This is a genomic window from Microbacterium sp. LMI1-1-1.1 (genome assembly GCF_040815675.1).
Lineage (GTDB): Bacteria > Actinomycetota > Actinomycetes > Actinomycetales > Microbacteriaceae > Microbacterium.
In genome coordinates, this window is the sequence record NZ_JBFPNN010000001.1 from 339,858 (window position 1) to 394,621 (window position 54,764).

At 72.0% G+C, this 54,764-nt stretch carries 56 protein-coding genes and 1 tRNA gene (1 of these 57 only partly in view); 35 read left to right on the top strand and 22 right to left on the bottom strand.

Annotated elements, in window-relative coordinates:
• Nucleotides 1-140: 140 nt before the first annotated feature.
• A complete protein-coding gene (locus tag MRBLMI1_RS01550) occupies nt 141-998 on the bottom strand; it encodes a helix-turn-helix transcriptional regulator (RefSeq protein WP_367726386.1) in 858 nt (285 codons plus the stop codon).
• Nucleotides 999-1,120: 122 nt separating this feature from the next.
• Here MRBLMI1_RS01550 and MRBLMI1_RS01555 point away from each other — a divergent pair, with 122 nt between their 5' ends.
• The 10 genes from MRBLMI1_RS01555 to MRBLMI1_RS01600 all read left to right on the top strand — a co-directional run bounded on the left by MRBLMI1_RS01555 (nt 1,121) and on the right by MRBLMI1_RS01600 (nt 11,570).
• Nucleotides 1,121-2,569, top strand: coding sequence for an MFS transporter (locus MRBLMI1_RS01555; RefSeq protein WP_367726387.1), 1,449 nt, complete (start codon nt 1,121-1,123; stop codon nt 2,567-2,569).
• Between the two features lie 413 nt (nt 2,570-2,982).
• Nucleotides 2,983-3,885, top strand: a complete 903-nt coding sequence (locus tag MRBLMI1_RS01560) for an SGNH/GDSL hydrolase family protein (RefSeq protein ID WP_367726388.1) — start codon at nt 2,983-2,985, stop codon at nt 3,883-3,885.
• Nucleotides 3,886-4,027: 142 nt separating this feature from the next.
• The gene (locus MRBLMI1_RS01565; protein ID WP_367726389.1) at nt 4,028-4,714 is read left to right on the top strand and encodes an O-methyltransferase; all 687 of its coding nucleotides are present in this window, start codon (nt 4,028-4,030) and stop codon (nt 4,712-4,714) included.
• Nucleotides 4,715-5,236: 522 nt separating this feature from the next.
• Nucleotides 5,237-6,517, top strand: coding sequence for a phosphopyruvate hydratase (eno, locus tag MRBLMI1_RS01570; RefSeq protein WP_367726390.1), 1,281 nt, complete (start codon nt 5,237-5,239; stop codon nt 6,515-6,517).
• A gap of 176 nt (nt 6,518-6,693) precedes the next feature.
• Nucleotides 6,694-7,254: an FtsB family cell division protein gene (locus tag MRBLMI1_RS01575; RefSeq protein ID WP_367726391.1), complete on the top strand. Its 561-nt coding sequence runs from the start codon at nt 6,694-6,696 to the stop codon at nt 7,252-7,254.
• A 74-nt stretch (nt 7,255-7,328) separates the two neighbouring features.
• Nucleotides 7,329-7,847 carry a DUF501 domain-containing protein gene (locus tag MRBLMI1_RS01580; RefSeq protein WP_367726392.1) on the top strand — a complete coding sequence of 173 codons (519 nt, stop codon included), beginning with the start codon at nt 7,329-7,331 and terminating at the stop codon, nt 7,845-7,847.
• On the top strand, nt 7,844-9,268 hold the full coding sequence (locus MRBLMI1_RS01585) for a S8 family peptidase (protein ID WP_367726393.1): 1,425 nt from the start codon (nt 7,844-7,846) through the stop codon (nt 9,266-9,268). The genes MRBLMI1_RS01580 and MRBLMI1_RS01585 overlap by 4 nt, the downstream gene beginning before the upstream one ends.
• 8 nt (nt 9,269-9,276) lie before the next feature.
• Complete coding sequence (locus MRBLMI1_RS01590) at nt 9,277-10,674, top strand: NAD(P)/FAD-dependent oxidoreductase (RefSeq protein ID WP_367726394.1); 1,398 nt, start codon at nt 9,277-9,279, stop codon at nt 10,672-10,674.
• A gap of 124 nt (nt 10,675-10,798) precedes the next feature.
• Nucleotides 10,799-10,871: transfer RNA gene (locus MRBLMI1_RS01595), tRNA-Leu, on the top strand.
• A 129-nt stretch (nt 10,872-11,000) separates the two neighbouring features.
• Nucleotides 11,001-11,570, top strand: a complete 570-nt coding sequence (locus tag MRBLMI1_RS01600) for a LemA family protein (RefSeq protein WP_367726395.1) — start codon at nt 11,001-11,003, stop codon at nt 11,568-11,570.
• A gap of 150 nt (nt 11,571-11,720) precedes the next feature.
• On the opposite strand, the gene MRBLMI1_RS01605 is transcribed toward MRBLMI1_RS01600, so the two are convergent.
• Nucleotides 11,721-12,974 (bottom strand): winged helix-turn-helix domain-containing protein, encoded by a 1,254-nt coding sequence (locus MRBLMI1_RS01605; RefSeq protein ID WP_367726396.1) that lies wholly within the window; start codon nt 12,972-12,974, stop codon nt 11,721-11,723.
• Between the two features lie 329 nt (nt 12,975-13,303).
• On the opposite strand from MRBLMI1_RS01605, the gene MRBLMI1_RS01610 reads away from it, so the two are divergent.
• Nucleotides 13,304-14,494 (top strand): AI-2E family transporter, encoded by a 1,191-nt coding sequence (locus tag MRBLMI1_RS01610; protein WP_367726397.1) that lies wholly within the window; start codon nt 13,304-13,306, stop codon nt 14,492-14,494.
• The gene (gene ilvA, locus MRBLMI1_RS01615) at nt 14,491-15,720 is read left to right on the top strand and encodes a threonine ammonia-lyase (RefSeq protein ID WP_367726398.1); all 1,230 of its coding nucleotides are present in this window, start codon (nt 14,491-14,493) and stop codon (nt 15,718-15,720) included. Before MRBLMI1_RS01610 ends, ilvA begins: the two co-directional genes overlap by 4 nt.
• A 138-nt stretch (nt 15,721-15,858) precedes the next feature.
• Here ilvA and greA read toward each other — a convergent pair whose 3' ends face one another.
• Both greA and MRBLMI1_RS01625 read right to left on the bottom strand, forming a co-directional pair.
• On the bottom strand, nt 15,859-16,350 hold the full coding sequence (gene greA, locus MRBLMI1_RS01620; protein ID WP_367726399.1) for a transcription elongation factor GreA: 492 nt from the start codon (nt 16,348-16,350) through the stop codon (nt 15,859-15,861).
• A gap of 116 nt (nt 16,351-16,466) precedes the next feature.
• Nucleotides 16,467-16,862 carry a DUF4307 domain-containing protein gene (locus MRBLMI1_RS01625; protein WP_367726400.1) on the bottom strand — a complete coding sequence of 132 codons (396 nt, stop codon included), beginning with the start codon at nt 16,860-16,862 and terminating at the stop codon, nt 16,467-16,469.
• Nucleotides 16,863-16,925: 63 nt separating this feature from the next.
• On the opposite strand from MRBLMI1_RS01625, the gene MRBLMI1_RS01630 reads away from it, so the two are divergent.
• On the top strand, nt 16,926-17,201 hold the full coding sequence (locus MRBLMI1_RS01630; RefSeq protein WP_367726401.1) for a hypothetical protein: 276 nt from the start codon (nt 16,926-16,928) through the stop codon (nt 17,199-17,201).
• 70 nt (nt 17,202-17,271) lie between these two features.
• Here MRBLMI1_RS01630 and trhA read toward each other — a convergent pair whose 3' ends face one another.
• Nucleotides 17,272-17,964, bottom strand: coding sequence for a PAQR family membrane homeostasis protein TrhA (gene trhA / locus MRBLMI1_RS01635; RefSeq protein ID WP_367727535.1), 693 nt, complete (start codon nt 17,962-17,964; stop codon nt 17,272-17,274).
• Nucleotides 17,965-18,110: 146 nt separating this feature from the next.
• Here trhA and MRBLMI1_RS01640 point away from each other — a divergent pair, with 146 nt between their 5' ends.
• Complete coding sequence (locus MRBLMI1_RS01640) at nt 18,111-18,893, top strand: isoprenyl transferase (protein WP_367726402.1); 783 nt, start codon at nt 18,111-18,113, stop codon at nt 18,891-18,893.
• A gap of 329 nt (nt 18,894-19,222) precedes the next feature.
• Nucleotides 19,223-20,509: a PhoH family protein gene (locus MRBLMI1_RS01645; protein ID WP_367727536.1), complete on the top strand. Its 1,287-nt coding sequence runs from the start codon at nt 19,223-19,225 to the stop codon at nt 20,507-20,509.
• A 294-nt stretch (nt 20,510-20,803) separates the two neighbouring features.
• On the opposite strand, the gene MRBLMI1_RS01650 is transcribed toward MRBLMI1_RS01645, so the two are convergent.
• The 7 genes from MRBLMI1_RS01650 to xseA form a co-directional block, all read right to left on the bottom strand.
• Nucleotides 20,804-21,460, bottom strand: coding sequence for a response regulator transcription factor (locus MRBLMI1_RS01650; RefSeq protein ID WP_367726403.1), 657 nt, complete (start codon nt 21,458-21,460; stop codon nt 20,804-20,806).
• On the bottom strand, nt 21,457-22,881 hold the full coding sequence (locus MRBLMI1_RS01655) for a sensor histidine kinase (protein WP_367726404.1): 1,425 nt from the start codon (nt 22,879-22,881) through the stop codon (nt 21,457-21,459). Before MRBLMI1_RS01655 ends, MRBLMI1_RS01650 begins: the two co-directional genes overlap by 4 nt.
• An 89-nt stretch (nt 22,882-22,970) precedes the next feature.
• Nucleotides 22,971-24,365 (bottom strand): class II fumarate hydratase, encoded by a 1,395-nt coding sequence (locus tag MRBLMI1_RS01660; RefSeq protein WP_367726405.1) that lies wholly within the window; start codon nt 24,363-24,365, stop codon nt 22,971-22,973.
• 34 nt (nt 24,366-24,399) lie between these two features.
• On the bottom strand, nt 24,400-25,029 hold the full coding sequence (locus MRBLMI1_RS01665; RefSeq protein ID WP_367727537.1) for a carbonic anhydrase: 630 nt from the start codon (nt 25,027-25,029) through the stop codon (nt 24,400-24,402).
• A gap of 35 nt (nt 25,030-25,064) precedes the next feature.
• Nucleotides 25,065-25,697, bottom strand: a complete 633-nt coding sequence (locus tag MRBLMI1_RS01670) for a DUF4245 family protein (RefSeq protein ID WP_367726406.1) — start codon at nt 25,695-25,697, stop codon at nt 25,065-25,067.
• The gene (locus MRBLMI1_RS01675) at nt 25,697-25,933 is read right to left on the bottom strand and encodes an exodeoxyribonuclease VII small subunit (protein ID WP_387053619.1); all 237 of its coding nucleotides are present in this window, start codon (nt 25,931-25,933) and stop codon (nt 25,697-25,699) included. The genes MRBLMI1_RS01670 and MRBLMI1_RS01675 overlap by 1 nt, the downstream gene beginning before the upstream one ends.
• A gap of 1 nt (nt 25,934) precedes the next feature.
• Nucleotides 25,935-27,293: an exodeoxyribonuclease VII large subunit gene (gene xseA, locus MRBLMI1_RS01680; RefSeq protein ID WP_367726408.1), complete on the bottom strand. Its 1,359-nt coding sequence runs from the start codon at nt 27,291-27,293 to the stop codon at nt 25,935-25,937.
• Nucleotides 27,294-27,353: 60 nt separating this feature from the next.
• Here xseA and MRBLMI1_RS01685 point away from each other — a divergent pair, with 60 nt between their 5' ends.
• From MRBLMI1_RS01685 to MRBLMI1_RS01705, 5 genes are all read left to right on the top strand, one after another.
• The gene (locus MRBLMI1_RS01685) at nt 27,354-28,415 is read left to right on the top strand and encodes a 4-hydroxy-3-methylbut-2-enyl diphosphate reductase (RefSeq protein WP_367726409.1); all 1,062 of its coding nucleotides are present in this window, start codon (nt 27,354-27,356) and stop codon (nt 28,413-28,415) included.
• The gene (locus MRBLMI1_RS01690) at nt 28,412-28,969 is read left to right on the top strand and encodes a DUF6264 family protein (RefSeq protein WP_367726410.1); all 558 of its coding nucleotides are present in this window, start codon (nt 28,412-28,414) and stop codon (nt 28,967-28,969) included. Before MRBLMI1_RS01685 ends, MRBLMI1_RS01690 begins: the two co-directional genes overlap by 4 nt.
• Before the next feature lie 73 nt (nt 28,970-29,042).
• Nucleotides 29,043-29,549 (top strand): sigma-70 family RNA polymerase sigma factor, encoded by a 507-nt coding sequence (locus MRBLMI1_RS01695; RefSeq protein ID WP_367726411.1) that lies wholly within the window; start codon nt 29,043-29,045, stop codon nt 29,547-29,549.
• Nucleotides 29,546-30,232, top strand: a complete 687-nt coding sequence (locus tag MRBLMI1_RS01700; RefSeq protein ID WP_367726412.1) for an anti-sigma factor family protein — start codon at nt 29,546-29,548, stop codon at nt 30,230-30,232. Before MRBLMI1_RS01695 ends, MRBLMI1_RS01700 begins: the two co-directional genes overlap by 4 nt.
• 193 nt (nt 30,233-30,425) lie before the next feature.
• Nucleotides 30,426-30,971 carry an MOSC domain-containing protein gene (locus MRBLMI1_RS01705; protein ID WP_367726413.1) on the top strand — a complete coding sequence of 182 codons (546 nt, stop codon included), beginning with the start codon at nt 30,426-30,428 and terminating at the stop codon, nt 30,969-30,971.
• A gap of 54 nt (nt 30,972-31,025) precedes the next feature.
• Here the strand turns inward: MRBLMI1_RS01705 and fbaA are convergent, their stop codons facing one another.
• On the bottom strand, nt 31,026-32,054 hold the full coding sequence (fbaA, locus tag MRBLMI1_RS01710) for a class II fructose-bisphosphate aldolase (protein WP_367726414.1): 1,029 nt from the start codon (nt 32,052-32,054) through the stop codon (nt 31,026-31,028).
• A 188-nt stretch (nt 32,055-32,242) separates the two neighbouring features.
• On the opposite strand from fbaA, the gene glpX reads away from it, so the two are divergent.
• Both glpX and MRBLMI1_RS01720 read left to right on the top strand, forming a co-directional pair.
• The gene (glpX, locus tag MRBLMI1_RS01715) at nt 32,243-33,229 is read left to right on the top strand and encodes a class II fructose-bisphosphatase (protein WP_367726415.1); all 987 of its coding nucleotides are present in this window, start codon (nt 32,243-32,245) and stop codon (nt 33,227-33,229) included.
• A 223-nt stretch (nt 33,230-33,452) separates the two neighbouring features.
• Entirely contained in the window at nt 33,453-33,662 is a 210-nt protein-coding gene (locus MRBLMI1_RS01720; protein ID WP_367726416.1) for a UDP-N-acetylmuramyl pentapeptide phosphotransferase, read from the top strand.
• Between the two features lie 29 nt (nt 33,663-33,691).
• Here the strand turns inward: MRBLMI1_RS01720 and MRBLMI1_RS01725 are convergent, their stop codons facing one another.
• Together MRBLMI1_RS01725 and MRBLMI1_RS01730 are read right to left on the bottom strand one after the other, a co-directional pair.
• Nucleotides 33,692-35,047, bottom strand: a complete 1,356-nt coding sequence (locus MRBLMI1_RS01725) for a DNA recombination protein RmuC (RefSeq protein WP_367726417.1) — start codon at nt 35,045-35,047, stop codon at nt 33,692-33,694.
• A 99-nt stretch (nt 35,048-35,146) separates the two neighbouring features.
• Nucleotides 35,147-35,740, bottom strand: a complete 594-nt coding sequence (locus tag MRBLMI1_RS01730; protein WP_367726418.1) for a 3'-5' exonuclease — start codon at nt 35,738-35,740, stop codon at nt 35,147-35,149.
• Nucleotides 35,741-35,951: 211 nt separating this feature from the next.
• On the opposite strand from MRBLMI1_RS01730, the gene ychF reads away from it, so the two are divergent.
• The 5 genes from ychF (at nt 35,952) to MRBLMI1_RS01755 (ending at nt 40,265) form a co-directional block, all read left to right on the top strand.
• Complete coding sequence (ychF, locus tag MRBLMI1_RS01735; protein WP_367726419.1) at nt 35,952-37,025, top strand: redox-regulated ATPase YchF; 1,074 nt, start codon at nt 35,952-35,954, stop codon at nt 37,023-37,025.
• Between the two features lie 39 nt (nt 37,026-37,064).
• Nucleotides 37,065-37,382 carry a hypothetical protein gene (locus MRBLMI1_RS01740; protein WP_367726420.1) on the top strand — a complete coding sequence of 106 codons (318 nt, stop codon included), beginning with the start codon at nt 37,065-37,067 and terminating at the stop codon, nt 37,380-37,382.
• A gap of 35 nt (nt 37,383-37,417) precedes the next feature.
• Entirely contained in the window at nt 37,418-37,954 is a 537-nt protein-coding gene (locus MRBLMI1_RS01745) for a phosphoribosyltransferase family protein (RefSeq protein WP_367726421.1), read from the top strand.
• Between the two features lie 118 nt (nt 37,955-38,072).
• Complete coding sequence (locus MRBLMI1_RS01750; RefSeq protein WP_367726422.1) at nt 38,073-38,747, top strand: SDR family NAD(P)-dependent oxidoreductase; 675 nt, start codon at nt 38,073-38,075, stop codon at nt 38,745-38,747.
• Between the two features lie 66 nt (nt 38,748-38,813).
• The gene (locus MRBLMI1_RS01755; RefSeq protein ID WP_367726423.1) at nt 38,814-40,265 is read left to right on the top strand and encodes a glycoside hydrolase family 28 protein; all 1,452 of its coding nucleotides are present in this window, start codon (nt 38,814-38,816) and stop codon (nt 40,263-40,265) included.
• Nucleotides 40,266-40,406: 141 nt separating this feature from the next.
• Here MRBLMI1_RS01755 and MRBLMI1_RS01760 read toward each other — a convergent pair whose 3' ends face one another.
• Together MRBLMI1_RS01760 and MRBLMI1_RS01765 are read right to left on the bottom strand one after the other, a co-directional pair.
• Nucleotides 40,407-40,910: a class F sortase gene (locus tag MRBLMI1_RS01760; RefSeq protein WP_367726424.1), complete on the bottom strand. Its 504-nt coding sequence runs from the start codon at nt 40,908-40,910 to the stop codon at nt 40,407-40,409.
• Nucleotides 40,911-41,062: 152 nt separating this feature from the next.
• Entirely contained in the window at nt 41,063-41,776 is a 714-nt protein-coding gene (locus MRBLMI1_RS01765; protein ID WP_367726425.1) for a CHRD domain-containing protein, read from the bottom strand.
• A 209-nt stretch (nt 41,777-41,985) separates the two neighbouring features.
• Between MRBLMI1_RS01765 and MRBLMI1_RS01770 the strand changes: the two genes are divergently transcribed.
• Together MRBLMI1_RS01770 and MRBLMI1_RS01775 are read left to right on the top strand one after the other, a co-directional pair.
• The gene (locus MRBLMI1_RS01770) at nt 41,986-42,513 is read left to right on the top strand and encodes a sigma-70 family RNA polymerase sigma factor (RefSeq protein WP_367726426.1); all 528 of its coding nucleotides are present in this window, start codon (nt 41,986-41,988) and stop codon (nt 42,511-42,513) included.
• Nucleotides 42,497-43,198 carry a hypothetical protein gene (locus tag MRBLMI1_RS01775; RefSeq protein WP_367726427.1) on the top strand — a complete coding sequence of 234 codons (702 nt, stop codon included), beginning with the start codon at nt 42,497-42,499 and terminating at the stop codon, nt 43,196-43,198. The genes MRBLMI1_RS01770 and MRBLMI1_RS01775 overlap by 17 nt, the downstream gene beginning before the upstream one ends.
• Nucleotides 43,199-43,303: 105 nt before the next feature.
• Here MRBLMI1_RS01775 and MRBLMI1_RS01780 read toward each other — a convergent pair whose 3' ends face one another.
• Nucleotides 43,304-44,620 (bottom strand): D-alanyl-D-alanine carboxypeptidase family protein, encoded by a 1,317-nt coding sequence (locus MRBLMI1_RS01780; protein ID WP_367726428.1) that lies wholly within the window; start codon nt 44,618-44,620, stop codon nt 43,304-43,306.
• Nucleotides 44,621-44,845: 225 nt separating this feature from the next.
• Here MRBLMI1_RS01780 and MRBLMI1_RS01785 point away from each other — a divergent pair, with 225 nt between their 5' ends.
• Nucleotides 44,846-45,016 carry a CsbD family protein gene (locus MRBLMI1_RS01785; protein WP_367726429.1) on the top strand — a complete coding sequence of 57 codons (171 nt, stop codon included), beginning with the start codon at nt 44,846-44,848 and terminating at the stop codon, nt 45,014-45,016.
• Between the two features lie 160 nt (nt 45,017-45,176).
• Nucleotides 45,177-46,124 (top strand): aldose 1-epimerase family protein, encoded by a 948-nt coding sequence (locus MRBLMI1_RS01790; RefSeq protein WP_367726430.1) that lies wholly within the window; start codon nt 45,177-45,179, stop codon nt 46,122-46,124.
• A 181-nt stretch (nt 46,125-46,305) separates the two neighbouring features.
• Here the strand turns inward: MRBLMI1_RS01790 and MRBLMI1_RS01795 are convergent, their stop codons facing one another.
• Nucleotides 46,306-46,716 (bottom strand): glucose-6-phosphate dehydrogenase, encoded by a 411-nt coding sequence (locus MRBLMI1_RS01795; RefSeq protein ID WP_367726431.1) that lies wholly within the window; start codon nt 46,714-46,716, stop codon nt 46,306-46,308.
• A 329-nt stretch (nt 46,717-47,045) separates the two neighbouring features.
• On the opposite strand from MRBLMI1_RS01795, the gene MRBLMI1_RS01800 reads away from it, so the two are divergent.
• Together MRBLMI1_RS01800 and MRBLMI1_RS01805 are read left to right on the top strand one after the other, a co-directional pair.
• Nucleotides 47,046-48,470, top strand: coding sequence for an SPFH domain-containing protein (locus MRBLMI1_RS01800; RefSeq protein WP_367726432.1), 1,425 nt, complete (start codon nt 47,046-47,048; stop codon nt 48,468-48,470).
• 10 nt (nt 48,471-48,480) lie between these two features.
• Entirely contained in the window at nt 48,481-49,323 is an 843-nt protein-coding gene (locus MRBLMI1_RS01805) for a DNA-formamidopyrimidine glycosylase family protein (protein ID WP_367726433.1), read from the top strand.
• A gap of 133 nt (nt 49,324-49,456) precedes the next feature.
• Here the strand turns inward: MRBLMI1_RS01805 and MRBLMI1_RS01810 are convergent, their stop codons facing one another.
• The gene (locus MRBLMI1_RS01810) at nt 49,457-50,005 is read right to left on the bottom strand and encodes a type 1 glutamine amidotransferase domain-containing protein (protein ID WP_367726434.1); all 549 of its coding nucleotides are present in this window, start codon (nt 50,003-50,005) and stop codon (nt 49,457-49,459) included.
• A gap of 160 nt (nt 50,006-50,165) precedes the next feature.
• On the opposite strand from MRBLMI1_RS01810, the gene MRBLMI1_RS01815 reads away from it, so the two are divergent.
• Nucleotides 50,166-50,309 (top strand): hypothetical protein, encoded by a 144-nt coding sequence (locus MRBLMI1_RS01815; RefSeq protein ID WP_367726435.1) that lies wholly within the window; start codon nt 50,166-50,168, stop codon nt 50,307-50,309.
• Nucleotides 50,310-50,434: 125 nt separating this feature from the next.
• Here the strand turns inward: MRBLMI1_RS01815 and MRBLMI1_RS01820 are convergent, their stop codons facing one another.
• Entirely contained in the window at nt 50,435-51,907 is a 1,473-nt protein-coding gene (locus MRBLMI1_RS01820) for an MDR family MFS transporter (RefSeq protein WP_367726436.1), read from the bottom strand.
• 232 nt (nt 51,908-52,139) lie between these two features.
• Between MRBLMI1_RS01820 and MRBLMI1_RS01825 the strand changes: the two genes are divergently transcribed.
• Nucleotides 52,140-54,074 (top strand): ABC transporter ATP-binding protein, encoded by a 1,935-nt coding sequence (locus tag MRBLMI1_RS01825; protein WP_367727538.1) that lies wholly within the window; start codon nt 52,140-52,142, stop codon nt 54,072-54,074.
• A 32-nt stretch (nt 54,075-54,106) separates the two neighbouring features.
• On the opposite strand, the gene MRBLMI1_RS01830 is transcribed toward MRBLMI1_RS01825, so the two are convergent.
• Nucleotides 54,107-54,764: the 3' portion of a glycosyltransferase family 2 protein gene (locus MRBLMI1_RS01830; RefSeq protein WP_367726437.1), read on the bottom strand. 239 nt of this gene lie beyond the right edge of the window; 658 of the gene's 897 nt are visible here — the last part of the coding sequence; the start codon falls outside the window, past its right edge; its stop codon occupies nt 54,107-54,109.

Genomic DNA, 54,764 nt, shown 5'->3' on the forward strand with positions numbered 1-54,764 from the left:
CGCAGGACGGTTCCCGGGTTTGTGCTGGGGCACGGCCGGGGGTCCTCAGGACGGTTGCGGGGATTATGCCTGGGGCGCGGCCGGGGGTCCTCAGGACGGTTCCGGGCGGGACCGGACCGGGAAGGTCGACAGGGCGACGCTCAGGCGACGGCGGTGATCGGCGACTGCTCGGGCTGCAGCGCGGCAAGCCGTTCGAGGCGCGTGCCGGTCGCGGCGTCGAGGGGACTGAACCAGACGACGCGGCCCCCGAGGCCCTCGTCGATCCACAGGCTGGACATCTCGAGATGCAGCTCGCCAACGCGGTCGTTCACGAGGTGCTTGCGGGTGGCGCGCTCGCTGCCGACGTCGCCGAGCCGCCACAGCTCGGCGAAACGCGGCGAATCCGTCTCGAGGTCCGCGATGAGACGCTGCCAGGACGGCTCCTCGTGATGACGGCCGTACCCCGCGCGCAGGCGGGCGGCGATGCGGCGCTGGGCGCGGTCGAGGTCCTGGTGGGCGCGCTGCCACGCGTCGTCCGTGAAGAGCAGCACCGCGCAGTTCCGGCGCTCGACGGGGACGGCGTCGAGGTCGTCGAAGAGGTACCGGTAGGAGCGGTTGTACGCGCGGATGTCGAAACGCGCCGTCTGGACCGCCGCGGGGTAGGGGAGGAGCTTCTCGAGCAGGTCGAGGTGCGTCGCGGCGGTGCAGGGGCGGGTCTCGCGGTCCGGGACCGGCAGACCGGCGAGGGCCAGGAGGTGGTCGCGCTCGTCGTCGGTGAGGCGCAGCGCCCGCGCGATGGCGGTCACGACCTGTCCGGACGCGGCGATCGGGCGGCCCTGCTCGAGCCAGGTGTACCAGGTCAGTCCGACGCCGGCGAGCTGCGCCACCTCTTCGCGGCGGAGGCCGGCGACGCGCCGACGCGTGCCCTCGGGCAGGCCGACGTCGACGGGCTGCAGACGTGCCCGGCGGCTGCGGAGGAAGGCGGCGAACTCCCCGCGCGCCTCGTCGGAACGACCCATCTCGACCTCCCCGCCCGATCCTAGAACGGCCCCCGGCGGCCCGTGCGACGGTGGGGAGTGCTGTCAGTACCAGGATGAACGCACTCCTGGTACCAGGATGCGGCGGTCTCCATGCTGGCACCATGACCACCTCCTCGCACCCCGGTACCGGCACCGTGCCGGTCCCGCCCGCGACCGCGCTCGACGCGGTGCCGACCTGGCGCTACCTGGGGTTCCTCCTCGGCCCGGGGGTCGGCACGTTCGCCTTCAATGCCGTCACCGTCATCCTCCCGACGCTGCGGGACCGTTTCGGCGCCGACGACGTCACCCTCGAGCTCGTGATCGCCGCCTACGGCATCCCGTTCGCCGTCCTCCTGGTGCTGGGCGGGCGGCTCGGCGACCGCTTCGGTCGCCACCTTCTGTTCGTCGGCGGCATGCTGCTCTTCCTCGTCTCGGCGGTCGCGTGCGCTCTTGCGCCGACCGTGGAGACGCTCGTCGCGGCCCGTCTCGTACAGGGCGTGGGGGCCGCGCTCTGCACACCGCAGGTGCTCGGCACGATCCAGGCCACCTCGCGGGGCGCCGCGCGCACGCGGGCGATCGCCGCCTTCGGGGCGAGCGGCGGCATCGGCGCGGCGGTGGGGCAGGTTCTCGGCGGGGCGCTCGCCGCCGCATCGCTCGGACCCGTCGACGGATGGCGCGGAGTGTTCGTCGTCGTGGCCCTGACCGCGGTCGCGGCCATCGTCCTCGCGCCGCTCGCACCGCGCAGCCGCGCGCACGAGCACGTCGCCATCGACCTCGTCGGCACGGCCGCGCTGGCCCTCGGCATCCTGGCCGCCTCCGTCGCGCTGACGTTCGGTCCCGCGTGGGGCTGGTCGTGGCCAGTGCTGGTCGCGCTGGCGGTGGCGGTCGTCGCGCTCATCGGGATGTGGCGGCACCAGGATGCCGTCGAGCGCTCCGGACGCACCCCCCTTCTTCCGCCGAGCCTTCTCCGGCTGCGCCCGTTGCAGCTCGGCCTGCTCGCCGCTGCCCTGTTCTTCGCCGGATACTCGGCGCTGCTGTACGTCTTCCCGCGCGCCGTCGAGGCCGGGGGACTGACGTCGCTGCAGGCGGGGATGGCCCTGCTGCCGTTCGCCGTGGTGTTCGCGGTCGTGTCGCTGTCGGTCGCCCGCGTGCAGGCCCGGTGGGGGGATGCGACTCTCGTCCTGGGGGTGTCGCTGCAGATCGTCGCGCTCCTCGGGATGGCGGGCACGCTTCTCGTCGCGTGGGGTCCGGCGATCGGGCTCTGGCTGCAGCCGGCCCTCGTCGTGCTCGGGGTCGGTCAGGCGCTGATCTTCTCGCCGCTGACGCAGCTGGTCGTCCGCGAGGTGCCGGTCGAGGCGGCGGGCCTGTCCGGCGGGATGTTCAGCACCGCCCAGCAGCTCGCGCTGTCGTTCGGGGTCATCGTCATCGGCGGCGTCGTCTCGGTGACGGGCGTCGCCGCCCGCGACGAGCTGCTCGCCGGGCTCGCCCTGGACGTCGTCTTCGCCCTCGCCGTCCTCATCCTCGCCCTCGTCCTGCGTGCCCGCGGGGGACGGGTGCCGACGACGTCCTAGCCCCGCAACCCGTGCCGTCGTGGCGGAGTTCCTTCGCCGGGGGCTCGTGCCGTCGTGCGGAGTTCCTTCGCCGGGAGGCTCGTGCCGTCGTGCGGAGTTCGGGGGCGACACGCCGGGCCGGTGGCATCCTGGCCGGCGTGTCGGGTGAGGGCTCCGCAGGACGGTTCCGGGGGTGAGGCCGGCTGTCCTCGTGCCGTCGTGCGGAGTTCGGGGGCGACACGCCGAGCCGGTGGCATCCTGTATCGGCGTGTCGGGTGGGAACTCCGCAGGACGGTTCTGGGGAATAGGCCCGAGCGGGGCCGTAGGGCCGCAGGACGGCGCCCGGGCCGAGGCCACGCCGCCCCGGGGCACGGGATGCCGGACGGTCAGGCCGCGGCCACCGCCCGTTCACCGCGACGAGGTGTGATCGACGGGTGCTCGTCCGCCGGTCCCTCGTCGTGACGGCGTCGACGGCGGCCCTGCTCGGGGCGACCGCCGTCGGGGTCCGCACGCTGCTCTCACGTCAGGCCGCCGTCGCCCGCCGCCGCATCGGCAAGCCGCTCGGGGAGGACGCCCTCGACGCCGACCGGGTCTGGCGGCGGAAGAAGCACGCGGGCGTCCCCGTCGACCTGCTGCTGCTCGGCGACTCGATCGCCGCGGGCCTGGGCGCCGGGCACCGCCGCGACACCCTCGGCGCACGCCTCGCGAAGGGCATCGCGCGGGACGCGCGCCGTCCCGTCCGGCTGCGCACGGCGGCCGTGGTCGGTTCCGAGACCTCCGCCCTCGCCGCGCAGCTCGGCACGCTCCCGGAGGACTACCGCGCCGACATCGCCGTGATCGTCATCGGCGGCAACGACGTGACCCATCGCATCCCGGTCTCCCGCTCCGCCCAGCAGCTGGAGGATGCCGTCCGGGCTCTCGTCCGTCAGGGAACCCCCGTGGTGGTCGGGGCGTGCCCCGACCTCGGCACCCTTCGCGCGATCCCGCAGCCGCTGCGCGCCCTGGCCGCCCGCGCCTCGCGGCAGCTCGCCGCCGCGCAGACGGTCGCCGCGCGGCGGGCCGGTGCCCGTGTCGTCGCCCTCGCCCGCGCCGTCGGACCGGTGTTCGCCGAACGTCCGCACGAGATGTTCAGCGTGGACCGCTTCCACCCCAGCGCCCTCGGCTACCGCCGCACCGCGGACGCCCTCCTGCCCGCCGTCCTCGCCGCGCTCGCCGCCGCTGCCCCGTCCGCCGCTGCCCCGTCCGCCGCTGCCCCGTCCGCCCCGGGGTCCGCCCTGCCGCGTCGAGAGCACGCGACCTCGACGAGTGCACACGCTCGGGTCGAACGGAACGCGTGATCTCGCGGCCCCGGCGGGCCTGGCGCGGCCTCGGCGGGCCCAGCGCGGCCCCGGGCGGGCCTGGCGCGGCCCTCGGGGGCCCGGCGCGGCCCTGGCGCGAAGCGGCTTGACCGGAAGTGACGGGCGCCGACAGGGTGGGGGCATGGCCGATCCCACCGTCGAGACCGTCCGCCGCGTCGACGCCTACCTCACCGACACGCTCGTCGGCCGGGATGCCTCGCTCGACGCGGTGATCGCCGCCCAGCACGAGGCGGGCCTGCCGGCGATCGAGGTGGCTCCCGTCAGCGGCAAGATGCTGCACCTGCTGACGAGGATCTCGGGTGCCCGTCGCGTCCTCGAGATCGGCACGCTCGGCGGGTACTCGACCATCTGGCTCGCCCGGGCCCTGCCGGAGGGCGGGCGGGTCGTCTCGATCGAGGCCGAGCCGGCGAACGCCGAGGTCGCGCGCCGCAACGTGGAGAACGCGGGCGTCGCCGATCGTGTGGAGGTCCGGGTGGGACGCGGGGCCGACGTCCTCCCGACCCTGCAGGGCGGCGCACCCTTCGACCTCGTCTTCATCGACGCCGACAAGGAGTCGAACACGACCTACCTCGACTGGGCCGCCCGTCTCGGTCGCCCGGGCACGGTCGTCGTCCTCGACAACATCGGCCGGAACGGGGAGGTGGCGGATCCGGATGCCACCGACTCCAAGGTCCAGGGGACCCGTCGCGGCCTCGCGATGCTGGGTGAAGACCCCCGCTTCGACGCCACCGCGCTGCAGACGCTCGACCGCAAGGGCTGGGACGGCATCGCCGTGGCGATCGTCGTCGCGGCCGGACCCCGGGCCTGACCCTCCGCGCGTCCCCCTGCACCCGAGTGGCCCCGGGGCCATTTCCCGCGCCCCGGGGCCACTTCGGCTCCGCGCCTCGGCGTCGCGCCCGCCCCGTCGCCACGCCTCGGCGCCCCGCCCGCCCCGTCGCCGCCCCTCCCGCGCGTCGCCCCCGCACCAAAGTGGCCCCGGGGCCATCTCCCGCGCCCCGGGGCCACTTCGGCTCCGCGCCTCGGCGTCGCGCCCGCTCCGTCGCCGCCCCTCCCGCGCGTCCCCCTGCACCCGAGTGGCCCCGCGGCCATCTCCCGCGCCCCGGGGCCACTTCGGCTCCGCGCCTCGGCGTCGCGCCCGCCCCGTCGCCGCACCTTCTTCGCGTCGCCCCTGCACCAAAGTGGCCCCGGGGCCATCTCCGGCGCCCCGGGGCCACTTCGGCTCCGCGGCCCGCCCCACCCGGCTCCACACCCGTCGACCGCGATCAGTAGACTCGTCGCGGACCGACGTCGCTCCGCCCCCTCCCACTCAAGAACCAACGAGGAGTCCTTCGTGGCACTTATCGAGGCTGTCAACGCGCGCGAGATTCTCGACTCGCGCGGAAACCCGACCGTCGAGGTGGAGGTGCTCCTCGACGACGGCATCGTCCAGCGTGCGGCCGTCCCCTCCGGCGCGTCCACCGGTGCCTTCGAGGCCTACGAGCTGCGCGACGGCGACAAGAGCCGCTACAGCGGCAAGGGCGTCCTGAAGGCCGTCGCCGCGGTCGTCGACGAGCTCGGCCCCGCCATCGAGGGCGTCGAGGCCAGCGAGCAGCGCATCATCGACGAGATCCTCATCGAGACCGACGGCACCGACAACAAGTCGCGCACCGGCGCCAACGCCATCCTCGGCGTCTCGCTGGCCGTGGCCAAGGCCGCCGCCGACAGCGCCGACCTGCCGCTGTTCCGCTACCTCGGCGGCCCGAACGCGCACCTCCTGCCCGTCCCGCTGTTCAACGTCATCAACGGCGGCGAGCACGCCGACAACGGCATCGACTTCCAGGAGTTCTTCCTCGCCCCCATCGGCGCCGACACCTACGGCGAGTCCCTTCGCTGGGGCACCGAGGTCTACCACGTCCTCAAGGGCGAGCTGAAGTCCGCGGGCTACAACACCGGTCTCGGCGACGAGGGCGGTTTCGCCCCCGACCTGCCCAGCAACCGCGAGGGCCTCGACTTCCTCATCCGCGCGATCGAGAAGGCCGGCTTTACCCCCGGCACGGACATCGCCGTGGGCCTGGACGTCGCCGCCACCGAGTTCTTCAAGGACGGCGTCTACACCGTCGAGGGCAAGGAGTGGAGCGTCGACACGCTCGTCGACTACTTCGCCGACCTCGTCGCGAACTTCCCGATCGTCACCATCGAGGACGCCCTCGCCGAGGACGACTGGGACGGCTGGAAGAAGCTGACGGATGCCATCGGCTCCAAGGTCCAGCTCGTCGGCGACGACCTCTTCGTCACCAACCCCAAGCGCCTGCAGCAGGGCATCGACCTGGGCGTCGCCAACTCGCTGCTGGTCAAGGTGAACCAGATCGGCACCCTGTCCGAGACCCTGGACGCCATCTCCCTCGCCACCCGTTCGGGCTACACCTCGATGCTGTCGCACCGCTCGGGCGAGACCGAGGACACCACGATCGCCGACCTCGCCGTCGCCGTGAACGCCGGCCAGATCAAGACCGGTGCGCCCGCGCGCAGCGAGCGCGTCGCCAAGTACAACCAGCTGCTCCGCATCGAAGAGGACCTCGGCGACGCCGCGGTCTTCGCGGGCCGCTCGGCGTTCCCCCGCTTCAAGGGCTGATCGCACCTCGCGGACGAGAGGGGGGAGCCGTTCCGGCTCCTCCCTTTTCGCTTTCCTGAGGGGATGCCGCCCTCCCGGCGCGTCCACGGGAGCGATGTCGGCCGCCACGTACACTCGACTCTCGCCCCCGCCGCGGACGACGCGTCGGCGCGGGCGATCGCGGAGAGGAGACGCCGATGGACCGACCGACGCTTCCGCCGCGACGTCCCGCCGTGGCATCCCCGTCCCGCCCCGCCCCGAAGAGGCGCACGTCCTCCGCGCGCCGGGTCGACGCCCGCGAATGGCTCGGCGGCAACCGCGTCTCAGGCTTCGTCGTCATCATGCTGGGGCTCGTCGTCCTCGGGACGTTCGTGCTCGTTCCCACCGTCGGCACCTACATGGACCAGCGGCAGCAGATCCAGGCGCTGCAGAGCGCGGTCGCGGTGAGCCAGTCCGAGGTGGACGACCTGCAGGCGCAGCGGGACCGCTGGAGCGACCCCGCGTACATCACGACGCAGGCGCGCGAGCGGCTGTACTACACGATGCCCGGCGAGGTCGTGTACCTCATCGAGAACGATCTGCCCGCGTCCGCGACCCCGCAGGAGCAGGGCGACGTCAGCGACGAGGTCGGGCAGACGCAGACCGACTGGATGGCGCAGCTCGTCCGCTCGGTGACGGCGGCCGGCGCCGCCCAGACGGCGGTCGTCCCGACGATCGGCGTTCCCGATCCGGCGCCGACGGAGCAGCCCGCACCCTGAGCCTCGGCCGCCGCGCGGGACCCTGCGCGCGCACCCGGTGTCCGCTCGGCGGGCGCCCGGTACCCTGGACAGCGATGAGCACGCCGCCTTTCGCCCCTGCATCCGACGCCGACCTCGCCGTTCTCGGCGAGCAGCTGGGCCGTGTCCCGCGCGGAGTCGTCGGGATCGCCGCGCGATGCGTCTGCGGCAACCCGACCGTGGTCGCGACCTCGCCGCGACTGGACGACGGCAGCCCCTTCCCGACCTTCTACTACCTCACGCACCCCGCGGCGACCGCGGCGATGTCGGTGCTCGAGGCCGGTCATGTCATGAAGGAGTTCACCGACGAGCTCGAGAGCGACGACGAGGTCCGCGCCGCGTACGTGTCGGCGCACGAGGCGTACCTGCGCGACCGCGCGACGTACGGCGAGCCCGAGGAGATCGCCGGCATCTCGGCCGGCGGCATGCCCACGCGCGTGAAGTGCCTGCACGCGCTGGCCGGTCATTCCCTGGCCGCCGGTCCCGGGGTGAACCCCATCGGCGACCGCGCCCTGGCGCGCGGCACCTGGTCGCCCGAGCGCTGCGCGTGCGAGTCGCCCGGAGCGAGCGGATGAGACGCCTGCGCGCGGCGGCGGCATCCCTCGTCCTCTCGACGATGATGCTCGGCGCCGTCGCCCTGCCGGCCTCCGCGACCCCCCTCGAAGCACGGGCGGCGTCGGCCTCCGCGACCCCCCTCGCCGCCGGGGTCGTGCCGGCCGCGGAGGTCCCGTCCTCGACGCCGACGGCCGAGCCGAACCCCGTCCCGTCAGATCCGACCGATCCGGTGCGCGCGGCGGAGTACTGGCTGGACCAGTACGGCGTGAAGGAGGCGTGGAAGACCACGCGCGGGGCCGGGCAGAAGATCGCGATCATCGACACCGGCATCGGACGCGGGCCGATCGAGTTCTCCGGCGCCGTCGCCGGCGGGACGGACGTGTCGGGCGTGGGCGGGTCGGACGGGCGTTCGCCGGTCGGCGCCGTCGACGCGAACCACGGCAGCTGGGTCGGCTCCCTCGCCGCCGGCCGGGGCACCGGTGACGGCCGCGGGATGATCGGCGTCGCGCCGGAGGCGCAGCTGCTGTCGATCTCCGTCGGCTTCGGCGCGTCGACGTCCAAGCCGTTCACCGAGCAGATCGCCGAGGCGATGCGCTGGGCCGTCGACGAGGGCGCCACCGTCATCAACCTCTCCCTGACGACGAACACCCTCGACTGGGACCGCAGCTGGGACGACGCCTTCCTCTACGCCTTCGACCACGACGTGGTGGTCGTGGTCGCGGCGGGCAACCGCGGCAGCGGCACGGACCGCGTGGGCGCCCCGGCGACCATCCCCGGCGTGCTTGCGGTCGGGGGAGTGAACCCCTCCGGCGTCGCCAGCAACGACGCGTCGACCCAGGGCATCACGATCGGCATCTCGGCGCCCAGCGAGCGCCTCCTCGGCGTCTCCGCGGACGGCACGCTCGTGCAGTGGAACGGCACGAGCGGCGCGGCCCCCATCGTCGCGGGCATCGCGGCGCTGGTGCGCGCCGCGCATCCCGGAATGGATGCCGACAACGTGCTGAACCGCCTGATCCGGACGACCACGCCCGCCGCGGCCGGTCAGGCCGGTCAGCAGGACCCCCTGTACGGCTACGGACTGGTCAATGCGGCCGCGGCGGTGTCGGCATCCGTCCCCACCGTCTCGGAGAACCCCCTCGGCGATCTGGCGGACTGGATCCGCCTGTACCGTCGCGCCGACGCCCCCGCCCCGACGGAGACGCCGAGCGCCGCGCCCGTCGAGGTGCCGGCGCTGCCGCCGGTCGACGCCGCTCCCGAGGCCGGTTCGCCTCTGCTCCCCAGTCGCGATACCGTTCTCTACGGGTCCTTGCCGCTCGGGGGTGCCACTCTCGCCGCTATAATGATTGCGCTCGGCGTCAGTGCTGCTGCCCGGCGAATTCGAAAGGCCCGCGACTCGCGAGAGCCGAGCCGCACCACCACCAGGGAGTTCCTCTCATCGTGACCAGCACTGTGCCCAGAATCCTTATTGTCGGCGGAGGCTACGCGGGCTTCTACACCGCGTGGAAGCTCGAGAAGCAGCTCCGTCGTGGCGAGGCCGAGGTCACCATCGTCGACCCGCTGCCGTACATGACCTACCAGCCCTTCCTCCCCGAGGTCGCCGCCGGTGAGATCGAGCCCCGCCACGTCGTGGTCGGCCTGCGCCGCCACCTGAAGCGCACCAAGGTCGTCGCCGGCAAGGTCACGGGCATCAATCACGCGACCAAGACCGCGACCATCACCCCCATCGCGGGCGAGGAGACCTGGACCGAGCAGTACGACCAGATCGTCGTCACCGCCGGCGCCGTCTCGCGCACCTTCCCGATCCCCGGTATCGCCGACAACGCGATCGGTCTGAAGACGATCGAGGAGGCCGTCGCCATCCGCGACCGCCTGACCTCCAACTTCGACAAGGCATCCGTGCTCCCGGCCGGTCCCGAGCGCGACCGTCTGCTGACCGTCGTCGTCGTCGGCGGCGGCTTCGCGGGCATCGAGGTGTTCGCCGAGCTGCGCGCCTACGCGTCGTCGCTGGTGAAGTTCTACCCGAGCATCGCCTTCGAGGACACGCACTTCCACCTCATCGAGGCCATGGGCCGCATCATGCCCGAGGTCTCGCAGAAGACGAGCGAGTGGGTGCTCGCCGACCTCGCGAAGAAGGGTGCCTTTGTGCACCTCGACACGCAGGTCAAGGGCGCCGTGGACGGCATCGTCGAGCTGTCGACCGGTGAGCAGCTGCCCACCGACCTCATCATCTGGACCGCCGGTGTCATGGCGAACCCGACCGTCGTCCGCGGCAGCGACCTGCCCGTCGAGGAGCGCGGTCGCATCCGCACCCGCCCCGACCTGCGCGTCGGCACCGACGAGGACATCGTCGAGGGCGCCTGGGCCGCCGGCGACGTCTCGGCCGTCCCCGACCTGTCCGGAGGCGGCGTGGGCGGCTTCTGCGTCCCCAACGCCCAGCACGCGGTCCGCCAGGGCAAGCTCATGGCGAAGAACATCACCGCCGTGCTGCGCGGCGAGGAGCCCAAGCAGTACTTCCACAAGAACCTCGGCGCCGTCGCGGGCCTGGGTCTGTACAACGGTGCCTTCCAGTCCGGCAAGATCGCCCTCACCGGCTTCATCGCCTGGCTCGCGCACCGTGGCTACCACGGCCTGGCCATGCCGACGTTCGAGCGCAAGTTCCGCGTCATCGGCGACTGGATGCAGAACCTCTTCCACGGCCGCGAGACCGTCTCGCTCGAGGCCGTCCAGCAGCCGCGTGCCGCGTTCGAGGAGTTCGCCGCCCGCCCGCGTCCCGCGGCTCCCGCTGCCGACGCTCCGGCTCCCGCGTCCACCGAGGCGAAGCCCGCCGCCGTCGCGGCCGCGAAGTAACCCACCGCGTCTCGAGACCCCCGTACCGTCCTCGGTGCGGGGGTCTCGTCGTCTCCGGATGCCACTGCTCGCGGCATCCCTCCCTCCCCGGTTCCGCGGCGTCGGCGCGCTACGGTGGGGGAGGGCCCCCGTAGCCCAATGGCAGAGGCAGGCGACTTAAAATCGCTTCAGTGTCAGTTCGAGTCTGACCGGGGGTACGTCTTCATCGCCGGGGCGGGACAGCTCCGCGGGCGGTGCGTATCCACTGGGAGTCGGCTCGCCCCTCCGTGCGGCATCGTGCCCCCCGTTAGACTGAAACGCAATCTCGCGAACGAAGTGGGGACCTTATGTGGGAGTGGCTCGTCCCGGTGATCGTCGTCGTCGGCATCCTGGTGATCGCCGGCATCTACCTCTGGGCGACCTACAACTCGCTCGTCGCGCTGAACGTGCGCGTCGACGAGGCGTGGAGCGACATCACCGTCCAGCTCAAACGACGAGCGGACCTCCTGCCGAATCTCATCGAGACGGTGAAGGGGTACGCCGCCCACGAGAAGGCCGTGTTCGAGAACGTCACACGGGCCCGTGCCGAGACGCTGTCCGCGCAGGGACCGGCCGAGGCGGGGGTCGCCGAGGGCCACATGCAGCAGGCGCTGAGGTCGCTGTTCGCCGTGGCGGAGGCGTACCCGCAGCTCCAGGCGAGCCAGAACTTCCTGCACCTGCAGCAGTCCATCGTCGACACCGAGGACAAGATCCAGGCGTCGCGCCGGTTCTACAACGGTGGCGTCCGGGAGCTCAACACCAAGATCAAGGTGTTCCCCAACAACCTGTTCGCACGTCAGCTCGGTTTCAGCGAGCGGGAGTTCTTCGAGGTCGTCGACGGTGCCGCGATCTCCGAGCCGCCGCGCGTCCAGTTCTGACGTCTTCTCACGACGCCCCTCCGGCCCGCGCCGGAGGGGCGTCGTGGCGTGCGGGCTGCGGCCGGGCTGGAGCGGGGCTGCGGCGGGGCCCCGGTGGGCGTCGTGGTGTGCGGGCTGCGGAGGGCCCCGGTGGGCGCCCTCGTGTCGACGTCAGATCGTGGATCGCGGCTCCGCGAGGGCTGCGTGGTCGTGCCGGGCCGCGCCCAGCTCCGCGGCGACGGCATCCGTGGCATCCCCCCAGCGCGACACCGTGATCGCCTCCAGGCCCTGCCACCGCGCCGCCTCCCGGAGCTCGCTCGCGAGGCGCCCGGCCGCGCCGGCGGGGACGTCCGGCTCCCACCACGCCGACTGCACGCGTAGCGTGGACGCGGCACGATCGGCCTTCAGGTCGACACGTCCGACGACGTCGTCGCCGACGAGGACCGGCAGCGAGTAATAGCCGTACCGACGCTGCGGTGCGGGCGTGTAGATCTCGATGCGGTACGTGAAGTCGAACAGGCGCTCGGCACGGTCGCGGAACCACACCACGGGGTCGAACGGCGACAGGATCGCCGCGGCATCCATCCTCCTGGGGCGGGCCGCGTCGCGGTGGAGCCAGGACTTCGCCGGGCGGCCGGCCGTCTGCCATCCCTCGACGGTGACGGGTAGGAGCTCCCCGGAGTCGACGAGGTCGCGGATGCCCGCCAGCACCGTCGGGCGGTCGCGGATGCGCCAGTAGTCGGCGAGGTCCGCCGCGGTCGCGACGCCGTAGGCGGCGGCGGCCCGCCGGACGAGCTCTCGGATGGCCTCGTCGCGGGGGACCGGGTCGGCGAGGGCGGAGGCGGGCAGGACGTCCGCGGCGAGGGCGTAGCGACGCTCGAAGCCGCGGCGCCCGGCGATCGCGACATCGCCGAACAGCCACAGGCGCTCCAGACCGTTCTTGACGTGATCCCAGTCCCACCACGGCCCCCGCGAAGCTTTTCGGGCATCGTGGTCGATCTCCGCCGGGCGCAGCGGGCCACGCTCGGCGAGCTCGGCGCGGAGCCAGTCGAGGAGATCCGCGTGGGCGACGGCCCAGTCGTCGTTCCCGTACTTCTCGCGCGCCGCATCGCGGCGGAACTGCAGCAGCGGCCAGTCGTCGGCCTCGACGAAGGACGCCACGTGCGCCCAAGACTCCACCCAGCGCGGGCGACGCGTGAAGACGAGGCGGTCGAGCAGGCCGGTGTCATAGGCGCCGAGGCGGGAGAACAGCGGCATGTAGTGCGAGCGGGCGAAGACGTTGACCGAGTCGATCTGCAGGATCCGCATCCGCTGCAGGGCGCCCGTGATCTGCCGCGTGCCCGGGGTCTCCGGTCGCGGCCGGGCGAAGCCCTGTGCGGCGAGGGCGATGCGACGGGCTTCGGCTCGGCTCAGGCTCGACGGCATGCTCGCCAGCGTAGCCACGCCCTCCGACATCCCGCGTCCGTCGATCTCCGGCGGCCGTTCTGCAGGACCGGAGACTCGGATGCCGCCCCACCCGGCACACCACCCGCCATCTGTCCCACGGGTCCTGCAACTGCCCGCGACCCGCGGCCGTGCGGCCGTTCTGCAGGACCGGGGGCTCGGATGCCGCCCCACCCGGCACACCACCCGCCGCCTGCCCCACGGGTCCTGCCGAATCGCCCGCCGCACCCCCGCCGCCCCCGACCGAGCCCTCTCCCGCCGCACTCTGGCGCCCGCCATCGGCCACCCCCGCACGGCGGTAGGCTGAGCGGATGACCGGCCCCGAGCCCGAGCCCCGCGCACCCCTGCGCGACCTCCTTCGCCGCCGCACCGTCTCGAGCGACCTCACCCCGCCCGTCCCCGAGGCGCTCCGGCAGGCGACCGCCTACTCGTGGCGGCTGCTCGTCATCGCGGCGGCGCTCGGCGTCGTGGTCTTCCTGGTCATCCAGCTCAAGCTCCTCGTCATCCCCCTCCTCGTCGCGATCCTCATCACGGCGCTCGTGTGGCCGGCGTTCTCCTTCCTCCTCCGGCACCGCTGGCCGCGCTGGCTGGCCATCGTCGTCACGGTGCTCGGGACGATCGCGGTCATCTCCGGCCTCCTCTGGCTCGCGGTGTGGCAGATCACGCAGCAGTTCGGCTCGGTGCGGGAACGGACGGTGGATGCCGTCACGCAGTTCCGTCAGTACCTGATCGACGGTCCGCTGCATCTGAGCTCGGCGCAGATCGACCAGGGCCTCGGTCAGGGCCTCACGTTCCTGCAGCAGCAGGGCGGCGCGCTGTGGACCGGCGCCCTCGCGATCGGGACCACGCTGGGTCACGTCGGCGCCGGGCTCCTGCTGACGCTGTTCATCCTGCTGTGCCTGCTCGCGGACGGCGGCGGCATCTGGAGCTGGACCACCCGGCTGTTCCCGCGGGTGTCGCGCCCGGCGGTCGACGGCGCGGGCCGTGCCGGCTGGCGGACGGTCAAGACGTACGCCCGGACGCAGCTGCTCGTCGCGACGATCGACGCGATCGGCATCGGCGTCAGCGCGTTCCTCCTGGGCGTCCCGCTCGCCGTCCCGATCGGCGTGCTCGTGTTCCTCGGCGCGTTCGTGCCGTTCGTCGGCGCGATCGTCACCGGCGCCGTCGCCGTGTTCATCGCCCTCGTGTACAACGGGCCTCTCATCGCGCTGTTCATGCTCATCGCCGTGCTCGTCGTGCAGCAGGTCGAGAGCCACATCCTGCAGCCCATCCTCATGGGCTCGGCGGTCAAGGTGCACCCGCTCGCCGTGGTGCTCGTCGTCGCCGGCGGCGCAATGATCGGCGGCATCGCCGGCGCGCTGTTCGCGGTGCCGCTCGCGGCGTTCGTCAACGTCGTCGCGGTGTACCTGAGCACCCATGCGTGGGAGCGGCGCGGCTCCGTCGAGGCGTCCCCCGACCTGATCTGGCAGACCGTTCCCCGGGAACGCAGGAAGAAGTCATGACCGACACGCCCACCCTGGCCGAGTTCGAGGATGCCGCGAACGAGCTGCGCGGCATCATCACGCGCACGCCCCTCGACGAGTCGCTGCACCTCACCGACCTCCTCGGCGTCCCCGTCAACCTCAAGCTCGAGAACCTGCAGCGGACCGGGTCGTTCAAGATCCGCGGCGCGACCTACCGCCTCTCGCGTCTGACCGAGGAGGAGCGGGCACGCGGCGTCGTCGCGGCCTCGGCCGGAAACCACGCGCAGGGCGTCGCCCTGGCCGCGCAGCAGCTGGGCATCGCCGCCACCATCTTCATGCCCCTCGGCGTCCCCGTCCCCAAGCTCCTCGCGACGCGCGGCTACGGGGCCGAGGTCGTCCTGGAGGGCGCGACCGTCGAGACGCCGCTGCGCCTGGCCGCGGAGTTCGCGGAGCGCACGGGCGCGGTGCTCATCCACCCCTTCGACCATCGCGACATCGTCGTCGGCCAGGGCACGCTCGGCCTCGAGCTGATCGAGGACATGCCCGACCTCGAGACGGTGATCGTCGGCATCGGCGGCGGAGGACTGGCCGCCGGTGTCGCGGCCGCCGTCAAGACGCGCGCCGCCGCCGAGGGCCGCGAGGTCCGTGTCATCGGGGTGCAGGCGCACAACTCCGCCGCCTACCCGTCGTCGCTCGCGGCCGGTTATCCGATGCAGGTTCCGACGACGCCGACCATCGCCGACGGCATCGCCGTCGCCCGCCCCGGCGACCTCCCCTTCGAGCTCATCCGGCAGTACGTCGACGAGGTCGTCACCGTCACCGAGGACGACATCGCCCGCGCGCTCCTCGTGCTGCTCGAGCGCGCGAAGCAGGTCGTGGAGCCGGCGGGGGCGGTCGGCGTCGCGGCGATCCTCGCGGGCAAGATCCAGGCGTCCGGTCCGACGGTCACGATCCTGTCCGGCGGCAACATCGACCCGCTGCTGCTGCAGCGCGTCGTGGCCCACGGGCTGGCGGCATCCGGTCGCTACATGTCGTTGCGGATCCCGCTCCCGGATCGTCCCGGGCAGCTCGCCCGCGTCTCGGAGCTGCTGGCCCAGGTCGGTGCGAACGTCATCGAGGTGCTGCACACCCGTCACGGACAGGGTCTGCAGATCAGCGAGGTCATCCTGCAGCTGTCCGTCGAGACCCGCGGGGCGGAGCACCGCGACCTCGTCATGCACACCCTCGCCGAGGCGGGTTTCGTCGCCACGGTGGTCCCGGACTGACGAAGGGATGCCGCGCCGGCGGCATCCGTCCGGGATCCCGGCCCCGGTCCTCAGGGTCCGCCGTCGCCGGCGGAGTCCCGGCAGGAAAGCATCGAGCCGCCCACCCCGCGGACGGGGGAGCGGCTCGACGACGGGGTCTTACTGGCCGGTGTAGGTCTCGACCTTGACGACCTCGACCTGGATCTGCTTGCCGTTGGGGGCGGTGTACGAGACCTTCTCGCCCTCCTTGGCTCCGAGGATGGCGGCGCCGAGCGGCGACGCCTCGCTGTAGACGTCGAGCTCGCTGTCGGCCGCGATCTCGCGGTTGCCGAGCAGGAAGGTCTCTTCGCCGCCGGCGATGAGGGCGGTGACGACCGTGCCGGACTCGACGACGCCGTGGCTCTCGGGGGCCTCGCCGACCTTGGCGTCCTTCAGCAGCTGCTGGAGGGTGCGGATGCGCGCCTCCTGCTTGCCCTGCTCGTCCTTGGCGGCGTGGTAGCCGCCGTTCTCCTTGAGGTCGCCCTCCTCGCGCGCCGCCTCGATGCGCTTGGCGATCTCCTCGCGGCCCGTGGTCGAGAGGTGCTCGAGCTCGTGCGCGAGACGGTCGTAGGCATCCTGGGTCAGGAAGGTCACCTGGGCGTCACTGGACACGATGGTCTCCTTGGTTCGATCGGGCGGGGAGTAGAGCTCCTCCGCGCGGCGGGACACGACGGCGGATATGTCGAACGCCCCGGCTCCAGCCAGGGCGTGCGTCGTGAGTTTCGAGCCTACGGCACCCAGCAAGTGTTGACAAAACCCGTCGTCGCCAGCGCGAGAGTGGGGATCTCCTCGGTGAACGCGCGGCTGTGGTCGGGGGACGCGGGGTACTCCACGACCCGCCAGCCGACGGTGCCGTGCTCCTCGTCCTGCGCCTCGATCGCGCACGCGACGGGCTCGCCCACGGGGGAGGTGATCTGGAAGGTGAGCGTCACGAGACCGTCGTCGACCACGTTGTACCCGGTGTCGGTCGCCGTCACGGACGAGATGCTGTTGGACACGACGGACCAGCCGAGCAGCGCCGTCGCGGTCACCGCCACGACGCCGACGATCGTCCAGAGCACCGCGCGTCGGCGGGGCGACCGCGTGCGACCGTACCGCTCGTCGAGCATCGCCTGCGTCGTCATGGTCTCCCCGGGCTTTAGGCTGGACTTCCAGGCTACGCTCTCCCGTCCGGACCGAAGGACCTCATGCTCTTCCCGATCGCGATCCTCGCGGCCACCCCCACTCCCGCTGTCACCCCCGACGAGTCGATCGTCACGCCCGGGCCGCTCGGCTTCGCCGCGATCGCCTTCATCGGCGTCGCCGTGTTCCTGCTCGTCTGGGACATGCTGCGCCGGATCCGTCGCGGTCGGTACCGCGAGGAGGTCAACGCCCAGCTCGACGAGGAGGAGCGGGCGCGCGCCGAGGCGCAGGGCTCGACCGTCGTCGACGACGACACCGAGCCGGGCGCGCCTCGCCGGTAGGCGGAGGGATGCCACCCGGTGGCATCCATCCCGACCCGGGCCGAGCCGCATCGTCTCCGTCGGCGCGCGCTCAGCCGCGGTGGTAGGCGGGGGCGAGGGCGATGAGCAGGCACGCCGTCCAATGGCAGAGGAACGCCAGGACGGTGCACACGTGGAAGATCTCGTGGAATCCGAAGTGCCCGGGCCAGGGGTTCGGACGCTTGACGGCGTAGACGACGGCGCCCGCGGTGTAGAGCAGTCCGCCGACGACGACGAGGACCATCATCGCGACGTTCGCGTCGAGGAGGTCCACCAGGTACATCACGGCGGCCCAGCCCAGCGCGAGGTACAGCGCCACGTAGAGCCAGCGCGGGGCGTTGATCCAGAAGACCCGGAACAGGATGCCGAGGATCGCGCCGCCCCACACGATGGACAGCAGCAGCACCGTCTTCTGGGTGGGCAGGGCGAGGACCGCCAGCGGGGTGTAGGTGCCGGCGATCAGCAGCAGGATGTTCGCGTGGTCGATGCGCTTGAGCACCGCTCGCGTGCGCGGCTTCCAGTCGAAGCGGTGATAGAGCGCCGAGTTGCCGAACAGCAGCAGCGACGTGGCCATGAACACCGCCGACGCCCACTTGGCGGGCGCGCCCTGGGCGAGGGTGATGAGGACGATCCCGGCGGCGATGGCGACGGGGAAGGTACCGGCGTGGATCCAGCCGCGCCACGTCGGCTTGATCTCGCTCTGCGCGCCGACGGCGGCTGCCTCGAGGAGGGGCAGCTGCGGCATGTCGGGGCCGTCATCCGGGGTGGTGCGCGTCACATCCCCGACCTTACGTCGCAGCCCATGCCAGGGTCGGCACATGGGGAGATCTTCATCGATTGCCCAGGTGTGGAGGAACAGAGAAGAGATGGTGGGCGCGGTAGCGTAGGCGGGTGGCGCGCGCGCGGAGGAACGAGGGTCGGGGCCCTCTGTACCGTCTCTACATCCAGCGCCTGCGGCGCCGCATGCCGGCGACCGTCCCACACCATGTCGCGATGATGATCGACGGCAACCGGCGCTGGGCCCGCGAGCTGGGGTTCGACAGCGCCGCACACGGTCACCGGGCGGGCGCGGCGAAGATGCACGAGTTCCTGCGGTGGTGCGACGACCTCGGCATCCGCGTGGTCTCGCTCTACCTGCTGTCGCACGACAACCTGCGCAAGCGCGACACCCGCGAGCTCGACGACCTGCTGGACATCATCGCCCAGCTGGCGAAGGAGCTCTCGCACGAGCCCGACTGGCGCGTGCAGCACGTCGGGCGGTCGGAGGGCCTGCCGGCGCCGCTCGCCGACGTCCTGCACGAGGCGACCGAGCGCACGCGTCAGCACACCGGGCTGCACGTCAACCTCGCGGTCGGCTACGGCGGTCGGAGCGAGATCGTGGATGCCGTCCGCGCCATCATCGCGAAGCACGACCAGTCCGGCGGGTCGCTCGAAGAGCTGGCCGCCAGCCTGACGCCGGAGCAGATCGGCGAGCACCTCTACACGGGCGGTCAGGCCGACCCGGACCTCGTCATCCGCACGTCGGGGGAGCAGCGGCTCAGCGACTTCCTGCTGTGGCAGTCGGCGCATTCGGAGTTCTACTTCGTGGAGGCGCTCGGCCCCGACCTGCGCGAGGTCGACTTCCTCCGCGCGATCCGCGACTACGCCACACGCGACCGCCGCTTCGGCCAGTAGCCGCGACCGCCGGCCGCCCCGCGAAGCGCCTCGCCCGACGCCGAGGATCGCGCCGCCGTGCCGTGATCGTCACGGAGCGTTCACGCGACCGTCGAATTCCTCCGGCGTGTTAACGACCCGCGGCGGTCTCCGCGGGCCTTACGGTGATCACATCGGACAGGGAGTCCGGTCGAGTCGGCCATCGGATCGCGACTCGTGACCCACAGGTCGACTCGTGACAACCGGGTGAGCACCCGGGTCGGGAGTGGGTTGTGAACGCACGAGCTTCATACGACCAGCGTCACGTCGTCGAGAACACCGCAGAATCGGATGCCGCCGTCGACCCGGCGCTGCGCACCTACGTCCTGGACACCTCGGTGCTCCTGAGCGATCCCCGCGCGTACTTCCGCTTCGCCGAGAACTCGGTCGTCATCCCCGTCGTCGTCATCACCGAGCTGGAGAAGAAGCGGCACGATCCCGAGATCGGCTACTTCGCGCGGCAGGCGCTGCGTCACCTCGACGAGCTCCGGATCGAGTACGGCCGCCTCGACTTCCCCGTGCCCGTCGGCGACGACGGCACCCTGCGGGTCGAGCTGAACAACACCGACCCGTCCGTGCTCCCCTCCGGGATGCGTCTCGGCGACAACGACAGTCGCATCCTCGCCGTCGCCATGAACATCGCCCGCGAGGGCGCCGAGGTGACCGTCGTGTCCAAGGACCTGCCGATGCGCGTCAAAGCGGCGTCGCTGGGCCTGGCCACCGAGGAGTACCTCGCCGAGCAGGCGATGGACTCCGGCTGGACCGGCATCGCCACGATCGACGTCTCGGGCGACGAGCTCAGCGACCTGTACGAGACCGAGGTCGCCGCGAGCGAGGTCGTCGCCGGCCTCCCCGTGAACACCGGGCTCATCATCCACTCCGAGCGGGGCTCGGCGCTCGGCCGCGTCACCGGCCGCGGCGAGTTCCGGCTCGTCCGCGGCGACCGGGATGCGTTCGGCCTGCACGGCCGCTCCGCCGAGCAGCGGGTGGCGCTCGATCTGCTGCTCGACCCGGAGGTCGGCATCGTGTCGCTCGGCGGTCGCGCGGGCACGGGCAAGTCGGCCCTCGCACTGTGCGCCGCTCTGGAGGCGGTCCTCGAGCGCCAGCAGCAGAAGAAGATCATCGTGTTCCGTCCGCTGTTCGCCGTCGGCGGTCAGGAGCTGGGCTTCCTCCCCGGCGACCAGGCCGAGAAGATGAACCCGTGGGGTCAGGCGGTCTTCGACACGCTCGGATCGGTCGTCTCGTCCAACGTCCTGGAGGAGGTGCTGGCGCGGGGTCTCCTCGAGGTGCTGCCGCTCACGCACATCCGCGGTCGGTCGCTGCACGACTCGTTCGTCATCGTGGACGAGGCGCAGTCGCTCGAGCGCAACGTGCTCCTGACGGTGCTGAGCCGCATCGGCCAGAACTCGAAGGTCGTCCTCACACACGACGTCGGCCAGCGCGACAACCTGCGGGTCGGGCGTCACGACGGCGTCGCCTCGGTCATCGAGACCCTCAAGGGCCACGCGCTCTTCGGGCACGTCACCCTCACCCGCTCGGAGCGGTCCGCGATCGCGGCGCTCGTCACCGAGCTGCTGGAGGCCGGCGAGCTCTCGTAACAGGGACGAATGAAGGGACCTGGATGCCGCGGCATCCAGGTCCCTTCTTCTTTTCACCCCTACATGAGAGCTTTCTCACCTGAGGCTCCCGCTGTTCTCACCCTCATCCGTCAGAGTTGAGGCATCGGCGAGGGAGACCTCGTCACCGCCTCGGCGGTTCCCCCCAAGGAGAAGCAGAGATCCCGCCCGATACGGCAGGTCACCGGCTTTTCGGGTAAGTCGGCAGACCACCCGGGCACCGGATCTCTCCCCAGCCCCCGGTTCCCCCACCGGGGGCTTCTGGGTTGTCGTACGTCACTCCCAGCGGTGACCGGCTCCGCGGACCGTGACGATCCGCGACGGGCCGAACTTCGCACGCAGGTACCGCACGTACACGTCGACGATGTTCGAGCCCGGGTCGAAGTCCATGCCCCACACGCGGCTGAGCAGCTGCTCCCGGCTGAGCACCTGGCCGGCGTGGCGGACGAACTGCTCGGAGAGCGCGAACTCCCGGGCGCTGAGGTCGATCTCCCGACCGTCCACCGTGGCGCGGCGGGCGAGGACGTCGAGGGTCACATCGCCGTGGGAGACGTTGATCGTGCCGACGGGGACGCTCTCCCGCAGCCGCGAGCGGACGCGCGCGAGCAGCTCGTCGAACTTGAAGGGCTTGGCCATGTAGTCGTTCGCGCCGGCGTCCAGGCCGTCGACCGTGTCGCGCGTGCTCGTGCGGGCGGTGAGCATGATGACCGGGATCGCCGAGCCCTGTCCGCGGAGGCAGCGCAGCACCTCGAAGCCGTCCATGCTCGGCAGTCCCACGTCCAGAAGGAGAAGGTCGACGTCGCCCGAGAGCGCGCGGTCGAGGGCGTCGGCGCCGTCGTCGATGATGACGGTCTGATAGCCGGCGGCCTCGAGTCCCTTCGCCACGAAAGCGGAGATGCGCTCCTCGTCCTCGGCGATGAGGATGCGTGTCATCCGGTGGCCTCTCTCTGCATGACGACGTCTCCGGCACGCACGGGCGTGGGGAGGTCGGCGGGGGTGTGTCCGGGGTCCAAGGGGATGTGCAGCGTGACGGTCGCTCCGCCGCCGGGGGTGTCGGCGACCGTGCAGTGGCCGTCGTGCGCCTTGGCGATCGCGTCCACGATCGACAGGCCCAGGCCCGACCCCTCGACGCCGCGGCGGCCGGTCACGCGGTCGAAGCGGCGGAAGATCCGGTGGCGCGCGGCCGGCGGGATGCCGGGGCCGTGATCGCGGACCCAGAGGTGCGCGGTGGTGCCGTCGGTGCTGCTTCCGATCTCGATCGGGGTGTCCGCGGGAGTGTGCTTGGCGGCGTTGTCGGCGAGCTGCAGCCACGCCTGCACGAGGCGGTCGTGATCGCCGGTGAGACGCCCGCGCCCCCGGGCCTCGACCACCCAGGAATGCCGCGGGATCGCGCTCACGAGCTCGCCGACGCGGTCCGTGAGGGCGCCGACGTCGACGATCCCGGTCGACAGCGTGCCCGTCTCGACCGTCGCGAGCGCGTCGATGTCGTCGACGAGACGGGAGAGGCGGTCGAGCTCGGCGATGCCGAGGTCCCGGGTCTCCGAAACGTCGCGCGGATCGGCCGGGTCCATCATCTCCAGGTGCCCGCGCACGATCGTGATGGGGGTCTTGAGCTCGTGGCGCACGTCGTCGAGCAGCTGCCGCTGCGCGTCGACGGACATCTCCAGGCGGTCGAGCATGGAGTTGACGGATGCCGTGAAGTCGGACAGCTCGTCGTTCCCGCGGGCGCGCAGGCGCATGCCCAGGTCGGCGATCGTGATGGCGTCCGTGGTGTCGCGCAGCTGGCGGAGCGGCGAGAACAGTCGACCGGTGAGGAACCAGGAGGCGATTCCCAGGGCGAGGAGGACGCCGGTCGCCGCGAGCGCATAGGTCGTGATCGACAGGGTCACGAGCTCCATGCGCTGGTCGAGCGAGATCCCCTGCACGACGTGCACGTCCCCGACGCCGGCCGAGGCCCACAGCACCGTGCCGGCGGAGCTCGGCAGGCGTCCCGACGTCGCCCCGTCGCGCAGCGCCGCATCGAGGGCGGCGACGAACACCTCGTCGGTGGCCAGGGAGAGTCCCGGCGGCGCCGCCGTCGCCCCGACGACCCGTCCGTCCTGGACGGCCAGGGTGCTGTCGGTACGGCCGGGGATGGCCGAGCGGGCGAGCTCGGCGGCGACCTCGCCCTCGTCGAGCTGGGCCTGCGCGCGGGAGGCGAAGCCGTCGAGCTGTCGCTGCGCGTTCGCGACGACCCGTTCGCTCTGCACGGCGAAGGTGACGCCGCCGGCGATGATGAGCCCGAGCAGGGCGACCGCGAGGATCGCGAGCAGAACGCGCACGCGCGCCGAGACGGGTCTCGGGATGCGGCTCATGCTCCGATTATCGCGCGCCGGATCACGGAACGCGGACGGCCCCGGACCCGCGTCGTGGAGAGGCGGGACCGGGGCCGTCGGAAGCGGGCTCAGCCCGGGTGGGTCATCGAGAGCAGGTCGAGCTTGGCGTCGAGCACCTCTTCGGTGATCTCGCCGCGCTCGACGTAGCCGAGGTCGATGACGGCCTCGCGGACGGTGATGCCCTTGGCGACGGAGTGCTTGGCGATCTTGGCGGCGGCCTCGTAGCCGATGACCTTGTTCAGCGGCGTCACGATGGACGGCGACATGCCGGCGAACGCCTCGGCGCGCGCGACGTTGGCCTCGAGCCCGTCGACGGTCTTGTCGGCGAGGACGCGCATCGCGTTCGACAGCAGGCGGATCGACTCCAGCAGCGCGGTGCCCATCACCGGGATGGCGACGTTCAGCTCGAACGAGCCGGACGCGCCGGCCCACGCCACGGTGGCGTCGTTGCCGATGACACGCGCGCACACCATGAGGGTCGCCTCGGGGACGACGGGGTTGACCTTGCCCGGCATGATCGAGGAGCCCGGCTGCAGGTCCGGGATGTGCAGCTCGCCGAGGCCCGTGTTGGGGCCCGAGCCCATCCAGCGGATGTCGTTGTTGATCTTCGTGAGCGACACCGCGATGGTGCGCAGGGCACCGGATGCCTCGACGAGACCGTCCCGGTTGGCCTGGGCCTCGAAGTGGTCCTTCGCCTCGGTGATCGGCAGCTCGGTGTCGTTCGCGAGGATCTCGATGACCTTCTGCGGGAAGCCCAGCGGGGTGTTGATGCCCGTGCCGACGGCCGTGCCGCCCAGGGGGACCTCGCCGACGCGGGGGAGCACGGCCTGCACGCGCTCGATGCCGAGACGCATCTGACGCGCGTAGCCGCCGAACTCCTGACCGAGCGTCACCGGGGTGGCATCCATCAGGTGGGTGCGGCCCGACTTGACGATGCCCTTCCATGCCTCGGCCTTGGCCTCGAGTGCGACGCTGAGGTGGTCGAGGGCGGGGATGAGGTCGTCGATGAGCGCCTGCGTGACCGCGATGTGCACCGACGTCGGGAAGACGTCGTTCGACGACTGCGACGCGTTGACGTGGTCGTTCGGGTGCACCGGCGCGCCGAGGATCCCGGTCGCGAGCGTGGCGAGCACCTCGTTCATGTTCATGTTCGAGGAGGTGCCGCTGCCGGTCTGGTACGTGTCGACCGGGAAGTGCACGTCGTGCGCACCGGTGATGACCTCGTCGGCGGCCTGCGCGATGGCGTCGGCGATGCCGGCGTCGAGGGTGCCGAGCTCCTTGTTGGCGAGCGCGGCGGCCTTCTTGATGCGGGCGAGCGCCGCGATCTGGGTCGACTCGAGACCCGTGCCGGAGATCGGGAAGTTCTCGACCGCGCGCTGCGTCTGCGCGGCGTAGAGGGCGTCCTTCGGCACACGCACTTCACCCATGGTGTCGTGCTCGATGCGGTACTCGATGTCGGTCACGTCGTTGTTCTCCTGATCGCCGGTGGTGGTTCGGTTAGGCGGGGTCGGTGGCGCGGGGCTCGTCCACGTCGCCGATGGCGACGATGGGGACGGCTTCCCCTTCGTCGAGTCGGTAGTTGGCGCCCACGACGGCGACGCGCCCGGCGGCGACCGCCTCGCTGATGAGCTCGGAGGCGCGCAGCAGCTCGCCGACGGTGTAGCGCAGGTGCTCGCGGCCCACCAGCTCGGGGTTCGGGCGCTCGGGGGTGCGTCCCTCGGCGGCCTCGGCGCGCTGCACGCGGCGGACCGAGGGCACGATCGGCGCGATCTGCCGCCAGATGTAGGCGGGGAGGGTCGGCGCGTCCATGCCCGTGCTGTCGATGGCGGCGCCGACGGCACCGCACGCGTCGTGCGCGAGGACCACGATGAGCGGAACCTCCAGCACGCCGACGGCGTACTCGAGGCTGCCGATGACGGAGTCCGAGATCACCTGGCCGGCGTTGCGCACGACGAACAGGTCGCCCAGGCCCTCGTCGAAGATGATCTCGGCGGCCAGTCGCGAGTCCGAGCAGCCGAACAGCGCGGCGTTGGGGCGCTGGTAGGTGGCGAGCTCCGTACGGCGCTCGACGTCCTGTCGGGGATGGCGGGGCGTGCCGGAGACGAACCGGCGGTTCCCTTCGAGCATCTCGGACCAGGCCTCGCGCGGCGTCAGACGAGCGTTCACGGCACCTCTCTCAGTTCTCGGATCTGGGGGACGACACTGGATGCCGCCTCGGCGGCGGTCTCTTCGGCGGCGTCGCCGTAGATCAGGACGTAGTCCTCGCCCGCCGGGGTGCCCAGCGCGTAGGAGATGTTGCCGGAGCGCTCGGGGTCGCTCGGACGGTAGACGTTCCACTCGATGCCCGAGATGTCGATCGTCTCGGAGCTGCGGGCCCCGTCGAGCACCTGGGCGGCCCAGGCCTCGTCGGCGTCCAGGCCCTGCGCGATCCGGAGGAAGCCGGACTCGCCGGAGCGCACGTAGACCATGGTCCACGCCTCGGTGCCGCCCTGACCCTCGACCTGCGCCTGGTTGACGCGCCAGCCCTCGGGGAGGGCGGGGGCCAGGGCGGGGCGGCCGATGTCGTCGGACAGGTCCGCGGCCAGTGCGGCCACATCGGGCTGCGGCCGCTCGGCGATCTCGCCGCGGGGGACGCCGACGACCACCACGAACACGATGCCGACCGTCGCGAGCAGCGCGGCGATGAGGTTGCGGAACGTCTTGCTGGAGCGGTAGCGCCGGGAGGCCTCGGCCTTGCGCGCGGCGGTCTCGTCCGGGGTCTCCGGGCGGCCGAGCTCGGCGACGATGCGGGCCATCAGCCGGCCTCGCCCTCGCCGCGGGCGGCGTCGAGGCGGCGCTTGGCTCCGAGCAGCCACTCCTCGCAGCGCGCGAACAGCTCCTCGCCGCGCTCCCACAGGGCCAGCGACTGCTCGAGCGTCGGCGCGCCCTGTTCCAGCTCGGCGACGACGCGGACGAGCTCGTCGCGGGCCTGCTCGAACGACAGGGTCGCGACATCCACCGGGCCGGGGGTCGTCGCGCTCATGGCATCCATTCTAGGCGTCCCCCTCCGACGCGCCGCCGCCGGGTGCCTCGGCGTCGAGCGAAGGTGCGGGCGCATCGGGGGAGGGCGCGGGACCGGTCGTCGCCATGGAGGGGCCCCGCGAGACGGCGCGCAGGGCGCCGTTCTCGACGCGCACGGTGAGGGCGGTGCCGTCCGGTGCCTGGGCGGCGTCGCGCACGATCGCCCCGTCCGCGAGCTGGGCGATGGCGTACCCCCGCGCCAGCGTCGCGCGCGGGGAGAGCGCGCGCAGCGCCGCGCCGAGCTCGCTGGTCCGGCGTCGCTCGGCCTCCAGCCGGCGGTCGACGATGTCGCGTCCGCGGTTGGAGAGCATCCACAGCTCCTGCGCCCGCGCGGTCAGCATCGTGTGCGGGGTGCGCAACGACGGCCGGGAACGGATCTGCTCCAGCTGGGCGATGTCGTGCAGCACGCGCTGGGTGAGGCGCCCCGTCAGCCGGGCGCGGAGCTGCCCGACGAGGGCCCGCTGCTCGCTGACGTCCGGCACCACCCGCTTGGCCGCGTCGGTCGGCGTCGAGGCGCGCACGTCGGCGACCTCGTCCAGCAGGGGGCGGTCGTTCTCGTGCCCGATGGCGCTGACGACGGGCGTGGATGCCGCGGCGACCGCGCGCACGAGACGTTCGTCGCTGAAGCCGAGCAGGGTCTGCGGATCGCCGCCGCCGCGGGCGATGACGATGACGTCCACATCGGGATCGGCATCCAGGGCCTTGAGGGCGGCGATGGTCTCGGGGACGCACCGGTCGCCCTGGACCGCGGCGTACTTCGTCCGGAAGCGCACCCGGGGCCACCGCAGCTCGGCGTTGCGGTGCACGTCCTTCTCGGCATCCGAGTTCTCGCCCGTGATGAGGCCGATGCAGTGGGGGAGGAACGGCAGCCGCCGCTTGCGAGCGGCGTCGAACAGTCCCTCGCCGCGCAGCTGCACGCGCAGCCGCTCCAGCCGCTCCAACTGCTCGCCGAGGCCGACGTGGCGCATCGACGACACCGAGAAGGAGAAGTCGCCCGTGCGCGGGAAGTAGTCGGCCTTGACGCACGCGACGACGTGGTCGCCCACGGCGAAGTCCTTCGGCAGGCGGGCGAGGGTGCTCGACCAGATGCGGAACGCGACCGTCGAATCCGTTCCCAGGTCCTTCATCCGGCCGAAGACGTTCCCTCCGCGGCGGTTGAACGACGTGATCTCGCCCTCGACCCACACCGAGCCCCACCGCTCGATGAACCCGCGGATGGTGTCGTTCAGTCGCGAGACCGAGGTCGGGGCGTCCGTCCGCGAGTCCCGGGGGTGCACGGAGTCGGCGGGCGGGGCCTCGCCGGGGACGGTCTCGGGCTGGAACGAGGTCATGGAGCTTTCGTGATGGGTCGATACGGCCGGCGTCCAGGGGCGCCCCGGTAGAATCGAGGGGTGAGCTCACCTGTCGTGCAACTGCCCGTTCCCCGTATCCCGGGTCGACGCGGGCGGCTCCAGGATATCCCCGTCCAGGGCAAGAAGAAGGTGCTGCTGGCCGCCCCCCGCGGGTACTGCGCGGGCGTGGACCGGGCCGTCATCGCGGTGGAGAAGGCGCTGGAGCGCTACGGCGCCCCGGTGTACGTGCGCAAGCAGATCGTGCACAACATCCACGTCGTGACGGAGCTGGAGAAGAAGGGCGCGATCTTCGTCGAGGAGGTCGACGAGGTCCCCGCCGGCGCGCACGTCGTCTTCAGCGCGCACGGCGTCTCGCCGGCCGTCGTCTCCGCCGCCGCCGACCGGGGCCTGCAGGCCATCGACGCGACGTGCCCGCTGGTGACGAAGGTGCACCGCGAGGCCGTGCGGTTCGCCCGCGACGACTTCGAGATCCTGCTGATCGGTCACGAGGGGCACGAGGAGGTCGAGGGCACCGCGGGTGAGGCGCCCGACCACGTGACGGTCGTCAACTCGCCCGACGACGCCGACACCGTCGAGGTGCGCGACCCGTCGAAGGTCGTGTGGCTGTCGCAGACCACGCTCTCCGTCGACGAGACCATGGAGACCGTGCGCCGCCTGCGCGAGCGCTTCCCCCAGCTGCAGGACCCGCCCTCCGACGACATCTGCTACGCCACGCAGAACCGTCAGGTGGCCATCAAGAAGGTCGCCGTCGGCGCCGATCTCGTCATCGTCGTCGGGTCCGCCAACAGCTCCAACAGCGTCCGTCTCGTCGAGGTCGCGCTGGAGTACGGCGCCAAGGCCGCGTACCGCGTGGACTACATCGACGAGGTCAAGCAGGAGTGGCTCGAGGGCGTCGAGACCGTCGGCGTGACCAGCGGCGCCTCCGTCCCCGAAGTGCTCGTGACCGAGGTGCTCGAAGAGCTCGCCGGCGCCGGGTACCGCGACGTCGAAGAGGTCCGCACCGCGGAGGAGGACCTGCTGTTCTCCCTCCCGAAGGAGCTGCGCCAGGACGCGTCGGGCAAGCGCGACCAGCGCGCCCTCGGCGGCCGGGGCCGCGCGTGAGCGACATCGACCCGCGTCCCCGCCCGCAGTACGGGGAGTACGCGACCCCCGAGGAGCAGCAGGCCCGCATCCAGCGCCCCGAGGTCACGGAGGCGCTCGAGGCAGGACAGGCCCCGCAGCCCGAAAAGCCCGCTCCCGTCGCGCCGGCGGCATCGCCGGCCGCCCCGCTCGGTCGGGGCGCGCGCATCGACCGCGGCGTGACGTTCGGTCTGCTGATCTACGGCCTCATCACGGTGATCACGACCATCCCGCAGCTGCTGGACTTCCCGACGACCGCAGAGACGCTCGCCGAGCGCATGGGCGCGACGGACACCTCGTTCACCAACCTCGGCGCCGGGTTCGTCCTCGGCGCCGTGGCCGCGGCGATCTACGGCATCGGATGGTTGGCGACGGCGGCCCTCACCTGGCGGCGCCTGAAGCGCGGCCGCATCAGCTTCTGGGTCCCGCTCGCCGGGTTCGCCGTCACGACCTTCGTCGCAAGCATCGTCATCATGTTCGCCCTCCTCGGCGACCCGGGGTTCATCGCGTCGCTGTCGGGCGCCTTCGGCGTCTGAACCGGACGGGGCGGCATCCCGTGTCCTCTGTATGGCGAGAAGCGCTCGGACGACAGGACGCGGGGAGGACGGCATGGCCCGTGACGACCACGCGCGCCTGACCGCGCTCTACGACGCCCACGCCGCCCCCGTCTGGCGCTACGTCGTCAGCCTGACCGGCGACCACGCCGGGGCGGACGACGTCGTGCAGGAGACCCTGCTGCGGGCGTGGCGCACCCCGCGCGTCCTGGCCGACGACCCGTCGAGACTGCGCTCGTGGATGCTGACCGTCGCCCGCAATCTCGTCATCGACGAGGCGCGCAGTGCGCGCAGACGTCATGAGCATCCCGTCGACGAGCTGCCCGAGACCGTCCGGGACGACGACACGGATGCCATGTTCGACGCCCTCCTCGTCGAGGAGGCGCTCGCGACGCTGACGCCGGACCACCGGGCGGTCATCGTGTCCGCGTACTACGGCGGCCGCAGTGTGGCGCAGGCCGCGGAGGAGCTGGGGATCCCGGCGGGCACCGTGAAATCGCGCCTGCACTACGCGGTGCGAGCGCTGCGGCTGGCCCTGCAGGAGCGGGGGGTGACGCGATGAACGGCGAGCACGAGCGGCTGGCCGACTGGGACGGCGCCTACGTCCTCGGCGCCCTCTCGTCCGTCGAGCGTGCCGAGTACGAGGCGCACCTGGAGACCTGCGAGCGCTGCCGTGCGGCGGTCGCCGAGCTCGCCCCCACGGCGGGCCTGCTCTCTCGGCTGCCGGCCGAACGCGCGCGTGCTGTCGAGTCGACCGTGCCCCCGGCGCCGGACGTCGCGTTGCGCGGCCGTGTGGTGTCCATCGCGCGCCGCCGGCGCGTGCGGGCACGGGCCCTGTGGGCGGGGGCGGTCGCCGCGGCCGCGCTGGTCATCGCCGTCCCGAGCGTGGTCGCCGCGAACCTGCCGCAGCCGGCCGGAGCCGTCTACGCGTTGGACGACGTCGCGGGAGCGCCGCTGGAGGCATCCGTCAAGCTCACCTCCGTCGACTGGGGGACGAGGATCGACCTGGTCTGCGAGTACACGGGCGAGGTGCTGGACGCGCCGCCCGGAGGCTGGCCGTACGCGCTCGCGGTGACCGCCGACGACGGCGCCACCACCGTGCTGTCGACCTGGCGGGCCGGACCGGGGTCGACGACGGAGCTCAGCGCCGGCACCGACCTCGCCTCGGGGCGGATCGAGTCCGTCGAGATCCGAACGCTCGACGGCGGCCTCGTCGTCATGCGCACGGAGCTCGCCGGGTCCTGACCTGCGGGGCGGTGTGTCCCACTTCGTGCAGGGTTGGGGGCTGCTGGTCGCACATCGTGGGACACGCTGAGCGGTGTGCGGCAGGGCGTGTCCCACTTTGTGCAGGGTTGAGAGCTGCTGGTCGCACATAGTGGGACATCGCTGCCGGGTGGCGGCGTCGGGAGCCGGACGCGGAAGGTCGTAGCATGCTGGCATGCCGAGCCTCCTCGCCGTCTGCGCCGTCCACGCCCTGCGTCCCGACTCCGGCTCGGTCGGGGTGACGGCGATCGACAAGCGTCCGCTCGACGGGCCGGTCCGGATCGGCCCGCTCGGCGTCCGTGCCGACGTGCAGGCGAGCCGCAAGCACCACGGCGGACGCGACAAGGCCGTCTACGCCTACGCGCAGGAGGACGCCGACTTCTGGTCCGCTGCGCTGGGGCGCGAGCTGCCGCCGGGGTGGTTCGGTGAGAACCTGCGCGTCGACGGCCTGGACGTCAATGCCGCGCGCATCGGCGAGGTGTGGCGCATCGGCGGCACGGTCGAGGTCGAGGTGACCATGCCCCGCACGCCCTGTGCGACCTTCGCCCGATGGGTGGGCGGATCCGCGGGGCGGGGATGGGTGAAGCGCTTCTCCGACGAGGGACGTCTCGGCGCCTATCTGCGCGTGCGTCGTGCGGGGGAGGTCAGGGCGGGGGATGCCATCGAGCTCGTGTCCTCGCCGGGGGAGGCGCAGACCGTGCTCGAGATGTACCGCTCCTAGGCGCACCGACGACGAACGCCCCGGCCGGAGCCGGGGCGTTCGAAGAAGGGGACGTCAGCTCTGGGACTGGCCGAAGGAGCCGAGCTGCTTCGTGGCCTCGACCACGCGGACGGCCATGGCCGACTCGGCGACCTTGCCCCAGGCGCGGGGGTCGTACTGCTTCTTGTTGCCGACCTCGCCGTCGAGCTTCAGCACGCCCTCGTAGTTCGAGAACATGTAGCCCGCGATCGAGCGGGTGAAGGCGTACTGCGTGTCGGTGTCGATGTTCATCTTGACGACGCCGTTGGCGACGGCGAGGGCGATCTCCTCGTCGGTCGAGCCGCTGCCGCCGTGGAAGACGAGGTCGAGGGGCTTCGGGCCGGTGCCGAACTTGGCGGCGATGCCCTCCTGGATCTCGCCGAGGAGCTCGGGACGGAGCTTGACGCCGCCGGGCTTGTAGACGCCGTGCACGTTGCCGAAGGTGAGGGCCGAGATGTAGCGGCCGTTCTCGCCCAGGCCGAGGCGCTCGACGGCCTTCGTGACGTCGGCGACGGTCGTGTACAGGGCCTCGTTGGAGCCCTCGTGCTGGACGCCGTCCTCTTCGCCGCCGACGACGCCGACCTCGATCTCGAGGATCGCGTTGATGTTCTTCATGCGGGGGAGCAGCTCCGCCGCGATGTCGATGTTCTCGTCGAGGGGAACGGCCGAGCCGTCCCACATGTGCGACTGGAAGATCGGGTTGCGGCCGGCCTTCACCTCTTCCTCCGAGGCCTCCAGCAGCGGCAGGACGAAGCCGGGGAGGGCGTCCTTCGGGCAGTGGTCGGTGTGGAGCGCGACGGTGATCGGGTAGTTCTTCGCGACCTCGGTCACGTACTTGGCGAAGGCGAGGGCGCCGGTCGCGCGGGCCTTGACGGTGTGGCCGGCGAAGTAGTCCGCGCCGCCGGTGGTGACCTGGAGGATGCCGTCGGAGCCGGCCTCGGTCAGGCCCTGGAGCACCGAGTTGATGGTCTGCGAGCTCGAGACGTTGATCGCGGGGTACGCGAAGCTGCCGGCCTTGGCGCGGTCCAGCATCTCGGCGTACTGCTCAGGGGTGGCGACGGGCATGGAGGTGCTCCTTGGTCGTGATCGGGACACGGTCACTCTAGCGAAGCAGCCAGGAAGTGCCGCTCGCGACGTCCCCACCGCCCTGTTTTTCCGGCGCTTCTGCTCCAACGGAAAGAACGGCGATTCCTTCACGTCTCAGGCCGCAAAATCTCGGGGATCTGACCGCCACTCTGGCTAGGGTGGGCGTCATGGTGAGCCTGACCTCCGACATGTCCCCCCTGCACCCCGACCGGAACCTGGCTCTCGAGCTGGTGCGCGCGACCGAGGCCGCCGCCATCCGTGCGGTGCCGTTCATCGGCCGCGGCGCGAAGGAGGCGGCGGACGGTGCAGCCGTCGACGCCATGCGGGCGTTCTTCACCACCGTCAACTTCGACGGCACGATCGTCATCGGCGAGGGCGAGAAGGACGACGCCCCCATGCTCTTCAACGGGGAGCAGGTCGGCAATGGCCGCGGCCCCAAGTGCGACGTGGCGGTCGACCCGATCGACGGCACGTCGCTGACCGCGGCCGGACGGCAGAACGCCCTCTCGGTCATCGCCGTGTCGGATCACGGGACGATGCTGGACGCCTCGACCGTCTTCTACATGGACAAGATCGTCACCGGACCGGCGGGTGTGGGCGTCGTCGACATCCGCCTCCCGATCGGTGAGAACATCCGGCGCCTGGCCGACGCCCTCGGCAAGCCGGTCGACGAAATCGTGGTGTCGGTGCTGAACCGTCCGCGTCACGAGAACCTCATCCGCGAGATCCGCGAGGCGGGGGCCGGTACGCGGCTCATGAGCGACGGCGACGTCGCCGGCGGCATCAACGCCGCGCGGCACAACGCCCGTACCGACATGTGCGTCGGCATCGGCGGCAGCCCGGAGGGCATCGTCACCGCCTGCGCGATCAAGGCGCTGGGCGGACACATCCAGGGCATCCTCTCGCCGCGCGACGACGAGGAACGGCAGCGCGGTCTCGACGCGGGTCTCAAGTTCGACGAGGTCTACGAGGCGGACGACCTCGTGCGCGGCAAGAACACGATCTTCGTCGCGACGGGAGTGACCGACGGTCAGCTCGTCTCGGGCGTCCGCCGTGAGGGGGACTTCCTGTACACCGAGAGCGTGGTGCTGCGCAGCGCGTCCGGGACCCTGCGCCGCATCTCGTCGGAGCACCTGACCTCGAAGTGGCTCTGACCACGCAGCGGATCTGACCGGCGGCGGCCGACGCCCGCGGCCGGGGCCGGGCGCCGAACGGCGCTGAGAGACCGGGCGCCGGTCGACGCCCGCTGCCGGCACCCAGATACAGCCGGGCGTGTCGTGACGCAAGCGTGACCGCCTCTTTCGGACCCCTCTGGCAGAATCGTGGGCAGTGTCAAAGGCGACGCTGTGTTCTTTGAGACCCGAAGGGGAATCGTCCATGGCTGCTCCGACGAATCAGACCGCGCCCCAGACGGGCGCGCAGAAGGTGATCGCAGACGCTGTCGACCCCGCGCGTCGCCCGGACGTTCTGCTGCGCGTACGCAAGCACGAGGGCTACGAGGTCAACGCCTGGTGGCTCGTCGGCGCCTTCGTCGGCATCTCGGCCGCCGTGGTCAGCCTGCTGAGCTGGGTCCCCGGCGGCGCCTGAGCCGTACCGGCCGCGGTGCTGAGCCGCGGTCAGTCGTCTCCCTCCTGGACTCGCGTCCGCACCTCGCCGAGGTCGGCGAAGGTCACAGTCTCGGCGGGGCCCTCGACGTTCGTGCCGCCCGCCGCAGCCCGGAACGATGACGCGTCCGCGCCGTCGAGCAGGGATTCGTCGAGCAGTTCCGGCGCCGCCCACCGCCGCGGAGTCGCCTCGAGCGCGGGCGGAGGCGTGGTGGCATCCAGTTTGGTCTCGTCGATGCCCGGGAACTTCCGCGCCGTGACGAGGACCCGCGACTCGAGCGAACCGGCGAAGCGGTTGTAGCTGTCGACGGTGCGCTCGAGTGCGCGTCGCAGATCGCCCGCGTGACCGGCGAGCACGCCCACGCGCTCGTAGAGCTCGTTCCCGAGGGCGAAGAGAGCTCGGGCCTCGTCGGAGACGTCCTGCTGCGTCCAAGTGAAGGCGACCGTCTTGAGGACGGCCCAGAGGTTGACGGGCGAGGCGAGGGCCACGCGCCGGGAGAACGCGTGGTCGAGCAGCGTCGGGTCCTCCTCCAGCGCGGCTGACAGCAGAGACTCGCTCGGCAGGAAGCAGATGACGAACTCGGGGCTCGCGTCGAGGCCCGCCCAGTACGTCTTGCGGGCGAGGGCTTCCACATGACCGCGGACGGCCTTCGCGTGGCGCCCGAGGAGCGTCGCCCGTCGTGCGCCGTCGTCGCCGACCGCCGTGACGGGGATGGCACTGGCCTGCAGATACGCGTCGAGGGGGACCTTGGCATCCACGGCCAGGGACTTGCCGCCGGGAAGTCGCACGACCATGTCGGGGCGGCCGCTGCCCGCATCCGAGGTGATCGAGGACTGCAGGTCGAAGTCGACGTAGCGCGTGAGGCCCGCCGCCTCCACGACCCGCCGCAGTTGCGTCTCGCCCCACACGCCGCGGGTGCTGCCGGAGCGCATGGCGGAGGCGAGGGCCTCGGTGGTCGCGCGGAGCGACTCGTCCGACTCGCGCGACAGCCGTAGCTGCTCGCCGAGTGCGGTGTACTGCTCGACGCGGTCGCGCTCGAGTCCGTCCACTTTGCGCTGCATGTGCTCGAGGGTCTCCCGCACCGGGTCCAGCGCACGCAGCACCGTCTGCTCGCGCCGCTCCCGCTCCTCGCGGGCGGCCTGGTCGGCGCGCGACTGTCCGACCAGCTCGCGGTACAGGCCGACCTGATGGTCGAGCTGGGCCTGGAGTCCCGCGCGCGCCGCTTCGGCGGTGGCCGCACGAGCCGTCAGCTCATGGCGGTCGTCCGCCGTCCGGGTCGCGGCGCGGGCACTCCCGAGGAACCATCCCGCGCCGGCTCCGAGGGCCAGCGCGAGAAGCGCGACGAGAACGAGGAGGAGTGCGTCCATGGGCTCAGCATGCCCGGGCCCTCCGACATCCGCGGTGCCGCCACGGCCATTCGGGGAGAAGTGAGCGCGATTCCTCGCTGTGGAAACGTGGTGGAGGACTCAGGCGACGGCGCGCGCTGCGGCCGGAACCTCGATCTGCGCCACGCGGACGCCCAGTGCCGCCGCGAGGGCGAAGACGTCGTCCGCGTCCGCGCGCCGCGCGCAGTCGATGGTGATCTCGGCGCAGGCGACCGCGTCGGCGAGGGCGTCGTGGTGCGCGAACGGGGAGCATCCGGCCTCGGCCGCGACCAGCGGGAGGCGGTAGGAATCCAGCGTGTACGTCTTGCGCGACATCTGTACGCTGCAGAGGTACCGGAACGACGGGCAGTCGTCGCCCGTCGCGGCGCAGGCGCGGCGCAGCACCGACATGTCGAAGCCGGCGTTGTGCGCGACGAGGACGTCGTCGCCGGCGAACGCCTTGAGCCGCGCCAGCTGCGCACTCCAGTCGGGGGCGTTCGCGACGTCGCCCGGGCGGATGCCGTGGATGCCGATGTTGATGGGCGCGAAATGGTCGTATCCCTGCGGCGGCTTGATGAGCCAGGCGGCGGTGGCGACGACGCGTCCGTTCCGCACGCGGGCGAGTCCTACGGCGCAGGCCGAGGCGCCGTGGGAGTTCGCCGTCTCGAAGTCGATCGCGGTGAAGTCCAGGGCCACGGATTCACCCTCCCCGGGACGACCGGCTCGGAGTCCGAGGCGCGCCGAGCATCCTGCGATGTGGTGGCCGTGGCATCCATCCGAGGGGATGTGGGCGTAGGCGAGGGGAGGGGATGCGGCGGAGGGAGGAGGGTTCGGGCTGAAGGAGTCCTCCCATTGCGTCATCTCCTCCGTCGGGCGACGGCGCCGGGGCCGGGTAACCTGGACTCCCGTGGCTCTTACCATCGGAATCGTCGGCCTTCCCAACGTCGGAAAGTCGACCCTGTTCAACGCCCTGACCAAGAATCAGGTGCTCGCGGCGAACTACCCGTTCGCGACGATCGAGCCCAACGTCGGGGTCGTGAACCTTCCCGATCAGCGCCTCGACAAGCTCGCCGAGGTCTTCAGCTCCGAGCGCACGGTGCCCGCGGCGGTCTCGTTCGTCGACATCGCCGGCATCGTCCGGGGCGCGAGCGAGGGGGAGGGCCTGGGCAACCAGTTCCTCGCCAACATCCGGGAAGCGGATGCCATCGCCCAGGTCGTGCGCGGATTCGCCGACGACGACGTGGTCCACGTCGACGGTGCGGTGAACCCCGCGAGCGACATGGAGACCATCAACGCCGAGCTGCAGCTCGCCGACCTCCAGACGCTGGAGAAGGCGATCACGCGGTACGAGAAGGAGGTCAAGGGCAAGAAGCTCGACCCCTCCGTGCTCGACGCGGCGAAGGCCGCGCAGGACGCCCTGCAGCGCGGAGTGCTGCTGTCGGCATCCGGTCTCGACCTCTCGCCGATCCGCGAGCTGGGCCTGCTCACCGCCAAGCCGTTCATCTTCGTCTTCAACGTCGACGAGGCCGTGCTCACCGACGCCGCCCGCAAGGCCGAGCTCGAGGCTCTGGTCGCCCCGGCGAAGGCCGTGTTCCTCGACGCGAAGATCGAGTCCGAGCTGATCGACCTCGACCCGGAGGATGCCGCCGAGCTGCTGGCCTCCACGGGACAGGACGAGTCCGGCCTGGACCAGCTCGCCCGCATCGGCTTCGCCACCCTCGGCCTGCAGACCTACCTGACGGCCGGGCCGAAGGAGGCCCGTGCGTGGACCATCCCGCAGGGCGCGAAGGCGCCGCAGGCGGCGGGCGTCATCCACACCGACTTCGAGAAGGGCTTCATCAAGGCGGAGGTCATCTCGTTCGAGGACCTCGTCGAGCTCGGCTCCGTCGCGGAGGCCCGCGCGAAGGGCAAGGCCCGCCTCGAGGGCAAGGAGTACGTCATGCAGGACGGCGACGTCGTGGAGTTCCGCTTCAACAACTGAGGCATCACGGCCGGTGCGTCGGGCTGACATACTGACCGCGTGGCTGACCTTCTCGTCGAGATTCACGTTCCGCTGACGCCGATCGACGTCCCGGACGGTGACGACCCCTTCCCGTGGATCGACACCGTCATGGAGTTCCTCTTCGACCTCGAAGGCTCGTCGCGGGGCGAGATGTACGACGACGGCGAGGAGCTGGGCGACGAGTACCTGTTCTTCGTCCACAATGCCACTGAGGCGGATCTCATCGCGGTCGCGCGGGAGGTGGCATCCCTCCCGGGTGTCCCCGCCGGGGTCTACGCCACGGTGACCGACACCGACGCGGACATGGGCGGCGGCCGGCGCGTCGACCTCGACTGACGTGCTGCGTGTCAGGGCCACCGACGGTGGCTGACGTGAGGGAACTCCTCCGGTCCTCGTTCCGGTGGATCACCAACCTCGTCGACGATGAGTCCTACGCGGACGTCACCGGCTGGTGGCGCGACGCGGACATCCTCGAGCACGTCGGGCCGGCGCTCCTCGACCTGTTCGGCGACGAGCAGCCGACGGTCGTCCTCGGCGTCCAAAGCCGGGGGATCCTGCTCGGCGCGCTCGCCGCGCGAAGCGCCGGGGTCGGGTTGGCCGAGGTGCGCAAGAACCCGTCGCCGTCGTCCGATGCGGACCCGTGGTGGGTGGCATCCACTCCGCCCGACTACCGCGACACGCACATCCACCTCGGGGTGCGGAAAGGGCTGCTGCGCGCGGGGGACCGCGTCCTGTTCGTGGACGACTGGATCGCGACGGGCGCGCAGGCCGACGCCTGCCGGCGCATGGTCGAGATGAGCGGTGCCCGCTGGATCGGTGCGGCTGTCGCCGTGGACGGGCTTCAGGATGCCGGCCTGCGTCGCCGTCTCGGCGTCCGTTCCCTCCTCCACATCCGCGAACTCGGCTGAGCTGTCCACCGCAGAGCGGGCAATCTTACTGTCTGCCCGCCGGGCGGGGTCTCCCGTCCGGGAATGTCGGTGACCGCCTCTAGAGTCGCCGTACCGCCATCGCACGAAGGAGTTCACTATGCCCGTCATCGCCATCATCGGCGCCGGTTCGGGGCTCGGCGCAGCCGTTGCACGCCGCTTCGGCCGCGAAGGTTTCTCGATCGCCCTGATCGCGCGCGATCTCGCGAAGCTCGACAGCATCGTGGCGGAGCTGGGTTCGGAGGGCGTGACGGCCAAGGCCTACTCGGCGGACGTGCGCGTCCCCGCCGAGCTGGAGGACGCTCTCGGGCGGGCGGCCGCGGACCTCGGCCCCGTCTCGGTCCTGCAGTACAGCCCGCTTCCGTCCCGCGACTACCTCAAGCCCGTCCTCGAGCTGACCCCGGAGCTCGCGACGGAAGCCGTCCAGTTCTCCCTGCTCGGCCTCATCTCGTCCGTGCGCGCGGTGCTGCCCGCGATGCGCGAGTCGGGGGACGGCAGCATCATCCTCATCAACGGCGGGACGTCGGTGAAGGCACGCGCCGGTTTCGCCGGCACCTCGGTGGCCTTCCCGGCCGAGAGCGCGTACGGCGAGATGCTCCACGAGGCCCTCGCGGACGAGGGGGTGCGGGTCGCTCAGCTCGTCATCCCCGGGGCCATCCCGCGTCTGCAGCTGCCCAACGGCATCGACGACGTCGCCGATCGCATCTGGGACCTGCACACCACGCCCGGCGACTTCCGCACCATGCTCATCCCGCTCGAAGAGGGCCGCGAGTAGGAAGCTCCCCGCCCGTCGAGGGCGTTCGCAGGGCGCGCGCATAGACGCCGGAGTCACGATCCTCGCGTGCGTCTGCGTCGTGTCACGGTCGTCCTTCTCGGCGGCGTCCTCGTCCTCACGGGGTGCGTCGCGCCGGTGCCGCCGGGTGGGACGGCCACCGGCGATCGCCGCGACGTGTCGGAGCCGGCCGCTCCGTCCGAGACGTGCGCGACCGTCCCGGCGCAGCTGACCCTCGCGAACGGCGAGGGCACGGACGACCAGGAGCAGGACCCGCCCGACACGGTGCGACTGCAGCAAGCGCTCGACTCGTGCGCGCAGGGTGACGGCGCGGTCGTGGCCGTCGAGCTCGCGGCATCCGGTTCCTCGTCCGACTTCCTCAGCGGACCGCTCACCGTCCGAGAGGGGGAGGTTCTCGTCGTCGACCCCGGTGTGACGCTGTCCGCCTCGCGGAACCCGGCCGACTACCAGATCGACGGGCACCCCGCGTGCGGGACCATCGGCGGCTCGGGCGATGGATGCCGGCCGTTCCTGACACTGGCCGGCTCGCACGCCGGGCTGGCCTCGAAACCGGACGCCGCCGACGGATCCCGCGGCCGGATCGACGGCCGGGGCGGTGCGACGATGCTCGGATCCGCGCAGAGCTGGTGGGACCTGTCGGCGGCGGCCAAGAGCGGAGGAGCGCAGAACGTCCCGCGCCTCGTGCAGGCACGGCACGTCGACGACATCACCCTGCACGACATCGACCTCATGGATGCCGCGGGCTTCCACGTGTCGTTCCAGGACGGTGACGGGCTGACCGTCTGGGGCGTCCGCATCCGCACGCCCGCGACTGCGCGCAACACCGACGGGATCGACCCGGCCGGCGCGACGGACGTGACGGTCGCCCACTCGTGGATCATGGACGGCGACGACGGCATCGCCATCAAAGGGGGCAGCAGCCCGTCTGCGCACATCTCGATCATCGACGACCACTTCTTCGGCACGCACGGCATCTCCATCGGCAGCGAGACGACCGCCGGAGTGAGCGACGTGCTCGTCGCCGACGACACGGTCAGCGGCACGGACGCCGACGGCACCGCGAGCGTCGCGTCGGCGGCCATCCGCATCAAGAGCTCGGCCATGGCCGGCGGTCCCGTGACGGCCATCACCTACCGGAACGTGTGCGCGGATGCCGTGAAGGCGCCCATCGACATCGACGCGGACTATGCGAGCGGCACGGGCTCCACCACACCGCAGTTCACCGACATCACCATCGACGGGTTCCGTTCGTCCGACTCCCCGTCGAGTGCGACGTTGACGTTGAGGGGGCTCGACGCCGCGCACCCCCTCGGGGTGACCGTCGCGGACACGTCTGTGGACACGGCCCGTGTCGACGCGTCATATGCCGACATCACCACGGCGGGTGCGACATTCGGCGGCGCGCCGTTGTCGGCGTCCGGTCCCGGCGTGACCGTGACGGACGCCCCCTCCGAGGGCACTGCGCCGACGTGCACCTTCCCGTCGTACCCGGCGCCCTGAGTCAGCGCCGCATGCGTGCCGCCGTCCCGCCGGCGGAACCAGCCCCCGATAAACGCTCCCTGCACCCGTAAACGCGCGCACCCTGCGTTCATCAGTGCAGGGAGCGTTTATCGGGAGGAGGAGGCCCCGCCCGGCGCCCGTTCACACCCGCACTGCGTAGACCACCCGGTTGTCGACGTACGACCCGGCCTCGCGGTCGAAGATCCCGCCGCACGTGATGACGCGCAGCTCGTCCTGCGCGGTCGCGCCGAACACCCGCGCCGTCGGGAAGGCGGCTTTGGGGTAGTCCGCCGTCTCGGTCACCCGGTACGTGTGCAGGGTACCGGTGGCATCCCGGACCTCGACGACATCGCCGACGACCAGTTCCTTCAGCCGCTGGAACACGGCCGGACCGGTGGGCGAGTCGACGTGCGCCGCGATGACGGTGGGGCCGGTGCCGCCGGGCCGACCGCCGCCGGTGAACCAGCCGACCTCGTCGTAGTCGACGGGCACCTCCATGCCGCCGTCCGCGGCGATGCCCAGCGGGATGAGCGGCTCGTCCAGACCGAGGGCCGGGATCGCGACGCTCGTCGGCTCGGCGGCCGCGGGGGGAGCGGGCTCCGCGGGCGGGACCGCCGGCGAGGAGGAAGGGACGGGGGATGCCACCGGCGCCTCAGCCGCCGGCGACGGCGCTGCGTCGGGTGCGGTCGACCCGGCGCACCCTGCGCACGCCCAGACGGCCGCCAGCGCGAGCACGAACGCGGTGCGCGGCGGCCGCCCCCCAAAAGCGGACCGCCGCACACCGCGCCGTGGCATCGTCACCGCGTCGCGGAAGGACGGCGGCGGTTGAGGAGCAGCGCGGTCGCGACCGACAGTCCGACGACGCCCGCGGCGGCGGTCAGGCCGACGGCATCCATCTGTCCTCCGGCGGAGCCGCCGGCGCCGGTGTCCACACCGCCGACGGGGATGGCGCTCAGCTGACCGCGGACGACGCCCGCGGGGAACGCCGTCGTGTGGGAGTCACCGGTGAAACCGGCGGGGTTCGCCTCGATCTCGGCGAGCGAGAAGCCCTCGCCCGTGTCGACGCCGTTGGCCTGGACGCCCGTGGTGAAGGGGCCCTGCAGGCAGCCCGACGACGTGCGCGGACCGTCGCCCACGGGAGCGGGGTTCGGGAACGCGATGCGCGGGGGACCGGGCTGTCCGGCCGCCGCCTCGTGGATGTGCGTCGCCGTCTTAGCCGGGCTCTGGTAGTCGCCGCTGACGCCCTCCAGACGGATGTCGTAGCAGATGATCTCCTCGTCGGAGTTGATGCGGAACGTGAACGTCCCCGTCGCCCCGCTCTCGCCCGGCGTCGCGACGCCGTCGTTGTTGATGACCTGGTCGGGGGTCGCCATCACCGTGAAGGCGCTGGTGAACTCGGACGGCTCGGCGACCTCCGTCTCGGCGTGGGCGGGAGCGACCCCGACGGCGAGCATCGCCGCACCGGCGAGAGCGCCGATCGTGAGGGGGCGGGCGTACGTCTTCTTCGTCATCGTCGTGCCTTTCGATCGGGACGCTCGTCGTCCGGTTGCAGGGTCTACGTCGACAGGAGGCCCAGCGTTCATCGACATCGCGAAACTTCTCGATGAACGCGTGCGCCCCCGCCGACGTATCCCCTCGTGAGGCCGTCGCCCGGCGGCCGATAGCCTCGGGAAGGGCGACGGGGATGACGGGGTCGGCCGCGAGACGCGAGGAGAGCCGCATGCACGCCCGCCGCGGGAGCACGCGCGAGTTCGACGTGCGCCGCGCGTTCGACGAGAACGGTGCGGCGCTGCTCGGCTACGCGGTGAACGCCCTCCGCGACCGCCCCCTCGCGGAGGACTGCGTGCAGGAGACGTTCCTGCGCGCCTGGCGGGCCCGCTCCCGCTTCGACCCGGCGCAGGCGTCCGAGCGGACGTGGCTCTTCGCGATCGCGCGCAACGTCATCGTCGACGCCATGCGCGCCCGGGCCCGGATGCCGATCATCGGCGACGACGCCGAGCTGGAGAGCCGCGCGGCCGACGCCGTCGACCCGCTCGAGCGGCTGCGCATGCTGGAGTCCCTCGCCGTCCTCAGCGAGGCGCATCGGACGGCCGTCGTCGCCGTCCACCTCCACGGCCGCACGTACCAGGAGCTCTCGGATGCCACCGGCGTCCCCGCCGCGACCTGGCGCACCCGGACCTTTCACGCGCTCCGCGCGCTCCGCACGCATCTCGAAGGAACGGAGGGGTCAGATGCGCACCCCCGATGACCGCTGGGCCGACCTCGCCGCCGCCGCCCTCGCCGGCGAGCTGAGCGAGAGGGAGGCCGCCGAGTTCGAGGACCTCCGCCGCGCCGATCCGGCCCGCGCCCGTGAGTTCGCGGAGCTCGACGCCCTCACCCGCCGCCTCCGACAGGGCGATCTCACCTGGACCACCCCGCGCGACACCGGCGACCTCGGCGCCCGCATCGAGGCCTCCCTCGCCCGGGAGGAGGGCGTGCTCTCGGCACGGGATGCCGCCGGCTCCCGGCCGCGTCGCCGGTGGGTGCTGCCCGCGGTCGCCGCCGCCTGCCTCGCCGTCGGACTCGTCGTGGGGCTGACGGGGCCGGGGGTGCTGTCACCCGTGCCGGCCGGGCCGCCCGGGACGCTCGGCGCGGTCGAGGCCGTCGAGGTGAGCGAGGACGCCGGCGGCATCGTCGTGGACGCCGATGTCGTCGCCCACACGTGGGGCACCGAGGCCTACCTGGAGGCGGAGGGGCTGACGGTCGGGGCGACTTACGAGCTCGTCTTCGTCGGCGCGGACGGCGGCGAGTTCTCCGCAGGGGAGATCCTCGGCTCGGAGGTCCCCATCGTGTGCCGCATGAACGCGGCGGTGCTGCGTGAGGACGCCGTGCGGATGGAGCTGCGCGACACCGCGCGGACGGTCGTCGCCCACGCGGACCTCCCGACGGTGTGACGCGCGCCGACGGTGCGACGCGCGCCGCCCGGTGCGGCGCGCCGACGGTGTGACCCGCGCCGCCCGGTTCGGCGCCGACGGTGCGACGCGCGCCGCCCGTCGCGGCTAGCCGAGCGCTTCCGGATGCGTGAGGCGCCATAGCGCCGTGGGCGGCTCGATCGCCCCTGAGATCTGCACGTCGGCGGTGGCGGTCTCCGGTCCCGCCGTCCAGGTGAGCGTCCCGATCACCTCGCCGTCGGCGTACTCCACCGGGTCCCGGTAGTCGAGCACGACCTCGACGGGGGTGTCCGACCAGGTCAGGATCGACGCGGACCGGCCGATGACGATGTCGGCATCCGATCCCCAGGGCGTCGTGACGGTGCCGAGCGACCGGCCGACCTCGGCGACGCTCACCTCGTGGAAGCCCGCCTGGATGCTCCCGAGCAGGGATGCCACGGAGGCGGTGAGCGAGTCGCGGCTCTCGGCCCCGGTGGTGACCCCGGTGATGGTCAGGGGCGCGCCGACGCCCACGTCGAGCATCGCCCGGTAGATCAGCAGGTGGGTGCCGGGTCCGAGGTTGCCCGTCTTCAGCCCGGTGACGCCGTAGCTGCCGAGGAGGCCGTTGGTGTTGACGACACGGCCCGCCGCGCCCGCCTGCGCGACGGGCTTGGCGACGATCGAGGCGACGGTCTGCTGAGCCGCGGCGATCCGCGCCAGCGCGAGGAGGTCCGACGGCGTGCTGACGTTGCGGGCGCTGTTGCCGGTCGGTTCGACGACGACGGTGTCGCGGAGGCCGTTGCGGGCGAGCCAGTCCTGAGCCCGGGCCGCGAAGGAGCCCGTCGAACCGAACGCCCAGGTCGCGACCGCCTCGGCATAGTTGCTGGCGGACGGGACGAGCATGGCGGTGAGCGCGTCCCGCAGCGTCATCGAGCTGTTGCGCGGCATGGGCGCGATCGTCGACCCCATCGCGTAGTACTTGTCGTACAGGTCCTCGTCGGCCGCGTCGAACGTCAGCGTCGGTCCGTTGTCGGCCGGACCGTCGAACGGGTACGCCTCCAGGACGACGAGGGCGGTCACGAGCTTCGTGACGCTGGCCAGGGGCTGGACGTCGTTCCCTCCGGTGGCGGCCCAGACGCCCGCGGCATCCGGACCCAGGAACTCCTCCGCGCCCTCCACGCTGATCATCGCCGCTCCCTGCGTGGGGAGCGCCAGGGCCACGCGCTCGCCGACCGGCGCCGGGGGAGCGGTCACCGACAGGGCAGGGGATGCCACCGGCGCCGTCAGCGCCCACGCGGTGTAGCCGCCTCCGCCCAGCAGCAGGAGCAGGACGACCACGAGGAACGCGATCACCCCGCCTCGGCCGCCGCCGCGCCGGTGCTCCCGGGACGGAGGCGCGTTCCAGACGTCGTCGAACGCAACGAGCTCCGCCGTGTCGCGGCTCATCGGTGCACCGTGCCGGTCATCGTGTTCCCCCTCCACGGCCCGCCCGGGGGCGCGGACCGTCATGAGGGCAGTGTCCGATCCGCCCCGAACCTCACGCCCGCCCCCGGATCGACCGTATCGCTCTTCCTCACGGCATCCCGAAATTCAAGCCCCCCTCCGGAAGGCGACGCCCGACCTACCGTGAAGACCTCGGGAGATACCCGGACCGTAACGGGAGGAGCCGACATGGGACTCGACGACAAGATCAAGAACGCTGCTCAGGACGTGGCCGGCAAGGCCAAGGAGGCCTTCGGCAAGGGCACCGACAACGAGCGCCTCGAGGCGGAGGGCAAGGGCGACCAGACCGAAGCCCACGTCAAGAAGGCCGGCGAGAACGTCAAGGACGCGTTCAAGTAAGCCGCACGATCTCGAATGCCCCGACCGCTCGCCCGGTCGGGGCATTCGTCTGTTCCGGCGGGCCGTGGTCGGCTGCGGCGTTCCGGCGGGCCGTGGTCGGGTGCGGCGTTCCGGCGGGCCGTGGTCGGATGCGGTCGTCTGCGCCCGAGATAATGGCGGGATGACCGATGTCGCTCTGTCCGGATCCCCTGTCGTCCTCCGCGCCCACGGCTACGAAGCCGCGATCGCGAGCGTCGGCGCCTCTCTGCGCTCGCTGCAGCACGAGGGCCGCGATCTCGTCGTGCCGTTCGCGACCGACGAGCTCCGGCCGAACTACCGGGGGACGACCCTCGCGCCCTGGCCGAACCGCGTCGTCGACGGCACGCACCGCTTCGGCGGGGAGGAGCTGCAGCTCGCGCTGACCGAGCCGGACCGCGGCCACGCCCTCCACGGTCTGCTCTCGTGGACGGACTGGGACATCGTGGATGCCGCCGACGACGAGGCCACGCTGACGGCCACCGTCCCCGCGCAGGCCGGCTACCCCTGGTGGGTCGAGGTGCGGACGACCTTCCGCCTGGGCGCCGACGGTCTGACGCAGACTGTCCGGGCGACCAACCTCTCCGCGGCCCCCGCCCCGTGGGGCACCGGCCCGCACCCCTACCTCGTGGCCGGCGACGGCGCCCTCGACGAGTGGACGCTCGCGCTCCCGGCCGACACCGTGCTCGAGGTGACACCGGACCGCCTGGTGCCGACCGGGCTGGCATCCGTCGCCTCCGACGCCGACCGCTTCGACTTCCGCGAGCCGCGCGTGCTCGGCGCGGTCGAGATCGATCACGCCTACACGGACCTGGTTCGGGATGCCGACGGCCGGGCGACCGTCGTCGTGACCTCTCCGGCGGGGACGGGTGTGCAGATCTCGTGGGACGGCGAGTGCCCCTGGGTGCAGATCCACACCGCCGACCTGCCCGCCGGTCCGGGCACCCCCGGCCACCGCGCGGGTCTGGCCGTCGAGCCCATGACGTGCGCACCGGACGCCCTCAACGCCGACCGCTACGACTACGACGCGGGTCTGATCGTCCTGGCGCCTGGTGCGTCGCACGAGGCCGGCTGGACGATCTCCGTGCGCTGAGCCGGGTCCGCCGTCCGGACGCCATCGCGCCGGGGCGGCTCCCGTTCGATGCCGGGGCGGCTCCGGCTCGACCCCGTCGTGGCGACCTCGGCTCGACCCTGTGGCCCTGGTGGTGCGGACCGGGCACGACGCAGACCGCCCCGACGCTGTCGCGCCGGGGCGGTCGTCGGAAAGACGCGGGTCAGACGACCTGCGCGCCGCACATCCCGCAGTCGCCGCCCGCCGAGACCTCGACGAAGCAGTCCGGGCACATGGCGCGCGTCGGCCGGTCGGTGATCGGGGTGGGCTTCGGGGTGGTCGTGCGGCTCTCGGCGCGCGGGGCGCGGGACCGTGCGGCCTTGAGCGGGACCGGCGCCGGCGCGGGCGGCGGTGCGACGGCGGGCTTGTGGTCCGCGCAGTAGAAGCGGACGAAGCCGCCGTGGTGCTTCGGGTGACGGTGCTTGACCGCCCACAGCTCGGTGCGCGGGCGCAGCTCGCTGTCGGCACCGCACGCGACGCAGCGCGTGGGCTCACCGGGGACGACATCGGCGACGAGAACGGGGACGTCGAAGCCGAGGGCGTCCCGCCAATCCTGCGACGAGACGATCTTCATGGGGGACCCTTCTTCGGCGGTTCGGGCCGCCTCGACATCAACGGTACGCGCTGCACCGCGTCTCGCGCGCGCGTGGGGCGCACGAGTTCGCCCGCACGTCACGGGGGAGTGCCACGTCAGGGAGGAACGGCCGCGTCACGGAGGGCGCTGACTTACCGCAGATGTACGCCGAAACCCCGCTGGTCGTACATCTGCGCCACGTCACGGGGGAGAGGGGCGTCGCGGGGAGGCGGGTTGTGCCGGGGGACTGGACAGGGTGTCACAGGCGGCAGATAGGTTGGAGAGGATTCCCCCCGCGTCGCCCCGGTGGCGCCCGTCGAAGGAGAACCATGGAACTCGCCGCCCTCGGAGGCATCGGTCTGATCGTCGGCATCGGTGTCGTCGTCATCGTCGTCATCCTGTTGATCGTGATGGCCCTCATCCGCGGGTGGTACCGCGTCGCCAAGGCCGATGAGGCCCTGGTCATCGTCGGCAAGCGCCAGAAGGCCGCCGACGGGGGATCGTCGCGCATCACCGTCATCACCGGCGGGGGCGCCATCGTCAACCCGCTCACGCAGCGCGGCGAGATGATCTCGCTGCGCGCCCGCCAGATCAAGATGGAGCCGACGGCGCAGTCCTCCAACGGCGTGACGGTGAACGTGTCGGGTGTGGCGCTGGTGAAGATCGGCTCCGACCCGGAGTCGGTGCGCCGCGCCGCGGAGCGGTTCGCCTCGCAGGACAAGGCCATCGAGCAGTTCACGACGGAGCAGCTCGAGGGCGCGCTGCGCGGCGTCGTGGCGACGCTGACGGTCGAGGAGCTCATGCGGGACCGGCAGCGCCTGTCGGACCAGATCGCGGAGGGCATCAAGGGCGACCTGTCGTCGCAGGGTCTCATCCTCGACTCGTTCCAGATCCAGGGCATCACCGACACCAACGGGTACATCTCGGCCCTCGGTGCCACCGAGGTCGAGCGCGTGAAGCGCGAGGCGGAGGTCGCGCGGATCAACGCCGTGCGCGAGATCCGTGCGCGCCAGATCGCCACCGACGAGGCCAACCTGATCGAGCAGACGAAGCTCGACAAGAACAGCGCCGCCGCGAAGGCCGAGGTCGGTCGCGCCAACGCCGAGGCCGAGCAGGCCGAGGCCCTGACCCGTGCCGAGCGTCGGCAGGCGGTGCTCCAGCAGGAGGCGCAGAACACCCAGGCGCGCCTGGAGTCCGAGGTCAGCCGCGTCGCCGACGCCGACCTCTACCAGCGCCAGAAGGACGCCGACGCCGAGGCCTACTCCCAGATCAAGGCCGCGCAGGCCCGCGCGGAGATTGCCGAGCAGGAGGCCGCCGCCGTGCGCGTCCGCGCCGAGGCCGATGCCGAGGCGGTGCGTCTGGCCGGTGAGGCCCGGGCGTCCGCGATCCGCGCCGAGGCCGACGCCCTGTCGCAGAACCAGGAGGCGCTGCTCGCCCAGCGCGCGCTCGAGGCCCTCGTGCCGATGATGGCCGAGTTCGCGAAGGGGTACGACCGCGTGGGCTCCGTGACGGTCCTCGGCGGCGAGGGCGCCAGCGGGCATCTCGCGACCGAGTCCGCCACCGGCCTCCGCTCCTCGTTCGAGGCGGTGCGCGCCGCCACGGGCATCGACCTGACGCAGATCATCCAGGGCCGCGCGGTCGCCGACGCCTTCGCCGAGACGACGCGGCGTCCGGCCGCCGGTACGTCCGCCGAGCCGCAGTGGCCCGCGCCGGCGGCATCCGCCGAGGGTGCCGACGCGCCGCCCGAGAGCTGACGGCCCGCTCATGCCCGAGGCACCCGAGGTCGAGGCGCTCGCTCTGTTCCTCCGCGAGCGCCTCCGCGGACACGCCGTCGTCTCCGTCGAGCTCGCCGAGTTCCGCGCCCTCAAGACGCGTCCGCGTCCCCTCGACGAGCTCGTCGGCCGGACCGTGACGGCCCTCACGCGGCACGGCAAGCACATCGACGTGGACCTCGGCGGCACCCACCTCGGCATCGGCTTCGGCCGCGCGGGCTGGGCCACCTGGTCCGACGACGGCGAGGTCGAGGCGCCGGTCACGGCGGATGGCCGCACGGCCGCCGTGATCGCCCGGATCGCCTTCGACCATGGCACGCTCGGCATCACGGACGCCGGGGAATGGCTTTCGGTGCAGCTGCACGTGGTGGACGCGCCCGAGGACGTCCCGTCGGTGGCGAAGCTCGGTCCCGACGCGGCGTCGCCGTCGTTCTCCCGGGAGGCCCTCGCGCACGCCCTCGGGCGGCGGCGCAAGCAGCTGAAGGCCCTCCTGCAGGAGCAGGAGTCCCTCGCCGGCATCGGCAACGCCTACTCGGACGAGATCCTGTACGCCGCCCGCCTCTCACCCGTGGCGCACGCGGCGTCACTGACCGAGGACGACATCACCCGTCTGCATGCGGCCCTGCACGACGTGATGGGTGCGGCGGTCCTCGCGCGGAGAGGCGTCCCGATCGCCGAGCAGAAGGCGGCGAAGGTCGCGTCGATGCAGGTCCACGGTCGCGCGGGGGAGCCGTGCCCCGACGGTCACGGCACGATCCTCGACATCCCCGGGACCAAGGGCGGCGGGCAGTACTGCCCGGGCTGTCAGACCGGCGGCGTCCCGCTCCCGGGCTGACGGGCGCCCGCGACTCGCTCGAACCCCGGCCCCCGCTCGTGCCGGGGCGGGCGGACGCCCGCGAGAGGGCGGGCACCCGCGGCGGACAGACCGAAGCCCCGGGCCCGGGCCCGGGGCTTCGACGAGGGATGACTCAGGCGGTCTGGCCGGAGTGCGTGCCCTCCGCGACCTCCTCGACGAGCTTCGCGTTGAACGCCGGCAGGTCGTCGGGGTTGCGGCTGGAGACGAGGCCCTGGTCGACGTGGACCTCCTCGTCGACCCACGTGGCCCCCGCGTTGCGCAGGTCCGTCTGAAGGGTCGGGTAGCTCGTGAGGGTACGGCCCTTCAGGACGTCGGCCTCGGTGAGGATCCAGCCGCCGTGGCAGATGACCGCCACCGGCTTGTGCTGGTCGAAGAAGTCGCGGGCGAAGGACACGGCGTCCGTGACGATACGAATGTCGTCGGCGTTCTGCACGCCGCCGGGGAGCACGAGGGCGTCGAAGTCGCCGGCCGACGCGCGGGAGACGGCGAGGTCGACCTTCTGCTCGTGACCCTTCTCGCCGGTGATCGAGCCCTCGCTCGGCGAGACGAGGACCGCCTCGGCGCCGGCGCTGGTCACGGCCTCCCACGGGCTGGTCAGCTCGCTGTCTTCGAAGCCGTCGGTGAGCAGGAACGCGATGCGCTTTCCGTTGAGATCGGCCATGAGGAACCACTCCTTCTCGTTGCGGGGATCACTCCACGCTAGGAACAGCGGTCACGCGCTTCGCGGGGGTTGCGGATGCCGCGGACGCCCGGTAGCGCGGGCGATCGAGCCGGAGAGGGCCGCGGCCCTCGCCCCCACGCGCAGGCGTAGCATGGAGCGCATGTCCGGTGACAGTACGCCCGATGCTCCGACCGCCTCCACGACGCTTCTGCCGCTCCTGGGGGCTCCGGTCGACACCGACGACGAGGCCTCGGAAAAGGCCGCGTCCCGCTGCTGCGGCGGCGGATCCTGCACCTTCGGCTGAGACACGTCTCTCCGGCGTCACTCCTGCCTAGTCGCTGAGCCGGGAGCCATGGCCCTCCGGGTCAGTGCCCGCCCGGCTTCTCAGCCCTCCGGCTCAGCGTCCGACAGGCGCCGTAGCCCTCCGGCTCAATGCCCGACGGGCGCCGGTGCGCCGACCTGGTCGGCGGGCTTGCGGATGACGAAGGCTCCGACGATCAGCGGCAGCGACACGATCGCCGCGATGAGGAAGGCGACGCGCGTCCCCGCGGCATCCCCCTCCACGCCGCTTCCCGCCGATGCGGACACGGTCGACATCACGGTCACCAGCAGGGCGATGCCCGCGGCGCCCGCGACCTGCTGCACGGTGCCGACGACCGCGGAGCCGTAGGAGTAGAAGCGCGGCTCGAGTGATCCGAGCGACGCCGTGAACAGCGGTGTGAACGACAGGGCGAGGCCGATCATGAGGATCGTCTGCGCCACGACGAGGAACGCGAAGGGCGTCGAGGTGCCGACGGTCGTGAAGAACCACAGCATTCCGCTCGTGATGAACGCCCCGGGGACGAGAAGGATCTGCGTCCCGAAACGGTCGTAGATGCGCCCGATGACCGGTCCGGCCAGACCCATCGCCAGGGACCCGGGGAGCACGGCGAGGCCCGTCTCCAGCGGGCTGCGGCCGAGGACGTTCTGCAGGTACAGCGGGAGCAGCGTGATCGCGCCGAAGAAGGCGAGCGACATGACGCCCAGCTGCGCGACCGACAGCGAGAAGTTGCGCGACCGGAACACGCGGAGGTCCAGCAGGGCGTTGTCGGCGCGCTGCAGGCGCAGCTGACGCCACACGAAGAGGGCGAGACCGACCACACCGACTGCGAGCGCCAGGACCAGGGGCAGCGCGGACGTGCCAGCAGCGGCATCCGTCCCCTCCCCGCCGTGCCCGCCGATCTGGCTCAGGCCGAAGACGAGCCCGCCGAAGCCGAAGGCGGAGAGGATGACGGACGGGATGTCGATCGGGGCGGCGCTGGTCTCGCCGAGGTTGCGGATCCACCGGGCGCCGATGAACAGGGCGACGAGGGCGATGGGGAAGACGATGCCGAAGATCCAGTGCCATCCGAGGGTCTCGAGCACGATGCCCGACATGGTCGGGCCGATCGCGGGCGCGAGGGCCATCACGATGCTGACGCGCCCCATCATGCGGCCGCGGTGCTGCGGCGGGACGATCGTCATGAGCGTGGTCATGAGCAGCGGCATCATGATGGCCGTGCCGGAGGCCTGGATGACGCGAGCGCCGACGAGCACCTCGAACCCGGGGGAGAGGAACGCCACGAGCGTGCCGGTGGAGAACAGGCTCATCGCCGTGATGAACACCTGACGCGTGGTGAACCGGCGCAGCAGGAACCCGGTGATCGGGATGACCACGGCCATCGTCAGCATGAACGCCGTCGTCAGCCACTGGGCCGACACGGCGGTGATGCCGAGATCGCGGATGAGGAACGGGATCGCGACGTTCATCGTCGTCTCGTTCAGGATCGCCACGAACGCGGCGGTGAGCAGCAGCCAGATGACGCGGCTCTGTTCCGGCGTCACACCCGTCGAGGTCGAGGGAGAGGTCACGGTCGCAGCCATGGCGAGGTCCTTGTCGTGCGGGGGGAGACGCCACGAGCGTGGCAGAAGGGAGGAACGCCGGGAACGTTCAGCCCATTCCCAGAATCGGGAAGATTCCTGGATGCCGCCCCCGCGAACCCCCGAGCATACTGCGTGCCCCGCCGCCCCGACAGGGCGGTGCCGGCCCGTCCGAGCGCGTCCGACCAGGGCGCGCCGCGGTGTCGGTGGGCGGACGTAGGCTTCCCCCATGAGCATGGGCGGGGTCGGCGGCAGCATGTTCCGCGGTGTGGACGCCGAGTCCCAGCGGCGTCGCAACGCGCAGGCGCCGCGGGTGCCCGACCTGGGCCGCCGGGTGGTCGCGCTGTTCCAGCCCTACCGCTGGCGGATCCTCGCCACCGCCGTGCTCGTCGTCGTCGGGGCGGCGGTGGCCGTCATCCCGCCGCTGCTGGTCCAGCGCATCTTCGACGACGCGCTGTTCCCGGTGGACGGCTCCGCGCCCGACCTGCGGCTGCTCGCCCTGCTCGTGAGCGCGATGATCGTCCTCTTCCTGTTCTCCGCGGTGCTCAACGTCGCGCAGACGTGGTTCACCGCGACGGTCGGCAACCGGGTCACCGGCGATCTGCGGGTGCGCCTGTTCGACCATCTGCAGCGCATGGAGCTCGCGTTCTTCACCCGGACGAAGACCGGCGTCATCCAGTCCCGCCTGCAGAACGACGTCGGCGGTGTGTCGAGCGTCCTCACCAACACCGTGACGAGCATCCTCGGCAACGCCGTCACGGTCATCGCCTCGCTCGTCGCCATGATCCTGATCGACTGGCGTCTGACCCTCATCGCCGTCGCGCTGATGCCGTTCCTGATCTTCGTGCAGCGCCGGGTCGGCCAGGTCCGCGCCCGCATCGCGGGGGAGACGCAGGAGTCGCTGTCGGAGCTGTCGGCGATCACGCAGGAGACCCTGAGCGTGAGCGGCATCCTGCTCTCCAAGTCCTTCAACCGTCAGCGCACGGAGTCGGCGCGCTTCGACGCCGAGAACGACAACCAGGTGCGTCTGCAGGTGCGGCGGGCGATGAGCGGCCAGGGATTCTTCGCCGTGGTCCAGGTGCTGATGTCGAGCGTGCCGGCCGTCATCTACTTCGTGGCGGGGTATCTCGTCAGCGGCGGCGCGGGCGGCATCACCGCCGGCACCATCGTGGCCTTCACCACCGTGCAGGCCCGGCTGCTCATGCCGCTCATGGGGCTCATGCGCGTCGCACTAGACGTGCAGACGTCGTCGGCCCTCTTCGCCCGCATCTTCGAGTACCTCGACTTGACGCCGGCCATCACGGACGCGCCCGACGCGGCGACGGTCGCGGCGGCGCCGGGTCCGGTCGGCAAGGTGGAGTTCCGGGACGTCGTCTTCCGGTACCCGGACGCGCCGCCGCAGGCGCGGGCGACGCTCGACGGCGTCTCCTTCACGGTCGAGCCCGGACAGCACGTCGCGTTCGTCGGGCCCTCGGGCGCGGGCAAGACCACCATCCTCTACCTCACTCCCCGCATGTACGAGGCGGTGGGCGGGCAGGTGCTGTTCTCAGGCGCCGACGTGCGCACCCTCGAGGCGGCATCCATCATCGACAGCATCGGCATCGTGTCGCAGGAGACGTATCTCTTCCACGCGACCGTGCGGGACAACCTGCGGTACGCCAAGCCGGACGCCACCGACGACGAGATCGAGCAGGCCTGCCGGGCGGCGAACATCCACTACGTGATCGCCGGCTTCGAGGCCGGGTACGACACCGTCGTGGGCGAGCGCGGATACCGGCTCTCCGGCGGCGAGAAGCAGCGCATCGCCATCGCGCGGGTGCTGCTGAAGGACCCGCCGGTGCTGCTGCTCGACGAGGCGACCAGCGCGCTCGACACCGTGTCCGAGCGCATCGTCCAGGAGGCGCTCGAGACCGCGTCGCACGGCCGGACGACGCTGTCGATCGCCCACCGCCTGTCGACGGTCGTCGGCGCCGATCGCATCCATGTCGTCGATGCCGGCCGCATCGTCGAGTCGGGCACGCACGCGGAGCTCCTCGCCGCCGATGGGTTGTACGCCAGCCTCGCGGCGGAGCAGTTGGCCGCGACCCAGGTGTTCGTCGAGGAGGTGCGGGCGACGGCCGGGGCGGGCCGCCCGGCGCTGCCGTCGCGCCGCGGTGACGAGGCCCCGTAGCTCCGGGCTGCGGCGTGGGCGGACCCGGCGGGTCAGGCCGGCAGGGTCTCGACGAACGCCTGGAGGGCGATCCGGTAGGCCGGGTCGGGATGGGTCTCGGCGATCCGCAGGAGCGGCGGCAGGTCCAGCCGGCGGATGAGCGCGCCCCGCGCGCGCACGGCCTCGTCGGCGCCGGCGGAGCGCAGCACGGCGACGCCCTCGCCCAGGGCCTCGAGGTAGTCCCGCAGGACGTCGACCTCGGACAGGCGCTGCGTGATGGACCCGCCCCCGCGCCGCTCCCGCCACTCCACGATCACGTCGGGGATCACGTCGAAGGTCCGGGCGAGCGTGTACATCCTCTGCGCGAGGATCTGGTCTTCGTAGTACCGCCCCTCGGGGAAGCGCAGGTCGTGCGCGTGCCAGAACGCGGTGCGGCTCACCTTGGACCACGCGACGATGTTCCCGGATGCCACCGGGTGCGCCGCGATGTCCGTCGCGATCCGGGCGGGGTCGGTGGCGGCCGCGACCCACGGCTGCACCGTCGAGGACGTGTAGCCCGTGCCGGTGGCATCCGGTCGCAGGCGCACATACGCGCCGACGGCGAAGTCGCTGCCGCTGCCGGACAGCGTCGTGGTCAGACGTTCGAGGGCGGTGGGAGTGAGGCGGTCGTCCGCGTCGAGGAAGCCGAGGTACGGGGTCTGCACGAGGGCG

Bases quoted from the DNA above. Each gene is read 5' to 3' on its own strand.
- MRBLMI1_RS01550 (WP_367726386.1), bottom strand. From the start codon at position 998: ATGGGTCGTTCCGACGAGGCGCGCGGGGAGTTCGCCGCCTTCCTCCGC.
- MRBLMI1_RS01555 (WP_367726387.1), top strand. From the start codon at position 1,121: ATGACCACCTCCTCGCACCCCGGTACCGGCACCGTGCCGGTCCCGCCC.
- MRBLMI1_RS01565 (WP_367726389.1), top strand. From the start codon at position 4,028: ATGGCCGATCCCACCGTCGAGACCGTCCGCCGCGTCGACGCCTACCTC.
- MRBLMI1_RS01575 (WP_367726391.1), top strand. From the start codon at position 6,694: ATGGACCGACCGACGCTTCCGCCGCGACGTCCCGCCGTGGCATCCCCG.
- MRBLMI1_RS01580 (WP_367726392.1), top strand. From the start codon at position 7,329: ATGAGCACGCCGCCTTTCGCCCCTGCATCCGACGCCGACCTCGCCGTT.
- MRBLMI1_RS01585 (WP_367726393.1), top strand. From the start codon at position 7,844: ATGAGACGCCTGCGCGCGGCGGCGGCATCCCTCGTCCTCTCGACGATG.
- MRBLMI1_RS01600 (WP_367726395.1), top strand. From the start codon at position 11,001: ATGTGGGAGTGGCTCGTCCCGGTGATCGTCGTCGTCGGCATCCTGGTG.
- MRBLMI1_RS01605 (WP_367726396.1), bottom strand. From the start codon at position 12,974: ATGCCGTCGAGCCTGAGCCGAGCCGAAGCCCGTCGCATCGCCCTCGCC.
- MRBLMI1_RS01610 (WP_367726397.1), top strand. From the start codon at position 13,304: ATGACCGGCCCCGAGCCCGAGCCCCGCGCACCCCTGCGCGACCTCCTT.
- ilvA (WP_367726398.1), top strand. From the start codon at position 14,491: ATGACCGACACGCCCACCCTGGCCGAGTTCGAGGATGCCGCGAACGAG.
- MRBLMI1_RS01625 (WP_367726400.1), bottom strand. From the start codon at position 16,862: ATGACGACGCAGGCGATGCTCGACGAGCGGTACGGTCGCACGCGGTCG.
- MRBLMI1_RS01630 (WP_367726401.1), top strand. From the start codon at position 16,926: ATGCTCTTCCCGATCGCGATCCTCGCGGCCACCCCCACTCCCGCTGTC.
- trhA (WP_367727535.1), bottom strand. From the start codon at position 17,964: ATGCCGCAGCTGCCCCTCCTCGAGGCAGCCGCCGTCGGCGCGCAGAGC.
- MRBLMI1_RS01650 (WP_367726403.1), bottom strand. From the start codon at position 21,460: ATGACACGCATCCTCATCGCCGAGGACGAGGAGCGCATCTCCGCTTTC.
- MRBLMI1_RS01655 (WP_367726404.1), bottom strand. From the start codon at position 22,881: ATGAGCCGCATCCCGAGACCCGTCTCGGCGCGCGTGCGCGTTCTGCTC.
- MRBLMI1_RS01665 (WP_367727537.1), bottom strand. From the start codon at position 25,029: ATGCTCGAAGGGAACCGCCGGTTCGTCTCCGGCACGCCCCGCCATCCC.
- MRBLMI1_RS01670 (WP_367726406.1), bottom strand. From the start codon at position 25,697: ATGGCCCGCATCGTCGCCGAGCTCGGCCGCCCGGAGACCCCGGACGAG.
- MRBLMI1_RS01675 (WP_387053619.1), bottom strand. From the start codon at position 25,933: ATGGATGCCATGAGCGCGACGACCCCCGGCCCGGTGGATGTCGCGACC.
- xseA (WP_367726408.1), bottom strand. From the start codon at position 27,293: ATGACCTCGTTCCAGCCCGAGACCGTCCCCGGCGAGGCCCCGCCCGCC.
- MRBLMI1_RS01695 (WP_367726411.1), top strand. From the start codon at position 29,043: ATGGCCCGTGACGACCACGCGCGCCTGACCGCGCTCTACGACGCCCAC.
- MRBLMI1_RS01700 (WP_367726412.1), top strand. From the start codon at position 29,546: ATGAACGGCGAGCACGAGCGGCTGGCCGACTGGGACGGCGCCTACGTC.
- MRBLMI1_RS01705 (WP_367726413.1), top strand. From the start codon at position 30,426: ATGCCGAGCCTCCTCGCCGTCTGCGCCGTCCACGCCCTGCGTCCCGAC.
- fbaA (WP_367726414.1), bottom strand. From the start codon at position 32,054: ATGCCCGTCGCCACCCCTGAGCAGTACGCCGAGATGCTGGACCGCGCC.
- glpX (WP_367726415.1), top strand. From the start codon at position 32,243: ATGGTGAGCCTGACCTCCGACATGTCCCCCCTGCACCCCGACCGGAAC.
- MRBLMI1_RS01720 (WP_367726416.1), top strand. From the start codon at position 33,453: ATGGCTGCTCCGACGAATCAGACCGCGCCCCAGACGGGCGCGCAGAAG.
- MRBLMI1_RS01725 (WP_367726417.1), bottom strand. From the start codon at position 35,047: ATGGACGCACTCCTCCTCGTTCTCGTCGCGCTTCTCGCGCTGGCCCTC.
- MRBLMI1_RS01750 (WP_367726422.1), top strand. From the start codon at position 38,073: ATGCCCGTCATCGCCATCATCGGCGCCGGTTCGGGGCTCGGCGCAGCC.
- MRBLMI1_RS01765 (WP_367726425.1), bottom strand. From the start codon at position 41,776: ATGACGAAGAAGACGTACGCCCGCCCCCTCACGATCGGCGCTCTCGCC.
- MRBLMI1_RS01770 (WP_367726426.1), top strand. From the start codon at position 41,986: ATGCACGCCCGCCGCGGGAGCACGCGCGAGTTCGACGTGCGCCGCGCG.
- MRBLMI1_RS01775 (WP_367726427.1), top strand. From the start codon at position 42,497: ATGCGCACCCCCGATGACCGCTGGGCCGACCTCGCCGCCGCCGCCCTC.
- MRBLMI1_RS01780 (WP_367726428.1), bottom strand. From the start codon at position 44,620: ATGAGCCGCGACACGGCGGAGCTCGTTGCGTTCGACGACGTCTGGAAC.
- MRBLMI1_RS01785 (WP_367726429.1), top strand. From the start codon at position 44,846: ATGGGACTCGACGACAAGATCAAGAACGCTGCTCAGGACGTGGCCGGC.
- MRBLMI1_RS01790 (WP_367726430.1), top strand. From the start codon at position 45,177: ATGACCGATGTCGCTCTGTCCGGATCCCCTGTCGTCCTCCGCGCCCAC.
- MRBLMI1_RS01795 (WP_367726431.1), bottom strand. From the start codon at position 46,716: ATGAAGATCGTCTCGTCGCAGGATTGGCGGGACGCCCTCGGCTTCGAC.
- MRBLMI1_RS01800 (WP_367726432.1), top strand. From the start codon at position 47,046: ATGGAACTCGCCGCCCTCGGAGGCATCGGTCTGATCGTCGGCATCGGT.
- MRBLMI1_RS01805 (WP_367726433.1), top strand. From the start codon at position 48,481: ATGCCCGAGGCACCCGAGGTCGAGGCGCTCGCTCTGTTCCTCCGCGAG.
- MRBLMI1_RS01810 (WP_367726434.1), bottom strand. From the start codon at position 50,005: ATGGCCGATCTCAACGGAAAGCGCATCGCGTTCCTGCTCACCGACGGC.
- MRBLMI1_RS01815 (WP_367726435.1), top strand. From the start codon at position 50,166: ATGTCCGGTGACAGTACGCCCGATGCTCCGACCGCCTCCACGACGCTT.
- MRBLMI1_RS01820 (WP_367726436.1), bottom strand. From the start codon at position 51,907: ATGGCTGCGACCGTGACCTCTCCCTCGACCTCGACGGGTGTGACGCCG.
- MRBLMI1_RS01825 (WP_367727538.1), top strand. From the start codon at position 52,140: ATGGGCGGGGTCGGCGGCAGCATGTTCCGCGGTGTGGACGCCGAGTCC.